At 40.2% G+C, this 55,126-nt stretch carries 71 protein-coding genes and 1 tRNA gene (1 of these 72 cut by a window edge); 14 read left to right on the top strand and 58 right to left on the bottom strand.

Annotation, left to right across the window (positions count from 1 at the left end):
• The 30 genes from FG28_RS14585 to FG28_RS20635 form a co-directional block, all read right to left on the bottom strand.
• A protein-coding gene (locus tag FG28_RS14585) for a terminase gpA endonuclease subunit (protein ID WP_036384029.1) crosses the window boundary here: on the bottom strand, positions 1-1,661 show its 5' portion. 385 nt of this gene lie to the left of the window's left edge; only the first 1,661 of its 2,046 coding nucleotides appear in the window; the start codon lies at positions 1,659-1,661; the stop codon falls past the left edge of the window.
• Positions 1,662-1,806: 145 nt separating this feature from the next.
• On the bottom strand, positions 1,807-2,481 hold the full coding sequence (locus tag FG28_RS14580; protein ID WP_036384026.1) for a hypothetical protein: 675 nt from the start codon (positions 2,479-2,481) through the stop codon (positions 1,807-1,809).
• A 169-nt stretch (positions 2,482-2,650) separates the two neighbouring features.
• Positions 2,651-2,947, bottom strand: coding sequence for a hypothetical protein (locus FG28_RS14575; protein WP_036384024.1), 297 nt, complete (start codon positions 2,945-2,947; stop codon positions 2,651-2,653).
• A 55-nt stretch (positions 2,948-3,002) separates the two neighbouring features.
• The gene (locus tag FG28_RS14570) at positions 3,003-3,740 is read right to left on the bottom strand and encodes a DnaA ATPase domain-containing protein (RefSeq protein ID WP_036384021.1); all 738 of its coding nucleotides are present in this window, start codon (positions 3,738-3,740) and stop codon (positions 3,003-3,005) included.
• Complete coding sequence (locus tag FG28_RS14565) at positions 3,737-4,612, bottom strand: DUF1376 domain-containing protein (protein WP_036384018.1); 876 nt, start codon at positions 4,610-4,612, stop codon at positions 3,737-3,739. The genes FG28_RS14570 and FG28_RS14565 overlap by 4 nt, the downstream gene beginning before the upstream one ends.
• A gap of 19 nt (positions 4,613-4,631) precedes the next feature.
• Positions 4,632-5,006, bottom strand: coding sequence for a hypothetical protein (locus tag FG28_RS14560; RefSeq protein WP_036384015.1), 375 nt, complete (start codon positions 5,004-5,006; stop codon positions 4,632-4,634).
• Positions 5,006-6,517, bottom strand: a complete 1,512-nt coding sequence (gene dcm / locus FG28_RS14555) for a DNA (cytosine-5-)-methyltransferase (RefSeq protein ID WP_036384012.1) — start codon at positions 6,515-6,517, stop codon at positions 5,006-5,008. Before dcm ends, FG28_RS14560 begins: the two co-directional genes overlap by 1 nt.
• Positions 6,514-6,804 carry a DUF4326 domain-containing protein gene (locus FG28_RS14550; RefSeq protein WP_036384005.1) on the bottom strand — a complete coding sequence of 97 codons (291 nt, stop codon included), beginning with the start codon at positions 6,802-6,804 and terminating at the stop codon, positions 6,514-6,516. Before FG28_RS14550 ends, dcm begins: the two co-directional genes overlap by 4 nt.
• Before the next feature lie 112 nt (positions 6,805-6,916).
• Positions 6,917-7,057 (bottom strand): DUF1660 family phage protein, encoded by a 141-nt coding sequence (locus FG28_RS21135; RefSeq protein ID WP_156102285.1) that lies wholly within the window; start codon positions 7,055-7,057, stop codon positions 6,917-6,919.
• Between the two features lie 20 nt (positions 7,058-7,077).
• The gene (locus FG28_RS14545) at positions 7,078-7,458 is read right to left on the bottom strand and encodes a hypothetical protein (protein ID WP_036384002.1); all 381 of its coding nucleotides are present in this window, start codon (positions 7,456-7,458) and stop codon (positions 7,078-7,080) included.
• A gap of 2 nt (positions 7,459-7,460) precedes the next feature.
• A complete protein-coding gene (locus tag FG28_RS14540; protein ID WP_036384000.1) occupies positions 7,461-7,670 on the bottom strand; it encodes a hypothetical protein in 210 nt (69 codons plus the stop codon).
• A gap of 14 nt (positions 7,671-7,684) precedes the next feature.
• Complete coding sequence (locus FG28_RS14535; RefSeq protein WP_036383997.1) at positions 7,685-7,873, bottom strand: hypothetical protein; 189 nt, start codon at positions 7,871-7,873, stop codon at positions 7,685-7,687.
• Positions 7,874-7,880: 7 nt separating this feature from the next.
• Complete coding sequence (locus FG28_RS14530; protein WP_036383995.1) at positions 7,881-8,426, bottom strand: SPFH domain-containing protein; 546 nt, start codon at positions 8,424-8,426, stop codon at positions 7,881-7,883.
• A gap of 9 nt (positions 8,427-8,435) precedes the next feature.
• Positions 8,436-8,765, bottom strand: coding sequence for a hypothetical protein (locus FG28_RS14525; RefSeq protein ID WP_036383993.1), 330 nt, complete (start codon positions 8,763-8,765; stop codon positions 8,436-8,438).
• Positions 8,762-11,293 carry a DNA methyltransferase gene (locus FG28_RS14520; RefSeq protein ID WP_036383990.1) on the bottom strand — a complete coding sequence of 844 codons (2,532 nt, stop codon included), beginning with the start codon at positions 11,291-11,293 and terminating at the stop codon, positions 8,762-8,764. The genes FG28_RS14525 and FG28_RS14520 overlap by 4 nt, the downstream gene beginning before the upstream one ends.
• 3 nt (positions 11,294-11,296) lie before the next feature.
• Positions 11,297-11,737, bottom strand: coding sequence for a hypothetical protein (locus tag FG28_RS14515; RefSeq protein WP_036383987.1), 441 nt, complete (start codon positions 11,735-11,737; stop codon positions 11,297-11,299).
• A gap of 132 nt (positions 11,738-11,869) precedes the next feature.
• Entirely contained in the window at positions 11,870-12,322 is a 453-nt protein-coding gene (locus FG28_RS14510) for a hypothetical protein (RefSeq protein ID WP_036383985.1), read from the bottom strand.
• A gap of 2 nt (positions 12,323-12,324) precedes the next feature.
• Entirely contained in the window at positions 12,325-12,804 is a 480-nt protein-coding gene (locus FG28_RS14505; protein ID WP_036383983.1) for a hypothetical protein, read from the bottom strand.
• A gap of 2 nt (positions 12,805-12,806) precedes the next feature.
• Positions 12,807-13,109: a hypothetical protein gene (locus FG28_RS14500; protein ID WP_036383980.1), complete on the bottom strand. Its 303-nt coding sequence runs from the start codon at positions 13,107-13,109 to the stop codon at positions 12,807-12,809.
• Positions 13,106-14,407, bottom strand: a complete 1,302-nt coding sequence (locus tag FG28_RS20205) for a leucine-rich repeat domain-containing protein (protein WP_051947372.1) — start codon at positions 14,405-14,407, stop codon at positions 13,106-13,108. The genes FG28_RS14500 and FG28_RS20205 overlap by 4 nt, the downstream gene beginning before the upstream one ends.
• An 11-nt stretch (positions 14,408-14,418) precedes the next feature.
• Positions 14,419-15,513, bottom strand: a complete 1,095-nt coding sequence (gene dnaN, locus FG28_RS14490) for a DNA polymerase III subunit beta (RefSeq protein WP_036383978.1) — start codon at positions 15,511-15,513, stop codon at positions 14,419-14,421.
• Positions 15,510-15,851, bottom strand: coding sequence for a hypothetical protein (locus tag FG28_RS14485; RefSeq protein ID WP_036383976.1), 342 nt, complete (start codon positions 15,849-15,851; stop codon positions 15,510-15,512). Before FG28_RS14485 ends, dnaN begins: the two co-directional genes overlap by 4 nt.
• Positions 15,852-15,855: 4 nt before the next feature.
• Complete coding sequence (locus FG28_RS14480) at positions 15,856-16,143, bottom strand: DUF3127 domain-containing protein (protein WP_036383973.1); 288 nt, start codon at positions 16,141-16,143, stop codon at positions 15,856-15,858.
• A gap of 10 nt (positions 16,144-16,153) precedes the next feature.
• Entirely contained in the window at positions 16,154-16,483 is a 330-nt protein-coding gene (locus FG28_RS14475) for a hypothetical protein (protein ID WP_036383971.1), read from the bottom strand.
• Positions 16,484-16,573: 90 nt separating this feature from the next.
• Complete coding sequence (locus FG28_RS14470; RefSeq protein WP_036383966.1) at positions 16,574-16,774, bottom strand: hypothetical protein; 201 nt, start codon at positions 16,772-16,774, stop codon at positions 16,574-16,576.
• Between the two features lie 5 nt (positions 16,775-16,779).
• Positions 16,780-16,956, bottom strand: a complete 177-nt coding sequence (locus tag FG28_RS20640) for a hypothetical protein (protein ID WP_156102284.1) — start codon at positions 16,954-16,956, stop codon at positions 16,780-16,782.
• The gene (locus FG28_RS14465; RefSeq protein WP_156102283.1) at positions 16,953-17,210 is read right to left on the bottom strand and encodes a hypothetical protein; all 258 of its coding nucleotides are present in this window, start codon (positions 17,208-17,210) and stop codon (positions 16,953-16,955) included. Before FG28_RS14465 ends, FG28_RS20640 begins: the two co-directional genes overlap by 4 nt.
• A gap of 59 nt (positions 17,211-17,269) precedes the next feature.
• Positions 17,270-17,518: a hypothetical protein gene (locus FG28_RS14460; protein WP_036383961.1), complete on the bottom strand. Its 249-nt coding sequence runs from the start codon at positions 17,516-17,518 to the stop codon at positions 17,270-17,272.
• The gene (locus FG28_RS14455; protein ID WP_036383959.1) at positions 17,499-17,795 is read right to left on the bottom strand and encodes a hypothetical protein; all 297 of its coding nucleotides are present in this window, start codon (positions 17,793-17,795) and stop codon (positions 17,499-17,501) included. The genes FG28_RS14460 and FG28_RS14455 overlap by 20 nt, the downstream gene beginning before the upstream one ends.
• Positions 17,788-17,937: a hypothetical protein gene (locus tag FG28_RS20635; protein ID WP_156102282.1), complete on the bottom strand. Its 150-nt coding sequence runs from the start codon at positions 17,935-17,937 to the stop codon at positions 17,788-17,790. The genes FG28_RS14455 and FG28_RS20635 overlap by 8 nt, the downstream gene beginning before the upstream one ends.
• 166 nt (positions 17,938-18,103) lie before the next feature.
• Here FG28_RS20635 and FG28_RS14450 point away from each other — a divergent pair, with 166 nt between their 5' ends.
• On the top strand, positions 18,104-18,571 hold the full coding sequence (locus tag FG28_RS14450) for a helix-turn-helix transcriptional regulator (RefSeq protein ID WP_036383957.1): 468 nt from the start codon (positions 18,104-18,106) through the stop codon (positions 18,569-18,571).
• Here FG28_RS14450 and FG28_RS14445 read toward each other — a convergent pair.
• Genes FG28_RS14445 through FG28_RS20630 form a run of 3 tightly spaced genes read right to left on the bottom strand, consistent with a single transcriptional unit; the run spans position 18,568 to position 19,790 of the window.
• Complete coding sequence (locus FG28_RS14445) at positions 18,568-18,867, bottom strand: hypothetical protein (RefSeq protein WP_156102281.1); 300 nt, start codon at positions 18,865-18,867, stop codon at positions 18,568-18,570. The two genes, FG28_RS14450 and FG28_RS14445, sit on opposite strands and share 4 nt — an antisense overlap.
• Positions 18,824-19,627, bottom strand: a complete 804-nt coding sequence (locus FG28_RS14440) for a hypothetical protein (RefSeq protein WP_231562636.1) — start codon at positions 19,625-19,627, stop codon at positions 18,824-18,826. The genes FG28_RS14445 and FG28_RS14440 overlap by 44 nt, the downstream gene beginning before the upstream one ends.
• Positions 19,617-19,790, bottom strand: coding sequence for a hypothetical protein (locus tag FG28_RS20630; protein WP_156102280.1), 174 nt, complete (start codon positions 19,788-19,790; stop codon positions 19,617-19,619). The genes FG28_RS14440 and FG28_RS20630 overlap by 11 nt, the downstream gene beginning before the upstream one ends.
• A gap of 269 nt (positions 19,791-20,059) precedes the next feature.
• Between FG28_RS20630 and FG28_RS14435 the strand changes: the two genes are divergently transcribed.
• Positions 20,060-20,407, top strand: a complete 348-nt coding sequence (locus FG28_RS14435) for a hypothetical protein (protein ID WP_036383949.1) — start codon at positions 20,060-20,062, stop codon at positions 20,405-20,407.
• Positions 20,408-20,708: 301 nt separating this feature from the next.
• Here FG28_RS14435 and FG28_RS14425 read toward each other — a convergent pair whose 3' ends face one another.
• The 6 genes from FG28_RS14425 to FG28_RS14400 form a co-directional block, all read right to left on the bottom strand.
• Positions 20,709-21,980 carry a phage integrase SAM-like domain-containing protein gene (locus tag FG28_RS14425; RefSeq protein ID WP_036383945.1) on the bottom strand — a complete coding sequence of 424 codons (1,272 nt, stop codon included), beginning with the start codon at positions 21,978-21,980 and terminating at the stop codon, positions 20,709-20,711.
• A 139-nt stretch (positions 21,981-22,119) separates the two neighbouring features.
• Positions 22,120-22,196 (bottom strand) — tRNA-Arg (locus FG28_RS14420).
• Positions 22,197-22,286: 90 nt separating this feature from the next.
• On the bottom strand, positions 22,287-23,153 hold the full coding sequence (locus FG28_RS14415; RefSeq protein ID WP_036383944.1) for a sugar phosphate isomerase/epimerase: 867 nt from the start codon (positions 23,151-23,153) through the stop codon (positions 22,287-22,289).
• A gap of 201 nt (positions 23,154-23,354) precedes the next feature.
• Positions 23,355-23,954, bottom strand: a complete 600-nt coding sequence (locus FG28_RS14410; RefSeq protein ID WP_036383941.1) for a YceI family protein — start codon at positions 23,952-23,954, stop codon at positions 23,355-23,357.
• 78 nt (positions 23,955-24,032) lie between these two features.
• Positions 24,033-25,295 carry a hypothetical protein gene (locus FG28_RS14405; protein WP_036383939.1) on the bottom strand — a complete coding sequence of 421 codons (1,263 nt, stop codon included), beginning with the start codon at positions 25,293-25,295 and terminating at the stop codon, positions 24,033-24,035.
• A gap of 36 nt (positions 25,296-25,331) precedes the next feature.
• On the bottom strand, positions 25,332-25,934 hold the full coding sequence (locus FG28_RS14400) for a YceI family protein (protein ID WP_036383936.1): 603 nt from the start codon (positions 25,932-25,934) through the stop codon (positions 25,332-25,334).
• Positions 25,935-26,278: 344 nt separating this feature from the next.
• Here FG28_RS14400 and ppdK point away from each other — a divergent pair, with 344 nt between their 5' ends.
• The 4 genes from ppdK to cls all read left to right on the top strand — a co-directional run bounded on the left by ppdK (position 26,279) and on the right by cls (position 33,301).
• A complete protein-coding gene (ppdK, locus tag FG28_RS14395; protein WP_036383934.1) occupies positions 26,279-29,005 on the top strand; it encodes a pyruvate, phosphate dikinase in 2,727 nt (908 codons plus the stop codon).
• A gap of 118 nt (positions 29,006-29,123) precedes the next feature.
• Positions 29,124-30,005 carry a cation diffusion facilitator family transporter gene (locus FG28_RS14390; RefSeq protein ID WP_036383931.1) on the top strand — a complete coding sequence of 294 codons (882 nt, stop codon included), beginning with the start codon at positions 29,124-29,126 and terminating at the stop codon, positions 30,003-30,005.
• 60 nt (positions 30,006-30,065) lie between these two features.
• On the top strand, positions 30,066-31,796 hold the full coding sequence (locus FG28_RS14385) for an alpha/beta hydrolase-fold protein (RefSeq protein WP_036383929.1): 1,731 nt from the start codon (positions 30,066-30,068) through the stop codon (positions 31,794-31,796).
• 89 nt (positions 31,797-31,885) lie between these two features.
• Entirely contained in the window at positions 31,886-33,301 is a 1,416-nt protein-coding gene (gene cls, locus FG28_RS14380; protein ID WP_036383927.1) for a cardiolipin synthase, read from the top strand.
• Here cls and FG28_RS14375 read toward each other — a convergent pair.
• The 8 genes from FG28_RS14375 to FG28_RS14340 form a co-directional block, all read right to left on the bottom strand.
• Positions 33,296-34,303, bottom strand: coding sequence for a 2-hydroxyacid dehydrogenase (locus FG28_RS14375; protein ID WP_036383924.1), 1,008 nt, complete (start codon positions 34,301-34,303; stop codon positions 33,296-33,298). The two genes, cls and FG28_RS14375, sit on opposite strands and share 6 nt — an antisense overlap.
• A gap of 102 nt (positions 34,304-34,405) precedes the next feature.
• Positions 34,406-34,849, bottom strand: coding sequence for a hypothetical protein (locus FG28_RS14370; protein ID WP_036383921.1), 444 nt, complete (start codon positions 34,847-34,849; stop codon positions 34,406-34,408).
• A 52-nt stretch (positions 34,850-34,901) separates the two neighbouring features.
• A complete protein-coding gene (locus tag FG28_RS14365) occupies positions 34,902-35,342 on the bottom strand; it encodes an Hsp20/alpha crystallin family protein (RefSeq protein ID WP_036383919.1) in 441 nt (146 codons plus the stop codon).
• Positions 35,343-35,403: 61 nt separating this feature from the next.
• Complete coding sequence (locus FG28_RS14360; RefSeq protein ID WP_036383916.1) at positions 35,404-35,808, bottom strand: hypothetical protein; 405 nt, start codon at positions 35,806-35,808, stop codon at positions 35,404-35,406.
• Positions 35,809-35,906: 98 nt separating this feature from the next.
• The gene (locus tag FG28_RS14355; protein ID WP_036383915.1) at positions 35,907-36,326 is read right to left on the bottom strand and encodes a hypothetical protein; all 420 of its coding nucleotides are present in this window, start codon (positions 36,324-36,326) and stop codon (positions 35,907-35,909) included.
• Positions 36,327-36,338: 12 nt separating this feature from the next.
• Positions 36,339-37,190, bottom strand: coding sequence for a universal stress protein (locus tag FG28_RS14350; protein WP_036383911.1), 852 nt, complete (start codon positions 37,188-37,190; stop codon positions 36,339-36,341).
• Positions 37,191-37,250: 60 nt separating this feature from the next.
• A complete protein-coding gene (locus FG28_RS14345; protein WP_036383909.1) occupies positions 37,251-38,066 on the bottom strand; it encodes a universal stress protein in 816 nt (271 codons plus the stop codon).
• 10 nt (positions 38,067-38,076) lie between these two features.
• Positions 38,077-38,919, bottom strand: a complete 843-nt coding sequence (locus tag FG28_RS14340) for a universal stress protein (protein ID WP_036383905.1) — start codon at positions 38,917-38,919, stop codon at positions 38,077-38,079.
• Between the two features lie 112 nt (positions 38,920-39,031).
• Here FG28_RS14340 and trxA point away from each other — a divergent pair, with 112 nt between their 5' ends.
• Positions 39,032-39,331, top strand: a complete 300-nt coding sequence (gene trxA, locus FG28_RS14335; protein WP_036383904.1) for a thioredoxin — start codon at positions 39,032-39,034, stop codon at positions 39,329-39,331.
• A 23-nt stretch (positions 39,332-39,354) separates the two neighbouring features.
• On the opposite strand, the gene FG28_RS14330 is transcribed toward trxA, so the two are convergent.
• The 7 genes from FG28_RS14330 to FG28_RS14300 form a co-directional block, all read right to left on the bottom strand.
• Positions 39,355-40,209: a universal stress protein gene (locus FG28_RS14330; protein ID WP_036383902.1), complete on the bottom strand. Its 855-nt coding sequence runs from the start codon at positions 40,207-40,209 to the stop codon at positions 39,355-39,357.
• 18 nt (positions 40,210-40,227) lie between these two features.
• A complete protein-coding gene (locus FG28_RS14325) occupies positions 40,228-41,079 on the bottom strand; it encodes a universal stress protein (protein WP_036383899.1) in 852 nt (283 codons plus the stop codon).
• Complete coding sequence (locus FG28_RS14320; protein WP_036383897.1) at positions 41,054-41,941, bottom strand: universal stress protein; 888 nt, start codon at positions 41,939-41,941, stop codon at positions 41,054-41,056. The genes FG28_RS14325 and FG28_RS14320 overlap by 26 nt, the downstream gene beginning before the upstream one ends.
• 20 nt (positions 41,942-41,961) lie before the next feature.
• Positions 41,962-42,807 carry a universal stress protein gene (locus FG28_RS14315; protein WP_036383895.1) on the bottom strand — a complete coding sequence of 282 codons (846 nt, stop codon included), beginning with the start codon at positions 42,805-42,807 and terminating at the stop codon, positions 41,962-41,964.
• Between the two features lie 79 nt (positions 42,808-42,886).
• Complete coding sequence (locus FG28_RS14310) at positions 42,887-43,729, bottom strand: universal stress protein (RefSeq protein ID WP_036383892.1); 843 nt, start codon at positions 43,727-43,729, stop codon at positions 42,887-42,889.
• 68 nt (positions 43,730-43,797) lie between these two features.
• Positions 43,798-44,844, bottom strand: coding sequence for a response regulator (locus FG28_RS14305; RefSeq protein WP_036383889.1), 1,047 nt, complete (start codon positions 44,842-44,844; stop codon positions 43,798-43,800).
• Positions 44,822-46,351 (bottom strand): PAS domain-containing sensor histidine kinase, encoded by a 1,530-nt coding sequence (locus tag FG28_RS14300; protein WP_036383887.1) that lies wholly within the window; start codon positions 46,349-46,351, stop codon positions 44,822-44,824. The genes FG28_RS14305 and FG28_RS14300 overlap by 23 nt, the downstream gene beginning before the upstream one ends.
• An 87-nt stretch (positions 46,352-46,438) precedes the next feature.
• Here FG28_RS14300 and FG28_RS14295 point away from each other — a divergent pair, with 87 nt between their 5' ends.
• Entirely contained in the window at positions 46,439-46,843 is a 405-nt protein-coding gene (locus tag FG28_RS14295) for a hypothetical protein (RefSeq protein ID WP_036386683.1), read from the top strand.
• Here FG28_RS14295 and FG28_RS14290 read toward each other — a convergent pair whose 3' ends face one another.
• The gene (locus tag FG28_RS14290) at positions 46,844-47,749 is read right to left on the bottom strand and encodes a universal stress protein (RefSeq protein ID WP_231562635.1); all 906 of its coding nucleotides are present in this window, start codon (positions 47,747-47,749) and stop codon (positions 46,844-46,846) included.
• A 123-nt stretch (positions 47,750-47,872) separates the two neighbouring features.
• Between FG28_RS14290 and FG28_RS14285 the strand changes: the two genes are divergently transcribed.
• Positions 47,873-48,493 carry a WG repeat-containing protein gene (locus tag FG28_RS14285; protein ID WP_036383884.1) on the top strand — a complete coding sequence of 207 codons (621 nt, stop codon included), beginning with the start codon at positions 47,873-47,875 and terminating at the stop codon, positions 48,491-48,493.
• On the opposite strand, the gene FG28_RS14280 is transcribed toward FG28_RS14285, so the two are convergent.
• Positions 48,490-48,840 carry a carboxymuconolactone decarboxylase family protein gene (locus FG28_RS14280; RefSeq protein WP_036383881.1) on the bottom strand — a complete coding sequence of 117 codons (351 nt, stop codon included), beginning with the start codon at positions 48,838-48,840 and terminating at the stop codon, positions 48,490-48,492. The genes FG28_RS14285 and FG28_RS14280 overlap by 4 nt on opposite strands.
• Positions 48,841-48,963: 123 nt before the next feature.
• Here FG28_RS14280 and FG28_RS14275 point away from each other — a divergent pair, with 123 nt between their 5' ends.
• The 4 genes from FG28_RS14275 to deoD all read left to right on the top strand — a co-directional run bounded on the left by FG28_RS14275 (position 48,964) and on the right by deoD (position 51,196).
• Complete coding sequence (locus tag FG28_RS14275) at positions 48,964-49,344, top strand: hypothetical protein (RefSeq protein WP_036383878.1); 381 nt, start codon at positions 48,964-48,966, stop codon at positions 49,342-49,344.
• Between the two features lie 90 nt (positions 49,345-49,434).
• On the top strand, positions 49,435-49,839 hold the full coding sequence (locus FG28_RS14270; RefSeq protein ID WP_036383876.1) for a hypothetical protein: 405 nt from the start codon (positions 49,435-49,437) through the stop codon (positions 49,837-49,839).
• A 1-nt stretch (position 49,840) separates the two neighbouring features.
• Entirely contained in the window at positions 49,841-50,479 is a 639-nt protein-coding gene (deoC, locus tag FG28_RS14265; protein ID WP_036383874.1) for a deoxyribose-phosphate aldolase, read from the top strand.
• Between the two features lie 9 nt (positions 50,480-50,488).
• The gene (gene deoD / locus FG28_RS14260; RefSeq protein WP_036383872.1) at positions 50,489-51,196 is read left to right on the top strand and encodes a purine-nucleoside phosphorylase; all 708 of its coding nucleotides are present in this window, start codon (positions 50,489-50,491) and stop codon (positions 51,194-51,196) included.
• A 17-nt stretch (positions 51,197-51,213) separates the two neighbouring features.
• On the opposite strand, the gene FG28_RS14255 is transcribed toward deoD, so the two are convergent.
• Positions 51,214-51,846: a hypothetical protein gene (locus FG28_RS14255; protein ID WP_036383870.1), complete on the bottom strand. Its 633-nt coding sequence runs from the start codon at positions 51,844-51,846 to the stop codon at positions 51,214-51,216.
• 215 nt (positions 51,847-52,061) lie between these two features.
• Between FG28_RS14255 and FG28_RS14250 the strand changes: the two genes are divergently transcribed.
• On the top strand, positions 52,062-52,727 hold the full coding sequence (locus FG28_RS14250) for an FMN-binding protein (RefSeq protein ID WP_036383867.1): 666 nt from the start codon (positions 52,062-52,064) through the stop codon (positions 52,725-52,727).
• A 50-nt stretch (positions 52,728-52,777) separates the two neighbouring features.
• On the opposite strand, the gene FG28_RS14245 is transcribed toward FG28_RS14250, so the two are convergent.
• Positions 52,778-54,553 carry an adenosylcobalamin-dependent ribonucleoside-diphosphate reductase gene (locus tag FG28_RS14245; protein ID WP_231562634.1) on the bottom strand — a complete coding sequence of 592 codons (1,776 nt, stop codon included), beginning with the start codon at positions 54,551-54,553 and terminating at the stop codon, positions 52,778-52,780.
• Positions 54,554-55,126: the final 573 nt, after the last annotated feature.

The following is a 55,126-nucleotide window of genomic DNA, read 5'->3' as shown; positions in this document are numbered from 1 at the left end:
ACCATAGGGGTATCCTTTAAAACACTTCTATATTTGATATCACCTTCCCCTTTGATGCCAAAAATAACCCTATCGTGAATGCTGTCTATGAACTGAAACGCAAGTCTTGTAAAGTACCCGGTATCAATTAGGGTCACCAAAGCGGACATTGTACCCTCTCCACTTTCTGTTGGCCATTCTTTTCTAATCAACTTTTCAAAAATTGGCCACACACTGTTAAGATACCCATGATTATAGGTATACTTTTCCCTGTCACCATCTGTATTTCTTTCAAATTCTGTTTTATCGCGATCACGCTTAAAGGTTCCAATACTTCCATGATCAACGGAATAAGTGGCACCAGATTTAGAATGTGCAACCAACTCCCAATCCAACCGAACATCCTCTTTTCTATCTGTCATTATTCCATTAAGGTCACACGCCAATGTCAACATGATTATTGGGCCATTGCCTTGGGCTTCACTAGTTAGGTCCGGGACCACTCCGGGAAGATATTGACAGGTGTTTTTCATCAACTCATTTACCCTTGGAGTTTCTCCGGTTTCTTTCCAAGTTTGGCCTAACCTGATGTTTTTAAATGTCTTTAATTTACCAGTATCGACAACTCCATTTTGCGGGTTGGCATCAATCCATTCATAAACCAAATCAACCCAACTTGTAAATCCAGGGGGGATTATGAGTGCGTTTAAATAGTAACTTCTAATCTGGGGTCTTTTTGGTTTCGCGGTTGGAATCCACTTACCTTTTAAGTTTAAACTGTATTTTTGTTTTTGATCGATTTTACCACGGCATAATTGGCACTCATAGTGTACACTATCCTCCTTAAGTGATCCTGAATCATCAAGTTCATATTTGATGCCACCATAGGTTTTATCATCTCGTTTGACCCTCCATTCAACAGCAATCCAGCCTTCACAATGGGGACACTGCCAATGCCATTTTCTTTGATCCCCTTGGTTATAAATTGGTTCAATGTTGGAAGTTTGTTCTACAGCTGGGGTAGATATATAAAACTTCTTCGATGTGTTTCCATATGATGTTGCCCTTCCTTCAACCAATTTTTGTGTAGAACCTTCCTTTTTATCGTCACGGGGGGCGGCTTCCCAATCATCAGCAAAAATATATTTAACGGAAAATTGCCGCATTTTATCCGCGTTCTTGGTTCCCTGCATGATTAACTGGCCCCCTGCAAATTCTTTTCCTGTTGATGTATCACCTGTGCGTTGGTTTCTTTTTCTAACAACGTTTGGTCTGATTAAATGGGAAATTCCAGCACTTTCTATAATAGGATCCAAACGGGTTTCGATTGAGTTTTTACCAAGTTCCTTATCACCGGCCATAAATAATATTGGGGCAGGGGTTTCAGAAATTATATAACATATTCCAGGTATAATTACCCCTTGTGTTAGCCCGGATTGGGCGCATTTCATTACAGCAACGGTTTCAACTGGATTTGTTGGACTAAGATTATCAATTATTTCACGGGTATATGGTGATCTATCATAGCTGAAGGGACCAACATACCTGGAAACATCGGATCCTAATTTTACATTTGCTTCGGTCCAATCACTTGGTAGTGGTTTTTCTACTCTGAAATCAAATATTTTTTCATGTATTCCGTGATATGCTTGTTGAATGGTTGTTGTGTGTACTTGGAACATAATTCAAAATATTTTTTGGTGCCTACATTGGGCACAATACCATAAATCCAGTTTTTTACCCCCTTTAGTGGTGTTGGGAAGGCCGTTTGCAATCTTTCTAAAAGCCTTTATATTACACTTTGGGCATGTACTATATTTATCCAAACTATTTTCTCTCTCCCCTGTTTCTGACTTCAGCATAATCTTTAATTGCTTGATTAACCTCAATAGCTGATTGAGATTTAGTTTCTTCTATTGCTTTTTGTAAATGTTTTCTCATTTGATCGGCCATCTCACTTAAGTGGGTTCTGTCACCTCCTAGTATTTCACAATAAGTGGATGCAATGTTTTCAGCTTCTGTTTCAAACGATCTAAAAACCGCTTGGATATTGACGGTCAAAATCTTTTCAACCAATTCAATGGGCATTAGTTTGCCCATCTTTCTTTGAATTTCTATACGCTTTAGCTCATTGTCTCTTTCAGATTTTTCTGCATCCGCTTGTTTCTTCCTTAGATCCAGGTTCCACCTGATAACTTCTTCCTGACTTGGTTCTGAAGCTGGGCGAACTTCCTTTGTTGGGGGTGGTGTAGGTTTTTCAACTGTGGGTTTAGTGGTTTTTTTTGGGGTAGGGTTCTTTGGTTTATCAATTTCAGTATCGTCAATTTTATCAAAATTCAACCCACGTCCATTGGTCTGTGATAAAATGTAAAGTTTGTTCAGTTCATAATCAGTGTCGATAAAATCCCCAGACTTAAATATTTTTTTTCGGCTGATGTGTTGCCTTATGGTTCCGTAACTCTTACCGATGGCTTTAGCAAAATCTTTAGGGGTTAACAACATCCTGTTACACTTGTTTTTATTGGGGTTTCGATGCTTTTTTTGAGTTGTAACACTTTATCGTGTTACACATGCTGTTACAGATATCAAAAGTGTGTCAAGCATGCTTTTTTCGGCGTGCGCAACGTATTCCGATGGGTATCTATTTGGTTTACAGTACCTTATACCCATTTCAATCAACACATTCAACTTCGTTAATTAATTCTTCTTCGCTGATGTTCAGTACTTTACATAAATCGTCAATCGTTTCTTTCATTACATAGGTTTGCTTGATATTCTTGATGCCCGTAGTATTCAATTTACATAACCAAACATTGATGTTTTCAAAGACATACTTATCCGGGTAGCTATCAACCATGAGCAGTGCCAGCTGCCTAATGTTATTGATGGTTTTCTCCCCTTCTTTTAACCTACGAGCATCTTCTAAAATTATAGCTCTTTTAATCCGTAGCTTGATTATACTCCCCATATCTAAAAAAGTTTTATAAAAAATTGGAAATCATTACCCCCCTGCCCCATAAAAATTAATGCCTTAGACTATCTCCATCCCATCTAATGACATTGAACATTTCAATAAGCCTATCACCAATACGCTCCCCATATCGTTCTTCAATTTCGGTTGGATGAAGATTTGTTGTCACATAGGTAATGGCCTTATTCCTATGCCTTTCAAAGAGAATGTCACCAAACAGTTCAAATTGGTTGAAACACTTATGTTCAGCCCCTAAATCGTCTATATAGAGCTTGTTTCTCTGATAATATTCTAGGTCAACAACGGTTTTGTTTCTACCCTTTGCTGAGTGCATAAATTCATTCACAAATCCGGGAGCGGAAATCTTTGTAAAACCAAAGGCATGGCGTTCATATTCCTCAAAAAGCTCTTTGTTGATATTGGTTAAAACATCAAAAAACATAGTTTTCCCAACCCCAACTGGACCATAGATAAAAAGCCCTTTTTTTAAACTCGCCTTGGATTCATTGGTAACCAAGTTGTATCTATCAAAATTTGGGTCGCCCATGAAATACCAAGCCAATGTTTTGATTATCTTGTTAACTTGATACTTCGGTTCAAGTAAACGGCTATGCTTCTCAAATAATCCATAAAAATCAATGCTGATCGCTTGTTTTTTCGACATCTCAGGATATTTGGAATATACCCCATGAACCGCTTTGACTTGATTATCACTTAACCCATCAGCATTGGCTTTCTTTTGGGTTAAATTCCTGATTGCATCTTGTGGTGTTTTTGGAATGAAACTCATAGATTCTGAAGTTTTTTATTTGTTTTGGTCTTTTCAGATGCCTTTACCGACTTACCATTTGCATTTTTTTGATATTCAGCAATCAGCCATCTGTTGAAATGCTTTTTATATCCCTTAAGGCTTTTTTCGGTTTCACCATCATTCCAAATCAGTTCATCAAACCTTTCCAATAATTCATCCAGCTTGGTAAGTGAAAATTGTTTGTTATATTCATTTTTCACGGTCCTGACAATTCCTTCTTTCCAAGTAATGGAGTTTTTTATTTCATTCTTCACTAAATCCAAATCAACCACTTCTTCAAATCCAATGGTCGTTTTTTCCCCCACACCCCCTTTTTCTTTATTAGTTATATATATATTATCATTATCATTTTCAATTGAAGGGTTCAACCTTTGGTTCAACCATTGGTTGAACCAAGATTCATATTTTTTATATATTTCTTTTTTTGATAAATAAGAGGTATCAATATCCATTAGCTTTGAACTAAGTAACTTCCAAACATCTGGGTCAAATGAGTGTTCTTTACGCTTAACCCTTATAAATACAGCTACTTTGGACTTTTTAGCTTGATTATCCAAATACTCTTTTCTACTATTTAGAACTGACTTCATTTTTGCATTTTCCAACCCACCGTTATCTGTCGGGTTGAACTTATGGTGTAACCATTGGTTGTACCCGTCAACAAACCTTTGGTATTCACTTATTTTTACCCCAGCTAGATCTGCTAAATCTTCAATGTTGTTTGGTAACACCTGTTTGTCTGCTTGGTGACATAAAAGGTTTATATACCAACCCCTAACATCTGCTGGCATTCCTTGGGTGCTGACCAACCATTCTTTATAATAGAATGGAAACGTAAAATCTTTATTCATTTCAATAGTTATTTTAATTCTAGTGCCAATAAAGCCACACTTTCATTTTATCATCCATTTGCATTAAAAAGGCTCTTACAGCCTTGTTTCTCCATGTTTCATTCAATTTCCAATCTTCCAGATTGCCTTCAAGGAAGATTGATTTTAAACGCCATACAGGTAACTCTTTGATGATGTCACCATATAGGGTTTTAGTGGTTGGACCAAAGGTTGAATTATCAAATGCCCCACTAGCCACATGCGATTCTACTGGAAGTTTGACCGGTTTACCATGCAATCTTTCTGTTTCAATTATCTTTTCAAATAACACCTCATCATAAGCGAATTGAAGCACATCCAATGACCTAAGTTCATTTGGTTTGTATTGGGGAAGTATTTTCAGTTTTAAAGCCATCAAATGAGTTTTAGATTATTTATTATGGCACTTAAAACATCCATTACAATGCTGTTTCCGGATTGTCTATAGATTTGAGTGTCGCTAACTGCTATCTTAAAATAATCTGGGAAACCCATCAGTCTTAAACATTCCCTTGGGGTAAATCTTCTAATTTTAAAAGATTGGCCACTATCATTGCTTATCAATACCCCGTGCCGGTCCTGTGAGGTCAAAGTAAAACTAACCTCACCATTGGTTTTAAACCTTCTTCCGTTTTGATCCTTATTTTTGATATCTGGAGAATTTACAGGGATACAAATACCTTGATTACATGAAGCATCAAGAGTTTGAGCAACCTTTTTACCTACTCTACCCCTTCTAGTTTTTGAATTTGGGTGTGAAAAATTGATTGAATCATACTCCGTTGCTTCTTCAAATCCTTTTGAATTGGCTGATTTAACCAACACACATGGTTTTTTTCTAATATCCGTACCACCCGAAGATCTAAGTGATGGTGCCTTAGAATCAATAACAACACCAGAATCTTTATTTTGCCATCTTACACATACAGGATGAGATATATATGTTTCCCCTTGATTATGAACTCCTTTACTATAGTTTGAGGTTATTGCAGTACTTATACCTTCCCCATCGCTAATGTTAAATCTATTTCTACCACGTTCTTTCTGACCTTTAAATAAGTATTGGACAGCTTTTTTAGTTAAAAAATATTTTTCATCAACCTCATCTTCAAGAATATCAATTAATTGCTTTTCTAATGTAATAGGACTAGGCCATTCAAATCTATTATTAACATCATCCCGGATACCAACAATAAAAACCCTTTCCCTGTTTTGGGGCACACCAAAATCAGTTGCGTTCAAAACCTTGATGTAGATGTGGTATGGTACAGCATCATCATGTGGAAACAATACCTGGTTGCCATCTATGCTTTTTCCACCCAATAGCTGTATCCATTTATTGAAAGTCCTTCCTATCGGATTCTTGGGGTCATTGGAATCTTTATCGTGGCTTAGAAGTCCTTTAACGTTCTCGAATAGGAAATACCTTGGTTTGTTCTTTTGGATGAACTCATGGCTGTTGTAGAACAGTATACCACGCTTATCACCCTCACCTTTTCGCTTTCCGGCAATGCTGAAAGCCTGGCGGGGTACTGTGCTGACATAAATGTCCAATGGATCCTTTGGTATATCCCTTTGGTACATATTGAACGGGAAGTAGAAACTGAAGGATTTGGCAAACTCATTTGCTTCATTCAGAAACCTGATATCATCAACTGTGGGCTCTTCTTCGCTCAATGCTATTTTCTTGACGCCATCAGCGTATTTTTTGTGTTGTTTGGTTCTGGCCAGCTTTAAATCTTCCACAGTGCCATAGTTGGCCAAATAGCTTATACGGGCATAGTAATCAAAGTCACATGCGAATTCTTCAGTATACTCTATTCCAAGGGCTTTTAATGCCTGTATAAAGGCACCTATTCCACTACAGTCACTTCCTACTTTTATCATTTCAAATTATTTACCAATTCTACCAATACATCACCATGGCATTTTTGAGGGTGGCACCAACAACCAAGAATCTTCCCTTTTAGCTCATGTAAATCTTTCAACAGATGTTTGCCTTTTCCATTGGTAATCCATTCCCTATATTGCTCAACAGCTTTTTCACGGGAGGTAACTTTGAATTTAGCCAAGGTCCCTTCTTTGTGAGAAAATGGATTTCCCCATTTACTTGGTCTACCTATATACACATCAAATGCTTCTTTTTTACAATGAACTACTTTGGTGTTTGTCATTATTATGATTTGAGTTTGTAATATTCAGTTACCAACCAAATAATGGTGCCTAGGCTTATAGCTATGGAAATAAGCAATAGCCAATCTCCCTTATGATATTTATACCACTTCATCAGTAAACCTTAAACCAGTTATCCGGGAACGCCTTATGGGAGTACTCTTTGAGTCCACAAATCATGCACTTCCTTCTATTGTGTTTTTTTTGATCATGACGTTTCCAGTAATGACCGAATATGTAGCAGAGTATTCTCATGGTTTATATATTTAAAGGTTTTACAAATCTGTTTGGAGCTTTGAATAATATGCTTTAGATATTTCTTCCCTAGATCTAACTGTACTTATGTGGCCTATTTCAAACTCCAATTTTTCTATTTCATAAAAAGCATCTATTTTTTCTTCATCACTCATTCTGCTCAAAGCATAGGGTTTCCAAAACTCTCCCATTGCCTTCATTAAGGTGTTGTGTTTTGCTCTACCTTCAAGCCTGGATTGCATACCAGCAATTTTCTTTCTATACCCCTTCTGATCTGATTTTGTCCAAAGCAAGGCCAATGATGCTTTTATTTTTGACTTTATGTCTTGCACCGAATAAATGTTGCTTTGGGAAATTTCTATAGCTAAGTATTCGGATATTTTATCTATATCATTCTCCATTGCTATTGTTTTATCAGATAAAAGCTCACATCCTTTTTTAACCAGCTTACCAAGGCCAGGTAAGTGTTCAACTTCAAATCCTTATAACTCCATACCCTTTGGAATATGGAAGAAGCTAATCCCATTTCCTTTGCACCTTGGATTTGGGTCTTTCCTTCCTTTCTCAATTTTATGAGCATGTCACGGTGTAGTTTTTCGTGGTCTAGTATCATATTAAGGTGTTTTACTATTGCTGAAGTGCAATAGCTACTTGTAACTTGGTGTAGTTCTTCAACTTAATTTCAGCCATGGCCGTATCAATTATTTGAGGTGCTAAACTTTCAAGTGATCCGTTTAGTGTGACTGTAAAAGCCCCCATATCAGTTGTTTCCTTGTTTGATGCACTATAAGTGACTCTGCAGGTTTTTTCTAACATATTTTTTCTATTTAATTGTTTCGTTCATTTTTAATTGTTCATCAATCCAACTCTGGTCCTGTATCAACCTGAAGGTTCTCACTACAGCGAAATTGGTTATCTTGAAGTATTCAAACCTCAACCCATATTGATGAGTTTTAAGCTTATCAAATACATTTTTTTGGATTGTTTTGGGAGTTATATCAACCAAATCCTTTCCATAGATAAAATCAGATATTTCACTCATTACAATGTTAGCTATAGTGCTTTCCGGATGGAATAGGGACTTGTACAGTTCTTCAATTGACCCTATGGAGTATCCTACGGCACCATTAAGGGTAACCGTCTTTAAATCCTTTGTGGTGAGTGTTTGCATGGATAGCGGGACCACCCTTAACCTTGACTCTTGGATGTATACACTATCAAAGTAGGGTATCTTGAAGTAAACACCCTTTTCCACTTTTTTGATGCGTTTTCCAAACCTGACTATCAACCCTGTTTGCCACGGTTGAACTATTACCCAAAACTTTACACTTTGTAGTAGGTATTGGATGAATTCTTGTATTTGGTTCATACCTAAGTTTTAAAATTCATTACAGCATATTAGCTGTGTTTTTGTTTCCCTTTCGGCAAAATCCTTGAAGGATTCTATTTTCTTATATCCACCAGAATAATCTTCTTCATTATAATCTTCTTCATCTTCATCCGGTTCAGGTTCGTTAGGATCTATCAAGAAATAGGCTGACAAACTTTCTATGGGTATTTCCGTGATAATGGCACCTTCAAGGTTACCACAATCTGTAAATGACAAATAAAACTTATCGGATTCTTCCCTGTTTGGTGCTAAAACCCATTCTTTGAATGCTCCACTTAGATATGGGAATTTGTATTCAAATACCTTCATATTGCTCATACCTCAACTTCGTTTTCTTGGTTAATCAAATCAAGCACCGTGGGGGCGTTAAGCTCATATTCCAAGCCTTTTAGGTAGAAAAGGCCATCATCGTAGTAATCCGGGTTCAGTTCAGTTGAAATTGCGTTTCTGCCCATCTTCATGGCCATGTAGGGGGTGGAAAACAATCCCCCAAAGGGATCATTGATCATATCTCCCTTGTTGGTGAACCTGTTGATTAACCTTTCAATGATGTCCAACTGAAGTGGACAAATATGCTTCTCCTTTTTTCTGTTGGCCTGATTTGCATTCAGGGTTTTCATGCGATTGATGTCGGTCCACACCAAATCATTTCCGGATGTGGGGGGCACTGTCATAAATAGCTTACTGAGCCTTCCCAGCTTATCCAGATCGTTACATACCCTCAAATGCTCCTGAAAATCGTATATGTGGCTTTTATCGTAGTTTCTCCACATATTGAACACATACTTCATATCGGCCTTTTGAAGCTCATCAAAGCTTAGAAATCGGTTTCCTGATGATTTCCAGTAGGCGTGTGCATCCAATTGCCATAAGCTCAACAGGTAATCATCTATTTTCTTTACCACTGGATCATCAGCATAGGAATTTGATTTGTTTGTTGGTGCCTTTCTGAACAGTAGGATGTACTCAGGAAGGCCAACACCCATTTTTGTAGCATCCTTGCGCTGTTCACCCCATGTGAGCCGATATGTTTGGTTGTTTTCCCTGACTACGTCCGTGGTAACGGTAATCTTTCCAACTAAATGGAAACCGTGTCTTTCAAAATGTGCAACCGTCTGTCCGGAAAAGTCCTTTATCGTTGTGAAGCCTAAATTGTTCTGGTGGCTGTACTGGATCCTGTCCTTTACGTGGATGGCGGCAATGCGCCCAGGTTTCAATGTCCTTAACAGGTTGGGGGTGAGATGGTCCATTTGTTGGAAAAAGCCATCATTGCCGTAATTGTGGCCAAAGTCGTTGTAGTTGTCACTGTACTCATAATGGTCACCAAATGGAATGCTGGTAAGTATCATGTCCGTACTGTTGGATTCCATTTCCTGATGGACCAACACGGTATCATCATTGTATACCTTCGAGCCGGCTACCTCGGCATAACGCCTGTTATTGAACATCTGTCTTTTCATATCTGATTTGATCTTATCTGAGTTAAGGCCAAATTCACGTACCAAATTGACCATGGCCACCTGCAGTTCAATATGGCGTTTCCATTTTTCCATAAATACGGTCCATACCTCATGTTCGTTGTTGGTATAGATGAAATGGGAATCCACTGGAAAAAGCTGGCCGAATCTGTAGATCCTGTGTATTGCCTGGATGGTATCGTTGAACTTGTAATCAATTCCCAAGAATATGGATGTGTGGCAGTGTTCCTGAAAGTTGCATCCTTGTCCTGCTATCACCGGTTTGGTAAGAAGTATCTGGAACTTTCCCTCACTGAACTCTATAAGCTGTTTTTCCTTTTCAATGTTGGATTGGGAACCGTACACCGATTTGAAGGTGATATCCTTCCTTTTGGACAGTTCCTTTTCCAATGCCAACCTTTCAGCTTCCCTATGGTGCCAGATGATATAGTTCTTGGTTGGATCCTTGTCCACTATCTCCATGGCCTTTTGAACCCGGATTGAAATGCTGTCCCTTTTTTCACGGGAACAATCAACCAAGCTTTTGGTAATATCCTTTACAACTATCAAACGCCCATCCTTATCATAGATGGGTTCAGTGGTATAGTTGTTCACCACATGTTCAATTACGTTCAGTGGTGGTAGGATGTATCCTGTATCATCAAAGCCCAGATCACTTGGTTTGTTGATGAAAACAGCCCATGTGCTTACCCATTTCCAGAATTCTTCTTTCTTGTTTTCGTAAAGGGTAAGGTTACCTGCTTTGGTACTGTCACGTTGGAAGAACCTTGTTAAGGCATGTCCACGGTCAACAACTCCTAAGAAAACGGCATAGTTCAGAATTTCAATGTAGTTGTTGGGTGTTGGTGTCGCAGTGAAAACAAATCTATAGGGCACTTGGGTAAAGTAGTCCAACACATAGTTTGTGGTTTCAGTCTGCAGGTTTCTTAATATGGATGCCTCATCAAATGATACCCCACCAAACTTTGTAGGGTCAATATCTCCCTTTCGTATTCTTTCGTAGTTGGTTAGGTAGATTTTGGGTTGGTAATTTTTTATGGTTTCGGTATCGGATATGTATTCTACTTCATAACCGGTGTTTAGCTTTAAATTGTCCCTTTTGAATTCGCCAACCACTCCCAATGGCATACCAATAAGGAACGGTTTGTTGGTATGTTTGATTATCTGTTTGGCAATCTCAAGCTGCATGAAGGTTTTGCCCAGACCAAAGGAAGCAAAACAGGCACGCCGGCCACCTTCAACCATCCATGGCACTATGGCCTTCTGGTGGTCGAACAGTGCCTTGGACAGCTGCTTTTGTCTTAAGGGAAACCCAAAGTCCTGGGCAGCTATTATCTTGCTTTCTAAGAAGTCTACGTAGTTGGACATTGGCTAGTTTGAATTCAGGATTTGAATTTTTGATATTTCTTCTTCAGATAAGGTTTTCCAGCCTTGGGTTCCTTTCCAATCAAATGGTATGATTGGTTGTACGTTTTCATAAACATGGCACCACAGATATGGATTATACTTTACCATGCATTTTTCTTCATCTTTAGGTTGCATTGGTCTTACAGCTACCAAATCACCTATTGCAATGGCTTTACCATAAAGATTTGCATCTACATTATGCTTTATCATGTTTTCAGTAACCATGTGGCCTGAGATAAGACGGGTATCTTTTATTGAATAAGGTTGTTTGCTGGCACAGATCAGAACTTTCCCCCTATATCGGGTATTCCAGGTTCTTGTTTCTATTTTGCCATACAACATCAATGAAGCATAGGGTTGTTTCCAACTTAATGCCCTGATTTCTTTTGGTATTTCATTGATCATATAATTAGTTTTAAAATGGCACTAGGCTTCACACGCTTTTAGGGTCTTGCTGAAGAAGAAAGGCGTGTTATCTGATGTTATAGAAACGGCAATTAGAAATACACCCTTCCACCTTAGTGCCATTGATTGTTTTTATGGTTTACATAGGCATCTAAGCCAATTGATATCCAACCCGAAACCAACCATTAAATAGGTTTCAAATCCTCCCCTGTAAGCATTGTCAAAGTCCACGTTTATCCAGGTATCTTCACCAACCTTGAAGCTGTTCCTGATGGTTATGAGCGGATATATTGCTTGGTGTTCAATGTTGTATCCAATCCCCGGACCAACATCCAATCTGTAATTCCTTTCTTCTATCCGGTATTTGATGTTCAACTCTGTGGTGAAGTAGGAATCGTTCTTTACCATGGTGCTCCTGAAGTTTGCACCAACCCCTATCTTACCAATGAACTCCGTATGGCCAACATCCCATGATAAGGTGTTGCCATCCAATCTATCCTGTATGTCAACTACACCAGCATTCAAATGAAGCTGGGCACTGATAATGGTGGGAAGTATCAACAGTATGTAAAATGTTTTTTTCATATCTACCTTTTGAATGATTTAATCTGGGCACGTAATTGTTCATGCCTTTCAAATTCCACGGGGAAGTTTTTCTTTTGCCACTCCCTTCTTGCGGCTTCATGGGCTTGATAATCCTTTAAGCAAAAGCTGGTTGTTGAAAACCATTTACCGTTCCTGCAGATATCAACTTCTTCACAGTTATCCGGAAAGGAAAAATGTGTGTGGTTTGGCCATCCACCCTTTCTTAACTTTCGTATACCAATACCAAAGTGGTTTGATATGTAAAATGAGTCTGAATCCCTGTACCAAATCTTTAATGCTTCAATTATGGCGTAATCATGCCCTAGATTTATACTGCGCTGCTGATCAACTTCAAAGTTTGACCAATACAATGGACGTTCCTTTTCTTCAGTTACCTTGATACAAACAGCTTGAACCTTTACAACCTCACCCTGCCATTTCAATGGTATTTTTCCTAAATTCTGTACAGCTGGTTTCTTCATGGTCAATTGTTTGAAAATTGAAGGTCTAATCCATCCTTTTTCTTATGGCGGTTCCGGCACCGTATAACTATTATCTTAGTATCCCAACACAGTTCCGTTCTGCCCGTTTCTTTAGCTTTCTTAACACTTACATCATGGCTACAGTCCAATGGACCTGAATTGGCATTGGCACCACATTCTTCACAAAAGTTGTAACCGTATTCATCCCTTTGGTTTTGAAGAACCTTGGCCTTTGCTTCACGGGTACGGCTATCTATTGTGGATTGGCTTACCCGTTCACCATCTGATGTGAAGTAGTGGTTCATGCGAAATGCATCTTTATCTTTTCCCAACCAAATTGACCCCTCAACAATCCTAAAGCCTCTTTTAAGGGATATTCTGTTTTGGTAAGGTTTCGCTGGGCCATGAAATTGGAACAGCCACCACTACATGCACCGGTCAATAACCTAAATTGATTGACTGTTATGGTTTGGGTTGACTTGATTTGGTCAACCATATCTTCAACATTGAATGTTTCCTGTAGAAATTTGAAATTGACATCCTCTACAGCTTGACGGATGGTATCAGCATGTGCCCAAAATTTATCCTTGTTGGCCACATAACATTTTCTATTGGTGTTGAAGAACTTACCCTCAAAAATGTTGGTATCTGATACCTTTTTCTTACTTCTCATTATGGTGGCAACACCATCAACCATGTGAATGGTCTTATTGCCCTGGGTAATCCTGACCCCATCCAGAAACGCCCAATCACCGATGTGGGTCACGCTGTTGGGTATTTCTACCTTGGTCAATTGGTTGTAGCGAAACGCCCCAGAACCGATGTGGGTCACGCTGTTGGGTATTTCTACCTTGGTCAATTGGTTGTAGCGAAACGCCCAATCACCGATGTGGGTCACGCTGTTGGGTATTTCTACCTTGGTCAATTGGTTGCTTTCAAACGCCCCAGAACCGATGTGGGTCACGCTGTTGGGTATTTCTACCTTGGTCAATTGGTTGTAGCGAAACGCCCAATCACCGATGTGGGTCACGCTGTTGGGTATTTCTACCTTGGTCAATTGGTTGCTTTCAAACGCCCCAGAACCGATGTGGGTCACGCTGTTGGGTATTTCTACCTTGGTCAATTGGTTGTAGCGAAACGCCCCAGAACCGATGTGGGTCACGCTGTTGGGTATTTCTACCTTGGTCAATTGGTTGCTTTCAAACGCCCCAGAACCGATGTGGGTCACGCTGTTGGGTATTTCTACCTTGGTCAATTGGTTGCTTTCAAACGCCCAATCACCGATGTGGGTCACGCTGTTGGGTATTTCTACCTTGGTCAATTGGTTGCTTTCAAACGCCCCAGAACCGATGTGGGTCACGCTGTTGGGTATTTCTACCTTGGTCAATTGGTTGTAGCGAAACGCCCCAGAACCGATGTGGGTCACGCTGTTGGGTATTTCTACCTTGGTCAATTGGTTGTAGCGAAACGCCCCAGAACCGATGTGGGTCACGGGCAACCCCTGTATTTCGCGAGGGATTTTAATTTCCCTTATTTTATGATCATTAATCCCCTCTATTTGAACGGATTCACCATTAATGGTTTTATAAATAAATTTTTCCATGATTGAATTTTTTAATCTTTATGAAGCAACAAAGGCAACACCATTATTCTTTTTCCATCACCATCCTTAAGAATCAAAGCCCTGTTAGATTCGGTCATGTTCAACACAACCTCATCCAAGTCAATGCAGTTGAGGGCTTTCAAAAGGAAATGGGCATTGAACCCTATGGGTAAACCACTCCCATCCAATGTACCTTCCACGTATTCCTTGCCTTGGGTATTAAATGCGGGGTCATTGGCGGATACTAGGGTAATATCATTGGATACATCAAAACGGACACCCTTTTCCTTCAGGCTGGCATATACGACTGAAAGCCTATTGAGTGCACCCAACAAAGCCTCCCTATCACAAGAAAACTTGGTCGTGAATTCATAGTTTGGCATAACCCTGTCCGTATCCGGAAACTGGCCATCGGTCAACAACATTGAAACTGTTGTCAAATCATCTTTTACAATCAGTGATTTTTCAGTGTATCCAATTGAAGCCGTGGCACTGTCAAATTCAACCGTTTCAAAGTATCCCACACATCTATTTGGCAACAACAAACTGAATTCTTCATCCGTTTCACCAAGGATGTTTTCATATACACTGTGATTATCTGAAGCAACAATTTTTAAATGGCCATTTTTGCCAAAAATGTGGACATTGAAGAACATCCTTAAATCATCATTGTTGGTGAATTTTTTGGCCTCGATGATAGCTTCAAAAAATTGGTGCTTATCGAGCCCTAAATCTTTAGCCCCGGATTCAAAATCAACCGTTGGAAATGCGTTAACATCATCCAGTGGAAGTTCATAGGTGCTATGGGAAAGGTTTATGATTGCAATCTTATCATTAACCTCAACTTCGATGTTCGGTGCCACCGCGTTCTTTACAATGGCCGTGAACATCTTATGATCAACACAGAAAGTGCCATCAGTATCAGATTCAACCTTTAGACTGGTCTGGGCAGTCTTTTCATAATCGGTACCGGTAATGGTCAGTAACCCATCATTTGTTTCAAACATGGCACATGCCAGTATTGGTGTTGAGGGGTTGTTCTTTATACATGGTGCTATCCTGCCCATGGCATTTAAGAATTGCTTGGTGTCAATTTTTATTTTCATGCCTGTACAGGGTTTAAGTGGGTTTCAATGAACTTTTCTAGGTTTTCAATACCTATTTGGTCAAAGTTTTCAAACAGGGATTCCACCCTTATATTCTGATGTACCTTATCCAAGTGTTGGGAATATTGGTTGGCCTCAGCTTCATCCAACAATTCCCTTAAATCTTCGTTGGAACCTTCCAACCCAACTATCTCAGATAACACTGTATCAGAGCAGCTGATTGCAGCATTGAGATTGGTCATTATTAAACCAGTATCAATGTTGGGGTGGTTTTCCTTCAAAATTTTTGTTTGCCTAATTGCTGCATCCAAATGGCCTTGTAGCTTATTGATTGACATACCACTAATGATTTACAGGTTCAACTTTGAACGCAACTAATGAAAGGAAGGGGCGCGTACCGTTGTTTTGGGTATCAACAAGCCTTCCACGTAGGGCACAGGTAACTTTGTAGTTCTTACCTTCTTCAAAATCATCCAGTAAATCAGTGTTGTGCTGCAACAATTCAATACCGTAGTAGTTGGGGTGTTGTTCAACCGTGGCTATGATAACCTCAGCTTTCTGAAATCCGTTTTCACCATAGGTTTGGATTTCACCTTTTTGATGGCATGCGCCAATTATTTCAACATTCATATTCAATAGTTTATATTAATTCTTGCTTTACTTTTCGCTTTCTAAAAAACCCTTTGTGTTGGGGGTGTTCGTTTTCAAATAGACGGGCATAGAAGGCAGTGTAATTGTTGTTGATCTTATATCCATCTTCCTTTACATCACCTTTGGTTTCCCATCTGATTCTTTCACAGATGCCTTTGGCACCATAATTTTTAAAACCTTTTTTGATTGCTTCCAGGGTAATTTTTTTGAACATCCTGTACACCTCTGGATACTTCCGGTGAAATGCCAAAAACTTTGTTTTCAATGACGGTTCCACATCGTTCATTAATTCTTCCACTGAAATTTGATCGGTCCACATAACGGTTACTTTTTTTTAAATCCATCTACTATCGTGAACACCAACAGATAAATGCACAGGTAAACCCAAAATGCTGTTTTGTAATGGCCCTCAATCGCCTTTAAAAACTCTTCCATCTTTATCTACTTTAGCATCCAGTTTTTGCTGTTCTTCTTTATAATGTCGAAGCCTACCACGCCAATAATTCTTTATATCTTCCAACAATACAGGGCGGTTGGTATTGACCTTATCGAGATAGAACAAATGATCATTGATCTGTCTGATATGTTCGCTTGGGTTCTTCACTGCCATTTCATTTATCTTGGTACGGCATAGCCGGCATGTTTCCCGTTCACATCAAATATTTGGTAGTGATAGCTTCGCTTTGATCGTGCGTAACCATAGGCTTCCAATAGATCGGTGAAGGTTTCGTTGTTATCTTTGTCAATCGGCACTTGGCAACCCTGATCTTTGAAGAACCTTTTGCTTTTCATACCACCGCATCCTTATAGGGCACCCCATGGATGCGTTCAAACTCCAATATCACACTGCTGAAAATGAACTTTCCCTGTTTTTTGGACGGGATGATCTTGCTTTCCGGGCTGTTCTTTTCCCTATAGAATTCCTTTTCGGACAACCCAAGTATTTCAATGGCCTCAGACTTGGAAAGGATTGCTTTCCTGACATCCTGCCTTTGGCTGGCCATCATCTTGTTAAATACCTTTTTGTCCACTATTACTGAATCCATATTCTTTGGGTTAATAGGGGCAAGCCTAGACCCGCCCCCATCCTTCAACCAACCAAACTCTAATCATCAATTCCAAGTACCCTTTCATATTCCCTTATTTCATTCATTAGGTCCAGATGTTCATTCTCAAGTACATTGTGAACTTTGGCAGCAACTTCTTTTGCTATTCGCATCTGTTCCGTAGGGGAATACTCGTTGGCATTGTTTATTATGGTGTTCACGCAATTGTGAACCGTATTTTCTATTTCGCTTTCACGGCTTTGGGTGGGGAATACAGCCGTTACCAGATTACTGAATGACCATTTCATCTTGCATCAGCTTTTCAAAGGTTTTGATATCGGTCTTTCCTTGGGTGATGCGTTGGCCACAGTTTTCCACTGCACGCTGCATCAAGGCCACGATTGCCTTTTCATTGGATTTGGCCAAATTGTTATGTCCATATCTCACCAAATCCACTGTGCTTACCGAAACGCTGTATTGTTCGGCTATTTCCCTTACATCCTGCTTGTGGATGTAATCGGTAAGGAACGCCACCATTTTACGGGGCAGTGGCTTACCATAATGCTGTTCCTTGAACTTACACATGGCCCAAGGTTTGATTTACCACAGTGTCAACTTTGTTTTCAAACTGGACCTGTTCCAGTTCAGCTTCTGAATAAACATCCACCTTAACATTGCCAGTTGGTAAGTGTTTGTGGATGATTGTCAATCCGGTTGATGTTTTCATAGGTGTTTCTTGCGTTTTAAAGGAAAATCAACGCAATAGTTCAAATGATTCAGGCTTTTGCCTTATATTGCGCTAACTAAATGTTTAATACAATATTATGTGATATATTTCACATGATGTGAATTATATCATGTGAAGTTATTAACATGTTATCAACATTTTGGATTTGACCGGAAAAGAGATAAGAGAAAAACGACTTGCTAAAGGTTGGTCACAGGAACAACTGGCAAGCCTTACTGGACAAACGAGGGAGACCGTAAATAAGCATGAAAACGGAAGTAAAATTCCGATGTCAAAACAAAGCGCTTACAAACGTGCCTTTCATGGATTATCCATGGATCATATTAAATCGAATGTGAAGGATGTCACACAAGAATACGATGCCCCAACAATTATTTTGGATGATAGTCTATTTGAAAGACCGGAAGATGTTGGTAGATTGATAGGGTTTTTGTTCAAAAACAGGGATAAGATGGAAAAGGATGTTCTGGGATCAAGATTTCTACATGAAATAAGGGTTGAAGGGGAAGATAAATTTATCAGTAGATTGATTGATTCAGCAAAGAAGTTGAATTCTGAAAAGGCCGATATTTTGAAGGAAATTGTTTTGTCAAATAAGATTACGAGGGATTAGACCCTTATTATTTCCATAAGTAAACATTCCAGATCATTGGGTAGGCCACCTTCTTTGATTTTGCCGTGAAGCTTATTTAATTCCCCATATTTGTTCAACTCTTCCCAAAATTCCAATTCCTTATCATTGCGCTGGTTTTCTTTCTCTGAAATTCTCTGGTCGAGTTCCAATAACACTTGGTCGTATAGGCTTTGATCGAGTTGCTTAAGCACCTCAACACCTTTTCTTCTGACCCTTCTACTTCTAAAAAGATCAGTCAATGATTTCTTCAGCTTTATCACGTAGTCGTTCTTCAAACTCTTTGGTTTCTTTTTGTATTTCCTTTCTGACATCATCACCGGCTTCATCAAACAATGTTGGTTTTATAGCGTGTTTCAACAGCCTTTTGTAGTATGTGTTTCGCATTTCTACCATAAAATCCAAAAAGCTTTCACGGATTTTGGCCAATTTATTTTCTTGGTTTTTACTTACATAGAAAGCCGCAACCGAAATGGATAGTCCTAGAATCCATAGTACCACCTTGTACATCCATGGCCGTAAATCATTCTCCGGGAAGAATATCCACGCTAGAAAGAATCCCACAATACTGCCATAGGATATTGCCTTGAAATTTTTTTCAGTTCTTTCTGAATTTTTATAACGGGGCAGACTTTTTATCAACTCATAATAAAGGGCACACAGTATCAACGCTATTCCAAAATTGTAAATAAACTTGTGCCATGATGGGAACCCCGATATTCTGGCGTTTTCCCTTATAATTTGGTGTAGTTCTGATTTTGATGATTCCTGGGCACGTAAAGTTTGAATCTCTGATTCTATGATACTGGAACCTTCTTTGAATTGGTCAAACGGTATTGAACCGGTCCTAAAGTCCTTGGAAAGTTGTATGAGTTGGTTTTCATTGTCTGATATCTGTTCCCTTACCAAATTCAATTGATTTTGGGATTCAGATACTTCTGGTTCAGTGAAGGGAAGAAATAAGTGGATGGACCAAACAACGGCCACTAGGACCGTTGTTATAAATGGTATGGGTTTCCTGACAATTCTATCCGTCACCGTCTTTATCGCCAGTGCTAGAGCCACCATCCTTTCCCGTGGCCTGATTGTCCATTTTTTTGATTTCGACTGCGAGGTTGTCATTTTCTTGATTGTCCGCTTCACAAGAGGTCAACATTGTCAATCCAAATGCAAATACGATTACAAAAATTAATTTTTTCATGTTCTTGAAATTTTAAGGGTTAAACATCCCTTAATCTATCTCAAAAACAGACACTTGTAAGTTGTTGGGGAAAATACTTATCAAGTTTTTATTAAATGTTTTGGGCGTACAATATAAATGGTTTTTCTAACCCACCATTATACAAAAACCCTAATTTTTTTATAGGTTTTCCCTAATAATCACAATTCATCGTTAAAAACCACACTTTAATCGACCATAAATTTTTTATGGTGATGTTTAAATATCTTAATGGTAAATAAACTACTCTAATGACAAAGAAAAAAATCGTTTGGGTTGCAATCTCAATACCTCTAATTTTATTGATAATTGCAGCTTTACAAGGAATTTACAAAGCACAGAATATGCAAAATGACCCATTAAATCTAGGACTTGAATATCCAAAATCACTGATTGGAAAACCAACTCCTTTTGATAAATGGATGGAATGGGGAAGTCCTGAAACCTTGGATGGAACAAATAACGAATATTGGGGCATATACCTTCCAAATGCAAACCTGACATTGATAACTTCAAAAGATTCTCAGATTGTAAAATATGCTTCATTTTCTAAAGTTGATGTGGTGGATAAAATAGAAGAATTGGAAAAATCCAATTAATGAGTTTTTCTATTGTTATCTTAATATCAGAAAACAAATCAGTATAACTATCATCAGCATTAACAACGCAATTATTATGGGTTTTTTAATGCGTAAATAGGACTGTTTCTTTTTACGGATGTCTTTTTTATATATCCTTTCGTGTGGTGTGCCGTTTGGATCAGCTAAGAAATCAGCCATTATCCATACCACTTCGTTATAGGTCAAAGGGTCGTTATCAAAAAGTTCATTACCTAGGTTTGTGTTGGAAAAGAACCTGTCCGCTAATTCAATGTTCCGTGTTGGCACCATAATAAAGATGTTACTTTTTTCGGGTTATTATTTTTTTCATTACCCTGTCCACCACCCTATCCGGTAGACGGGCACCATATCTGGAAGAAACACCCTGTTTTGAATGCCCTTGTATCTGCTTGATAGTACCTTCGTGTATTTGCAGCTGGTCACCCCACGTTTTAAAAATGTAGCGGGTAGATTTCGTGTTCATCCTATCTTTCAGTTCTAAATCTTCTGAAATCTTTTTTAGGGCACGCCTGGTATTGTTGATGTAGTGGCTATATGATTCCTTATCATTTGGATGGGGGATGAAGGAAAACACCCTGTCCCTGTAAGGGGTTCCGTGCTTCTTTATTATTTCCATCGCCATTGGGGTCAAAACATTGTCAATTGTTGGGCCACCGTTTGGGTGTCTGCGGTTTTTATATCGCTTGAACCTTATCCGGCCATTCCTGATGTTTTTTTTCCATTCCAGCAATGCTATATCAACAAAGTCATGGCCACCAATATAGAATTGGAACAACCACATATCACGTTTCTTTATCATTTTCTTGGCCGCTGATTCCCTCGTGAACTTATGCGGAGTGAAGTTCTTCCATTTTTTCATTTCATCCACCGTCATTTCCACAGGATCCTTTGAAACCGATTCATTGATAAGTCCCTTAAATGGATTAACGGATTTGATGCCCAGGGACTCACGCTTTTGGGCAGCAAGATAAACTGTTCTTAAGGTTCTCAGGTAAAAGCTTACACCACCGGTGCCACAATCATTTGCATACTTATAATTGGAAAATTCATTCAAAAACTCATAGTTGATGTCATTGATGGCCATATCATCCACTAACATAAAATCTTTCAGTTGTTGTTTGGTGTCAACAAAGGCTTTGATTGACTTCTTTTGCGAAATCCTTTCCTTTATAAATAAATCCCAAAACTCAAACAGCATTGCCTCATTGTCACCTTCCAAAGACCTCAGCTCTTTTTTTAACTGCAGTATCCGGGTTTCCCTATCATCAATACCGTTCTTTATCAATTCAAATGATTCAATAAGCCCTAAATTGTTCTCATTACAGTAATCTACCTCACGGACCAATTGAAATTCCCTGTCCAATAGTTTCTTCTTCAATCTACGGTAATCCGGATGCGATTTAAGCAGTCCATTGTCGCCCCAATGTTCAATGCTTGAATACTCTTTTAGGGATAAATATTTACGGCCATCATTATATATCCTGATTTTAATGGGATAACCTTTGCTGGTTTCCCTCCTGGTATCCAATATTATTTCTGCCTTTGTAGCCATGATTTGCACAAAATTTGCACACAAAACAGCTTAAATGTACCCAAATTGACCTTAATTGACCAAATAATTAGGTGTGGAATATTTAACATGGAAGTGGTGTGGAAATAAAAAACCCCCGTATTTACAGGGGTTTGAGAGGTGGTGATCGCGACAGGATTCGAACCTGTGACCGTCTGCTTAGAAGGCAGATGCTCTATCCAGCTGAGCTACGCGACCCAAGTTTGCGGGTGCAAAGATACTAATGTCAATGGTTGTAAAAAATATTTTTTTTATTTCTTACGGTCTCCCCGCTAATCAAACATTTGGCTAGTCAAACCCTATCTCCCCAATGCCTTTGTGACTGATTTTTATAACTTCCAATGGCTTTTTGTCCCAGGTCATGTCCTGCTCCACAAAATATTTTGCCATTCCAGAAGTCTCTTTTTCTGTCAAGATTCTTTTAAAATCGATATGGCCTTCCCCAACAGGAGCAAATTTACCTTCATCATCCATATCCTTTACATGCCATGACTTAAACCTTCCCGGATATTTTTCGAAGTAAGCCACTGGATCGGCCTCTGCCTTGGTAACCCAATACAAATCCATTTGAAAGTTCACATATTTTGGATCTGTGTTTTCCAATAAATAGTCAATGGGCACTATACCTTCGTCGTTCTTTTTATATTCAAAATCGTGGTTGTGATAGAGCAATTTCAAACCAGCGGCCTCACATTTTTTCCCCATTTCAGTTAGGATTTCTGCTAAATTGGCAACAGTACCCTTCATGCCCATTGTTCTGTTTTCAGCATTAAAAGTGAAAAGCCCCATAGGAGGCACGGGAATAGCAAAATATTCAAAACCTGCCGCTTTTACTGCTTTAATTTCCTCATCAATATTATCTAAAGTTGCGGACCCTTGGTGAGTACTAACGGGTTTTAACCCTAAACTTTCCAGATAGGCCTTAAAATCTTCCGGCGACATTCCATAGAATTTTCCTTCATTATATCCGGCCGCCTCAATATAGGCATACCCTGCATCGGCCACCTTCTTTAAGGTTGTTTTGGGGTCTTTACCCATATTGTCCCTCACCGTATAGAGTGCCAGTCCGCCAAAGTTTTCCTGCGCAAAAATTGTAATCGTAAAAAATGCCAAAAAAAGGGTTAGCATTCCTTTTGTAGATAAAATCCTGTTCATTGCTATTGTTTGTAGTTAATTGAAGTTTAATATGGCAACAATATACTGCTTTCCTTGCTAAATTCTTTTGTATGGATTGAGAATAGTACTATTTATAAACTTAAGGTTTAAGGTGTAAAAATCGTAATAGTGCTGAAACACAAAAACATCGTCAATGAATCATTGACGATGCCATAAATTATAAAAAAACGTTATGAAATTCTAAGTTTCCTTGATTACCAAGGTAACATTTACTTTAATATCATTGTCCACCTTGATCATACCCAGTGCCTTGCGGGGCGGCTCTAGGCCAAAATCGCTCAAACGGAGCTGCAAAGTACCGCTTACACAGATATTCTTTTGATCCTCGCATTTTAGGTTTGCTTTATATTGACGAGTAACTCCCGCGATGATGATTTCCATCCCAACACCAATTTCGTTGGTTTCCTGTTTTGGAGGTTCAACATACAAAAGGCGTAATTCCACTTGGGGATGCGATTCGGTCTTGAGCAACTCCCTAAAATCCTTGTTTATCATTTTACCGCCGCAGTCAAAACAATCATTTTCCAGTTCGAGTTTTGCATTCTCAAAAAGAATACGGTCGGATCGCTCATTGTAGATCATACGGATGGGCAACTCAAGCCTTTGTAAATTATACTTACAATTGAAAGTGTTTACATTGGTGGTTCCTGAAATGACCACCTCACTTTCTGAGGCTACTGAAACCATCATTTCTCGTTCAGGGTCTGAAAACCCCACAGCCAGTACAAGAATGGATGCTGCCGAAAAGCTTTTGATGGTATGTGGAACCAAAGGTATCATGATACTTAAATATACAATTTTTACATTTTAAGACCTAGGGCAATGCTGCCCTAGGTCTGATCAACTAACATTGGAAGTTTAGAAACTGATTACAGCTTCCAGTAAAACTCCTTTAAATTCACCGTCATGGAAGATACTTGTGGTATCGTATCCGTCGTATTGTTGGTTTACGTATTCCAATTTGGCCAAAATATTCTTGGTCAAGAATACACCGCCACCAAGTTGGAACCTATCAATTGTTATTTCCGAACCGGATGGGTCATCTGAATTAACTGTGTTGTAGCGAGTACCCAAGTAGAAGTTTTCATTGTTTCCAAACCTGTAAATCAATTCACCGGCCAATTGGGTTGCTTTCCTATCATCAGTTTCCGCATCAGTCTTACCTGAAGCAGTCTCAAAGGTTCCAAAGAACTCCAATCCTTTCCATTTTACAAATGGATTGATCATAAAGGCAGTGATCTCATTGTTAAATCCTGGGTTGTATCTACCAGATCTAAAATTGCTGGTTGCTGAAGCATCAACATCTTCCATCACTAAGTAATATCTAGAACCTGCACGGTCTGCACTGTAAAGATAAGTCCTAGCCGATTTATTTGTGCTATAGACAGAACCTGTGAGTCGTAATCTCAAGTCTTCGTTCACTTGACCATCATAGCCCAACTTAGCTAATATTGATGCTCCAGTGGTCTCTGGATTGTTCACTGCTTGGTTCAATTTTCCATTGGATAGCCCAAACATACCAATGAACCCATTTTTTCTGAAGTACACCTCACCACCAACCTCTGTGGTAAATGCATCCATGATCAAGTTGCCTACAAAAGGATTGTACATCGCCTGGGAGTTATCACTTCTTCTAAAGTGAGCATCGCCATAGTTGTTTTCCATGTGACCCACTTTAATGGTCAAGTACTTCATGGCTTCTTCCAAGAACCCAGGGCTTATGAAGTCCAAGTTATCTACTTGAAAATATCCTCCTTTTACATAAGGTTCTGGGTGGTGACGAGAAGACAAATAGGTTCTCAAGTGCATCCTCACACCTTTGGCCAAGGCCACATCCAGGTCCAAGTTTGCTGTTGCCAGGTTGAAGTTATCGCCTATGGGAATAAGCTCTACGGCTCCTGAGTTCTCATGGTCCAATGCTTGAAACTGTAAGGTAGATGAACCTCCCACCCTTACTTTTACACCATCAAAGGTGCTTACTGTATCCTTGGGAGCTTCAAAAACATTGATCCCATTTTTGTCGGGCGATCTAAAGTTGTCCAATTGACGACTTTGTGAATACCCCGATAGGCCTACTATAAAAGTAGCAGCCAATAATCCATATTTCGCAAAATTTTTCATTGTTGTAGATTTATTTAGTTGAGTATTAAGATTAAATTATTTCCAAACTGTATTAAAGTGAACCTCGATCTCATCACCGGTGGTAATGGTTCCCAAAAGTGCTTTTGGAGGTTCAATGTTGTAATCTGTCATTTTTAAAGGTTTCTTGCCCTCCAACAATACCTTGCTATCGGTAACGGTTAGGTTAAAAGGCAGGTCTATGGTATTGGTGGTCCCCGAAATGGTGAGGTTGCCCGTGGCAACAACCCTGTATTTGTTGGCTGTGGATACAACAGGTGAAATACTTTTCACTTGTTTCAACTCAAATACAATTTGCTTATAGTCATCTGTATTGAGTGCTTTATACGTGTTCTTGTCCATGGCCCCTTTTCCACTCTTTAAACTCTCGGCTTCCACCGTAAATTTTAGGGAATTGATTTTTGGGAGTTCACCTGTATTATCCAATGAAATGGAACCTGATTTCTGTTCAGCAACTTCTTCCCAATCATGGAGGGTGGAAGTTCCTGTTACCGTAACTTCTCCTTCTCCATTGCTGAGCTTATGGCTCTGTGCGGAGGTTGCTATTGGAAACAGGCCCAATGCCATTACAAGGATAACTGCATGCAGTGAAAACTGACGATTTTTAATGTGTGATTGCATAGTATTAGGTTTTTTAATCGGGACAAAGTTCATACACCGAATATTCCTAAAAGATGATAAATGTCAGTGTTTTCCCAAATTGCTGGTTTTTACTGATCTAAATCATATAAATCCTATAGTTATTTGATTTACAACTTATTACATTTCAATATTTTTCTTATCGTCACTTAAAAGTCAAACCCTTCATAACAAATGAAAGGTTTTCCCTTCTTGCAGCACCTTGAATTTAGGTGCATGAAAGCTTAATAGGTAAAACCCTGATTTTTATCATGTTCTGAAGTGTACATAGCTGCTACTTTTACACGTAGATTTTTAACATGAAGTACAATCATAATAGACAAACAATGGAAACACTTACTGATAAAAACCTCAGCGTGTACACCTTCGGCAACAAAAAAGCGGATGGGAGTCGCAAAATGAAAAATCTATTGGGAGGTAAGGGCGCCAATTTGGCTGAAATGAGCCGAATAGGTATTCCTGTGCCCCCCGGATTTACCATCACCACTGAAGTTTGTACACAATACAACGAAGAAGGCAAAGAAGCCGTCATTGCTCGAATTGAACCTGAGGTACGTTCCGCAATTACCAACATTGAAGAAACCATGGGGGCCATTTTTGGCGATGATGATAATCCTTTATTGATTTCGGTTCGTTCTGGAGCACGCGTCTCCATGCCCGGCATGATGGATACCGTTCTCAACCTTGGGTTGAACGATGAGTCCATTAAAGGAGTCATTAAAATGACAGGCAATGAGCGTTTTGCCTGGGATTCCTACCGCCGATTCATTCAAATGTACAGTAGTGTGGTCATGGGGCTCAAACCAGAATCCAAGGATGACCTTGATCCCTTTGAAGAGATTATCGATCATTTAAAGGATAAAAGAAGGATTGAGCAGGATACCCAATTTACTGTTCAAGATCTTCAAGATCTGGTATACGATTTTAAGGATATTGTTAAAAAAAGAACCGGAAAACCCTTCCCCAACAATCCATGGGACCAGCTTTGGGGCGCCATTACCGCCGTATTCGATAGTTGGAACGGTGCTCGCGCCATCTATTACCGAAAAATGCACGGATACCCAGAAGATTGGGGTACCGCGGTGAACGTTCAGGCCATGGTATTTGGCAATATGGGAGAAGATTCGGGAACCGGGGTATGCTTTACCCGGGATGCCGGGACCGGGGAAAATGTGTTCAACGGGGAATATCTTATCAACGCCCAAGGTGAGGATGTGGTCGCCGGAGTCCGAACCCCGCAACAAATTACTTTGTTAGGCTCCCAACGTTGGGCCAAACTTGCCCAAGTGGAGGAGGAAGAACGCAAGGAAAAATATCCTTCCTTGGAAGAGTTGATGCCCGATATCTACAAGGAACTTTTTGAATATCAAAATAAACTGGAAACACATTACCAAGATATGCAAGACATGGAATTTACCATTCAACAAGGTAAACTCTGGATCTTGCAGACCCGTAACGGTAAACGTACCGGTGCCGCCATGGTAAAAATTGCCATGGATTTGCTCAAAGAAGGCCTTATAGATGAAAAAAAGGCAATGATGCGCATAGAGCCCAACAAACTGAACGAACTCTTGCATCCCATCTTTGACCCTGAAGCTTTACAAGAAGCCGATGTCATTGCCCAAGGTTTACCTGCCTCTCCCGGTGCGGCCACTGGTCAAATTGTGTTCTTTGCCGATGAGGCGGATAAATTCAAGAACAGTATTTTGGTCCGTATTGAAACCTCTCCCGAAGATGTAGAAGGTATGAACATAGCCAAAGGTATTGTTACCGCCCGTGGGGGAATGACCTCCCACGCCGCTGTGGTTGCCAGAGGTATTGGTAAATGCTGTGTCTCTGGAGCGGGTGCCTTAAAAATCAACTATAAGACAAGAACCCTTAAAGTGGGTGACCACGAATACCATGAAGGAGATTGGATATCCATCAATGGCTCCACAGGAAATATCTTGGAAGGTAAAGTTGCCACCAAGGAACCCGAATTAAGCGGTGAATTTGCCGAGTTGATGGAACTATCCGATAATTATGCCACCATGGAGGTACGTACCAATGCCGACACCCCTAAAGATGCCCTTATTGCACGGAATTTTGGGGCAAAAGGTATCGGTTTGACCCGTACTGAGCACATGTTCTTTGAAGTGGACCGTATCAAGGCCATGCGGGAAATGATTTTGGCCGATACCATTAAAGGTCGTAAACAAGCCTTGAAAGAATTATTGCCCATGCAACGCAACGACTTTGAGGGAATCTTTAGGGCGATGGAAGGCTATCCTGTAACAATACGACTATTGGATCCACCTTTGCACGAGTTTGTGCCCCATCAATTGGCCACACAAAAAGAATTGGCCGAAGAATTGCATATTTCCTTAGCTGCCGTAAAAAGCAAAGTGGCCGAATTGGAAGAGTTTAACCCTATGATGGGCCATAGAGGATGTAGATTGGGAAATACCTATCCTGAAATTACCGAGATGCAGACACAAGCCATTTTGGAAGCTGCCCTAAAAGTGAAAAAGGATGGTATCACCGTTAAACCTGAAATCATGGTGCCATTGGTAGGCACCGTGGAAGAGTTTATGCAGCAAAAAGCAATCATTGATGCAACAGCTGAAGAAGTTTTCAAAAAACGCAAGGATACGGTGGAGTATACCGTTGGTACAATGATGGAAACCCCAAGGGCCACGTTGATCGCAGATAAAATTGCGGAAAATGCCGATTTCTTCTCTTTTGGAACCAATGACCTTACCCAGATGACTTTTGGCTATTCAAGGGATGATTCAGGAAAATTTCTCCCTATATATCTTGAAAAAGGCATCCTAAAAGCAGATCCTTTTGAAATATTGGATCAAGAAGGTGTTGGACAATTAATTGAGCTAGGCACCCAAAGGGGTAGGGAAAGCCATCCAGGCCTTAAGGTAGGCATTTGTGGGGAACATGGTGGCGAACCCAGCTCCGTGGGCTTCTGTCAAAAAGTGGGCATGAACTATGTGAGCTGCTCACCCTTTAGGGTGCCCATTGCCCGGGTTGCCGCAGCACAAGCGGCCTTGAACAATAATTGACCAATCGACTTTTACTTGGTTGAATCCCCGGTTTTGGAATAATTAAAAAGCCGGGGATTTTTTATGCTCAAAATTTTAATTTGTATTCACGAACTTAGCACAGTCTCAACAAAAAGGTATGAGCAACGAAAAAACGGCGATACGAACCACCTATTTCAGTCTCCTTGGAAATGTTAGTTTGGCCCTGATAAAAGGTTTAGCTGGTTTTTTCGGAAACTCCTATGCGCTGATTGCGGATGCCATAGAATCGACCACGGATATTTTTTCTTCCTTTTTGGTCTTGTTGGGCTTTAAATATGCGGAAAAGCCCCCAGATGAAAACCATCCGTATGGTCATGGTAAAATTGAACCGTTGATCACCTTCATTGTCGTAGCTTTTTTGGTAACCTCTGCAACCATCATAGCCTATGAAAGCATTCAGCACATACAAACGCCACACAAAGTTCCAGAACCATGGACATTGATAGTTTTGGGAGGTATCATTCTTTGGAAAGAAATTTCATATCAAGTGGTCATCAGAAAAAGCAAACAAACCCAAAGCTCTTCCCTTCGTGCGGACGCATGGCATCATAGAAGTGATGCAATAACTTCGGTAATGGCATTTTTGGGCATTTCCATAGCGCTCATTTTTGGAAAAGGGTTTGAAACGGCCGATGATTGGGCCGCCCTTCTGGCGTCGGTCTTTATTCTGTATAACAGTTATTTGATTTTTCGTCCGGCGCTAGGTGAAATCATGGACGAACACCTATATGATGATTTGATTTTGGAAATCAGAAAAAAATCCTCCGAAGTGGAAGGAATTTTGGGTACGGAAAAATGTTTCATCCGTAAATCTGGAATGAAATACCATGTAGACCTGCATGCCATTGTGGATGCCAAAATCACGGTGGAAAAGAGTCATTGGATCGCCCATCAGCTAAAAGACCATTTAAGGGATGAAATTCCCGAACTGGGGCATGTTCTCATCCATATAGAACCTAATGAATACACCTATAAATAAGCCTTTATACTTTGGGTTAGTTGATAAAATGAACTATCTTTTTCATCTAAACCCACCAACATGACCAAGATTCATTTTTTCCTTTGCAGTTGTATCCTTTTATTGATTTCCTGCGGTCCAACTGAAAAATCAAAATACAATATCGCTATAAGTTTTGATGCAACCGAAAGCCCGGAAAACAAAGACGGCAGATTGCTATTGATGCTTTCTACAGACGACAGTAAAGAACCCCGTTTCCAAATCAATGATGGGCTAAACACACAACTCATCTTTGGGATGAACGTGGATGGCATGGCTCCCGGCGAATCCATTGTATTCGATGAATCCATTTTTGGTTACCCCTACCCTAGTTTAAGCGATGTTCCTCCCGGGGAATACAACGTGCAGGCGCTTTTACATGTGTACGAGACCTTCAATTTATCCACTGGGCATACCGTAAAACTGCCCATGGACAATGGTGAGGGACAACAGTGGAACACTTCACCCGGTAATTTATACAGCAAACCGTTCAAAATTAAGATTGGGGGGGATGGAATTGAAAATGTATCGGTGGTCATGGACCAAGAAATCCCATCCATTCCAGAGCCAGAGGATACGGAATGGATAAAGCATGTCAAGGTGAAATCCGAAAAATTATCGGAATTCTACGGAAGGGATATGTATTTAGGCGCCCATGTGTTGTTGCCCAAAGGTTTTGCGGAACATCCTGAAGCAAAATATCCGTTGATGGTCTTTCACGGACATTTCCCCAGTGATTTTGGTGGCTTCCGAACTACGCCACCGGACCCTAACTTGGAACCTGAATATTCGGCACGATTTGATTTGGAGGGCTACAACATCATACAACAACAAGAAGCCTATGATTTTTACAAGCGCTGGAACGAGCCTGATTTTCCACGTTTCCTCATAATAGAGATTCAACATCCCACCCCCTATTATGATGATTCCTACGCCGTGAACTCTGCAAGTCAGGGCCCCTATGGCGATGCCATTACCTACGAACTCATCCCGGAAATTGAAAAACAATTTCGCGGCATGGGTGAAGGGTGGTCCCGTTTTCTTTATGGAGGTTCAACCGGTGGTTGGGAAGCTTTGGCCGTACAGGTTAAATATCCCGAAGAATACAACGGCTGTTTTGCCGCCTGCCCGGACCCCATCGATTTTAGGGCCTATTGCCTTACCAATATTTATGAAGATGATAATGCCTATTATTACGATGCCCCCCACAAAAGATTGGAGGTTCCTTCCCATCGAAATTATTTAGGGGATATTCAATCCACCTTATTGCAAGGCAACCATTTGGAGTTGGTTTTGGGTGATAAATCCAGGTCAGGTCAACAATGGGATATTTGGGAAGCCACCTATTCACCACAAGGTGATGATGGTTACCCAGTGCGTATTTGGGATAAAATGACGGGAGACATTGACCATGAAGTAGCGGAATACTGGAAAGAAAACTACGACCTTCGGCACATTTTACAACGTGATTGGGACAAATTGGGACCACAGTTAAAGGGGAAAATCCATATTTACTGTGGTGATATGGACAACTACTATCTCAATAATGCGGTCTATCTAATGGAAGATTTTTTGGAGAGCACCACCGAACCGTATTATGAGGGCGAAGTGTTGTACGGTGACCGTGCCGAACACTGCTGGAATGGAGACCCAGAGCTGCCCAATGCCATAAGCCGTTTACGGTATAATTCCATGTACGTTCCAAAAATCATGAAACGTATTGCCGAAAGTGCGCCGCAAGGTGCCGATCTAACGAGTTGGAGATACCAATAGAATACTTCAATGCTGTAGAAAATAAGGCAATCTGTGCCCTACTGACGCATCTCAATGTAAGCCAGCCCTAAGTGATTTATATTTGTTTTATGAATCAGATGCTGATACCTATTCTTATTGCCCTTTATGTTCTTATTGCCTTGACCATGGTGGTAAGCTTATTGTTCAATGGGGTCAGGCCAAGTAAGACCTTAGCTTGGCTTTTGGCCATTTTCACAATTCCGGTTGGAGGCGTTCTTCTCTACATCTTATTTGGACGAAATAGGAGAAAAAACAAGATGTTTTCCTTAAAGAACCGGTTTGACTCTAAAAATAACAACGGTGCGATACATTGTGCTCCAGAGGTTTCGGCAAACAAACTTAAAATTACCCAACTCATCAACAATACCTCTTGGTGCCCGGTTACCTGCCATAATCATCTGGAATTGCTCAAAGATGGGAAAAACACCTTTGAGAGCATTTTTGAGGCATTGGAGGATGCCAAGGAACACATTCATCTTCAATATTACATCTTTGAGGACGGAGAATTGGCAAACAAACTTCTCCAAGTATTTGAAAAGAAAATAGCTGAAAATGTTACCATCCGACTTTTGTACGATGGTATTGGCAGTTACTCGCTGAGCAAAAAATATCTGAAAAAACTTAAGGCAATAGGTGTGGAAACTGCACAGTTTCTTCCCTTTAAATTTGGAAGGTTCCTGAGTTCCCTAAATTACAGGAACCATAGAAAAATCATCGTAATTGACAATAAAGTGGGATTCACCGGAGGAATAAATATATCCGATAAGTATTTAAAGGGAGACCCCGCTCTTGGCAAGTGGCACGACACGCATCTAAAAATTGAAGGTGAGGCCGTTGATTTCTTGAACAAAACCTTTATTAAAGATTGGTTTCTCGCCAGTGGAAACAATGTGGATACTTCAACCTTTAAAACATTTCCCACTTCAGAAAAAGGGTATTCGTTACAAATCGTCCCAAGTGGTCCGGATGATGATTTTGATGTGATGGAGCAGGCCTATTTTTCCATCATAAACAGCGCAGAAAGGTATCTCTACATTGTAAACCCATACATTATACCCAACCATGCCATTTTACAGGCCCTTATAACCGCGGCATTGAGCGGGGTGGATGTCAGGATTCTCATGTCTACCACAACAGATATCAAACTGGTGGATTGGTGCGTTAGGGCCTACTTTGAATCCTACCTAAAGGCAGGCATCAAAATTTACATGTATGCCGATGGTTTTCTGCATAGTAAAGTAATGCTGTGCGATGATGAGATAGCCAGTATTGGGACGGCCAACTTGGACAATAGAAGTCTACAACAAAATTACGAGGCCCAAGTCTTTGTGTATGACGAAGCCCTTTGCCAACAAATGAAATCCAATTTTTTGAACGATTGTGAAAAATCCGTCATTCTTGCGGATTATGAAAAACACAAACAAAGGCATTGGTTCAAAAAGTTGATAGAGGGCTTTGCCAAATTGTTGAGCCCACTTTTATGAGACAAAGGTTTCATAACCCAACTCATTCTTACAGCTTCTCCCCTCTTGCCAGCAATCTAGGTTGTATATGGTGGTTTCAGCAATCCGGGCCAAGGCTTCCTTGGTGGCAAAGGCTTGGTGTGGCGTAAGCAGTACATTGGGCAAAGAAAGGAGCTCCAAAAGTTGCTCGTCTTTTATTCCGGTTGAACTGTTGTCTTTGAAAAAAATACCTTCTTCTGCCTCATAAACATCGGCGGCATAGCCTGCCAGATTTCCTTTTTTAAGCGCATGGATAACGTCCTTCGTCTTTACAATGGCACCCCGGGCCGTATTGATGAGCAGGGCATCCTTCTTCATTACTTTTAGCAAGGAGTTTCTAAAAACATGGTGGGTATCGTAAGTAAGTGGAGCATTGATGCTTACAATATCCGATCTTTTGCACAATTCTTCCAAACTTACATACTCTAGGTCATAATGGTTCTCCAAAAATTGGTTCTTTTGAACATCATTGGCCAATAGCTTGCATCCAAATGCATGGAGAATCTTCACTACGATGGAACCTATCCGCCCAGTTCCAAACACACCCACAGTTTTTCCGTTTAAATCAAATCCCACTAAATCATCCAATAAAAAGTTGTGTTTGTGGACCTGTGCATCAGCCTGAATCAGTTTACGGTTCAAAGCCAACAATAGTCCCACAGTGTGTTCCGCAATGGCATGTGGGGAATATTCTGGGGCATAAGCCACTCTAAGACCTATTCGCTTTGCGGATTTAATGCTGACATTGTTGTAGCCGGTTGCCCTTAAGGTGATGTACTTTACTCCCAAATCCTTCAAGATTTCAAGCACTACCAAAGAGGCATCGTCATTGGAAAAGATGGAAATGGCCTCGTAGCCCGCTGCCAAGACCGCCGTATTCGGATTCAATGCATCTGGCACAAAGGTAATCTTGTGTTTGCCGTCATTGGCCTTTTTAATGTTATCAATCTCAAAATGCTTTGCGCTGTAAACTAGTACTTTCATCTTTGGTTTATTACAAATGGAACTCACATACTATCGGGTGCAGACTTAAAAAAGCATCCACAATAATAAAATCTAGGTACTTTGAATAGTATTCTCGGCTATCTAGTTGAGAAGCTTTTTCTGTTTTTTTCTTTTAATGACCTTGGACACGATATCAAAAATCTTGGTTTTGGCATCCCGGTATTGTGAAAAATAGGCTTCCATTTCTTTGGCCAATTCTGAATGGGTGTCCAAATAGGCATTCTCCATTTTGCCCTGGTCCACATCATCGACCATGATCTCCAGTTGATTCTCGTGCAATTGGACTTTTTTGAATATTTTAATCAATTCAGACTCGGAATTTTTCAAGGATTCAACAATGGGCTGCACGGTATTGAACATATCAGAATCCAATATGTCCAACGTATAATCCTTGATCATGCTGTCCAAGAATTTTTGTTCGTCCTTGGCAAATTTGAGTTCAGAGCACCATTTTTTGGACTCTTCGTGCAGTTCCCCTGCACTGAACCACTCCCTGAACGTTCCTTTTTGGGTTTTTGATTTCATAGCTTTTGGTATTGTTGCGGCAAATGGGAACCCATTTGCCGCGTGTTCTCATTTAAACAACCTCAATGACCTTTTTTTGGTTTTCTTTGGCTTCCTCCATTTTAAGAAGGTTCAGCTTTAGAATACCGTTTTTATAGGTTGCTTTTACATCTTTAGATTGGTCCACCGAGTTGGGCAACTGCATGGTTCTGGTAAACGCACTGTAATTGAACTCCCTTCGGGTGTAATCCTCATCTTTTTCGGTCTCCTCTTTGCTTTTTTTGGCGGAAACTTCCAAGATGTCATCCTTGATAGTGATCTCAAAATCTTTTTTATCGAACCCTGGGGCCGCGATCTCAATTTCAAAATCACCATCATGCTCCTTCACATTCATTGAGGGATGTGACTTTTCCAAATTAAAAAAATCATCATCAATAAATGCATCGCGATTAAAGAAATCGACCAAGCTTTCGTTCCATGGAAATCGTTTTCCATTAAATTTAACAAGTGACATAATGATAGGTTTTAGATTAATGAACTTAGTTTTTAAATTGATCAACGTAGAAAGATGAACATCAATCCACGGGCTTCCTTCTTTTCAATACAGACCCCGCATAACTGTACACCTTGGTTTTGAGATTTAGGTAATTGTCCAGAAATTGCGAGACCCTATTCTGCAATTTGTTATGCTTTTCGTAGTAGCTCTCATCACAGGTCTTAGTGGTACACTCAAAGATGCCCCCTAAATGGCTTTCATGGCCACAAATCATCTTTTTAAGTCGTTCCTTCTCTTTTTTTGATTCCATGAACTCTTGTTTGAACAGTTCCAATCGCTCAAACAAATTGGGGGTTCTAGGTTCAAAAACATATGAATTCAACAACTTCTGAATGAAGGACATTTCATCCTCGATGAACTGCAGATGGGACTTCCAGTTTTGTAGCTCAATGTGAAGATCTTCTATTTTGTTCTGTACAACCATGACCCTATTCTTTCATCGATTTAATTTAATCATGAAAATACGGTTTGGTTGGTTGCTATGAAATGATATAAGTCAATTTGGTCCTTTGTCCAAAAGGTTCATTGAGGTTGATCATCTATTTTAAAAAAACGTTTCACCATTGCCTTGAATTGGTTATCGGTCATGCTATCCGCCTTTTCCCGAATTTTCACCTTATCGGCCAATTGCCGGTGGTTTTCTTCCAATTCCTTTTCAAATTTTTCCGAAGCCTCCGCGGGCCCATAAAGTGCCAATTGGTCCGCATCTTGGATAGCTTCCACGATTTTTTGAAAATAGCGTCTGAACTGGTGCTTTTCCGTTTCCAGATATTTGCTGTCCTGAACCACATCTTGTGGTCCCCACTTGGTTTTGGAACGTGCACCGCCTTTGGGGTTAAAAAAATCCATTTCCGAAGGAATGTGAAAACTACTTTCCTTTCCGTTTTCGAAGACCACGCCCTTGGCTTCCTGTTTATCCATCCAAATTCCGATCTGTTTCATGCTTTCCTATTTTCAATTATCATTCAGTTCCAAAATGGGTATTTTGGGATCGTACCCAATTTCCTTGACCAAAGGATTGGAAAGTATGCTCCCAAAAAACAGGTGCTTTCTGTTCAAAAAGGCAATCATATCACAATCCTTGCTTTCAATAAAAAGGTTGATGCCCTTGCTTATTTTTACAGCTGACAAAAAATGAATTTCATAATCGGTGCCATCCAAGATATCTTGCAACAACTGTTTGTTGGTCTTTTCTTGTTTGTTGAGTTTTCCATCCTTGTTCTTATCAATATGCACCACATTGATTTTTGACCCGTGAAGCTTTGCAATTTCCACCAATTGGGCCATCTCTGTCTTTTTGTAGTCCGTTTTATAATCAGTTGGAAAAACAATCTCTTTGGGTGGAGCGTATAAATAATCACTGGGTACGGCAATAACAGGGCATTTTTTTATGCTTTCCATCACAGATACCGTGTTGGTGCCAAAAATCCTGGCCTTTGATTCGGTCAGGCCTTTGGTTCCCATAACAATTATGTCAATGTCCTGCTTTGCAATTACATTCTTAATGGCTTCTACTAAACTGTTAAAGGTTGAAATGGTATGGAACCTGTGTTTTGGATTTTCGGGGTGAAGTTTTATGATTTCCATGAGCCGCTTCATGCCTTCCTCCGATTCTTTTTTGGCCAAATCGTAAAAACGTTCGCCGGGTTCGGGGACCATCATGCTGTCCAAAGTATAGTTTGAAACGTGAAAAGCATTCAAAATATAAAAATCACAACGAATGTCTTTATAAAGATCTAAAGCATATCTAATGGCATTCAATGCATTTTTTGAATAATCGGTGGGTAACAACACTCTTTTGTCCATGATTGGCTTTCTTTTTACCTTAAAGCTACATCAGGTTGTTATCCTATGCCATGATTTAGGTCAATTTGCCCGATTGGGCAAAATCAAAAAAGGGACGGATAGTTTAGTGTTCAATTCCTTAATGATTCCATTGCCGATAAACTCCAAGAAAAAATGATGCGGATAATACACCATACAGAGCATATCTATGCTCCAAAGGTCCACAAACTCTAAAATGGTCTTTGTTTTATCTTCAAAAACGGGCAATACCACCTCTTTGGAAATAATTTTGGAAAACGCTTTAAAAAAACTGTTCTTGTTTTCCAGACCATCTTTATCCAATTTTCCATCATCAATGCTCATGGGCACCATGGCACTTTGCGTCACTGTTTGAAAAAATTGCAGGGTGTGGATGTTCTCCTTTGAAATAGGGTTGGCGTAGTTGGAGATAAAAGCAATCTTTTCCACCTTTTTAAAGTCAATTTCCAAGGGAACGATGAGAATGGGGCAAGTGGTTACTTCCCGCACCAATTGCATGGCATTTGTACCGAACAAAATATGTTTTACCTCCTCTTTTGCTTTATTTCCGATTACCATGAGGCCTACCTTATGCTTTTCGGCATAATCGCAAATACCTTTGGTTACACTTGAGCATAACGAGACTTTTTTCAGTTGGTGTTTTTTGTTATTCCCAACATCCCGGATTAGCCTATGGCAGATGGAGTCAAGACCTTGGGCGGACTCTATCTTGGCTTCCTCAATTTTTGAATCGCCTTCGTTGCCGCAAACATTCACAATATGAAAATTACATTTCTCCTCTTTAAACAGTTGGGCGGCATAAAACAGTGCATTGTATGAATTGTTGGAAAAATCGGTGGGCACTAGAATCTGTAACATGGCTTATTGGTTAAAGGTTGTACGGAAGCACCAAAAATGGGATTTTGCTATGCAGTCCTATATTTCTGATCACTGGTTCCACAAATAGGCGTTCCAAAAAGGAGTGCTTGTTTTTAATCATGGCCAACATATCAACGGGCAACTCTTCCTGAAATAGATTTATGGCCTCAATAAGCTCCTGATCGGGAAGATCGTGCATCAGATGGTCACTTTCCAACATCAGTTTCTCAAGATTGGCTTTGTTCTTTTTCTGTTGTGGTGTAAGTCCATCGGGAGGGGAAACATGCATCACATGAAGTCTAGAGCCCCATGATTTTGACAGCTCCAACAAAAACCCGAAATCGGTTTTTGCATAGTCCACTTCATAATCTGTGGGAAACAATATTCTTTTTGGTGGGTTGAAACCATAATCGGATGGAACGGCCAAAACCGGAACAATGGCTTTGTTAAGTACCTGGACCGTATTTGAGCCGAACAATATCTCTTTGGCCCCTGTTGCGCCTTGGGTCCCCATGATGACCAAATCTATATTCTCTTTATTGATCATGGTCTTCATTTCATCTCCCAAGGTATTGAATGCCGCATGGGTCACATATTCATGTATGGGATTATCATATTTTGCCTTAATTCGTTTTCGGGTTTTGTCCAAAGCAGCCTCCGCGCTGTATTTATGGCCATCAGGAAGCCCTAGCTGGCCAGGACTGCCCAACGCATAGTCAACACGATAAATGGGCGGTGTATAGGCATGTAACAGGTAAAAGATACAAGTGGTATCCTTAAACAATATGGCCGCATACTCAATGGCATTGAATGCGTTCTCCGAAAAATCAGTGGGCACTACTATCCTAATCATGGCGTGTTAATTTTAACAAAGCTACATCTGGCTCCAATCTTATACCATGATTTTCATCAATTCCCAAAAAGATGGGATTTCATAAATTGCATTGTATATAAATATTGTACTGATGAAAGGAAATTTTAGCGCACTGATAGACGCCGACCAACTGGTATTGATCGATTTTTCCGCAGAATGGTGCGGACCATGCAAAATGTTGGCTCCCATTCTAAAAGAAGTGAAGGATGAGTTGGGGAATTCAGTAAAAATCGTGAAAATTGATGTGGATAAAAATCAGTCTTTGGCCAACCAATACCAAGTGCGGGGAGTGCCCACCATGCTGCTCTTTAGAAAGGGACAACAGCTATGGCGTCAATCTGGTGTATTGCAAAAATCCGAGATTGTTCAAGTGGTAAGATCCTTCATGTAACCTATTCCGTACCACCTCTCCGTTTACTCAAACAGATGCATCACTAAAAAAGGCACTTGGGTATTGAAGGAGATTTTTTTAATCACGGCCTCATGGGTGAGCTTTTCAAAAAAACCGTGCCCATAATTTATCATGGCCACCATGTCCACTTCCTCGTTTTCGACTATGGTCTTTTGAATGGCACTGTATATTGAGCTACCCTTTTCCACTTCAACAAATTTGTGCTTTATGCTTTTCAACTTCTTTTCCATGACTTTTTTAGATGCAAGCTGTTGAGGTGTCAACTCAGTTGGATCTCCGGCATAGGTCACCCATATTTCAGAATCAAAAAGCTTTGCCAATTTAAAAAGAGGATTCAGTTCGTAGGTCTCAAAAAGATGCTCGTAGCCCGTGGCCAATACAATAGTGTCGATAGAATCCTTGACCTGAAATTCGTCTGGTACGGCTATAATGGGACAGAAATCAATTTCATTGATGATTTTGTACGTATTGCTGCCCATAAATACTTCTTTTAGTCCAGATGCCCCTTTGGTTCCCATAACAATGTAATCGATCTCTTTATTGTAGACCGTTTTCCCAACGGCATTGACAAGGTTATCCACAATGGACAACGTATTGAAGCTATGCTTGGGATTGTTGTCGGTTTCTTTGACTTTTTCCAGGACTCTGTTGAGTTCCCGTTCAGATTGCTCCTTCATCAATCGGTACAAACGGGTATCATTGGCCCTGCCCATTTTGGTTGCCAAGCCGGAAGACCCCACTTGGTAGGCGTTGACAATGAAAAATTCGCACTCCACACCTTTGAAGATGGAAAGTGCATAGGCAATGGCATTCCATGCATTTTTGGAAAAATCGGTGGGCAATACAATTCGTTTCATGTCTTTATGGTTTCTGTGCTATCCCTGAAAGTCCGGTAGTACCATCAAAGGGATTTCGGTTCTAAAAGTTACATTTTTTACCACGGGTTCCTGCGTTAGTTTATCAAAAAAATCATGGGAATAGTTGGTGAGCACAATCAAGTCGGCCCTCTCCTCTTGCGCAAATTGCCGAATGGCCTCGGCCACTGTGGTCTTTATCACCACTTTGTGGAACGAGGTGGGATGGGCTTCAAACCGTTTTTTCAAGATTTCCTTATTTGCTTTTTGTCTATCCAATAGACTGAAGGTTTGTGCCACATGGAGTATTTTAACCTTGGAGCCCCACAGTTTAACCAATTGCAATAAAGGACGGAGCACATTTTTCGGAAAAAAATGGGCATACTCTGTTGGGAAAACCAGCGATTCCAGTTTTTGGAAATCATACAATTCAGGAACCACTACAGTGGTACAGTTTTTAATATGCTTTAAAACTTTTACGGCATTACTGCCCATAAAAATTTCCTTGGCACCGGTTGAACCTTTGGTTCCCATGACAATCGTATCTATATCGTACTTTGGAATGAGGTCCCGAATGGCCTCTACCAGCCCTCCGGCCATGGACAGCATTTCAAAAGTATGCTTTGGGTTCTTGTGGTTTTCCTCCAGGTAGTCCATGACCTCTCCAAGTTGACCCGATGAGGCTTCCGAAAGGGATTGATATACCACTCCTGCCCTAGTGCTGCTCTTAAACCCTGCAATGTTTTCTTTTTTGGGCTCATAGGCATGCAATACATAAAATTTGCATTCCAAATCGGCATAAAGTTTAACCGCCATGAAAATGGCATTCCAAGCATCTTTGGAAAAATCAGTGGGCAAGAGTATATTTTTCATTATTTCCAATTTTTGATATTTCAGCTGTGTCGGGCAACACCAAAAAGGGCACTGCACTATGGTACCCTATAGCATCTACATTTTGTTTGAGCACAAGCCGCTCCAAAAAAGAATGTTTTCGGTTCATCATGGCAATGAGTCCAATAGCATTCTTTTCAATATAGGTATGTAGGCCATTGGGCATGTAATCATCGGTAATGTCCTTAAAAACTGTTGGAACCCCTTCCAATAATCGCTCCAAATGTTTTTTATTTTCCATCTGTACCTTAGTCAAGTCATGTTCTTCAACCACATGCACAACATGTAAGGTGGCTCCGAATGTCTTAACAAGATCTAGCAAAGGTGCTATCTCCTTCGATTTGTACTTGGACCAATATCCCGTAGGCAAAAGAACTTTTTTTATTTCCTTGAAAGCATATTTTGTAGGAACCGCCAGGACAGGAACACTGGCCTTTCTAATGACATGAATGGTATTGGAACCTAAGAAAAATTCTTTGGCACCAGATGCTCCCTGGGTTCCCATAACCACCATATCTATTTTTTTGTCCTCACAGACTTCCCGAACTTCATCTGTTAATGTATTAAAAGCTGACAAGGCCTTAAATTGGTGGTTGGGGTTTTTATATTCTTTTTTGATGCGTTCCATGGCATGTTCCAACCCTTCGAGCGAAAGATCGACACCAATATCCGGAATGGCACTTTGTGCCGGCCCTCCAAACATATAATCTACTCTATAAAAGGATGGAGTATAGGCATTCAACAAATAAAATTTGCATTTTTCATTTTTGAAAAAGTTGAGTGCATAATCAATGGCATTCCAAGCGTTCTTGGAAAAATCGGTGGGCAACAATATCTTTTTCATCTTTGTGATTTTTTAAATGTTCATCGATTGAGATTTTGCATGACCAAAAATGGAATCTTCACTTTCAATCCAAGCAAATCAACAGTGGAACGGTAGAGCATGTCCTCAAAAAAAGAGTGCCTTGAATTTACCATGACCAACATGCCCACTTCCTTTTTTTCTATGTACTCCAGAATGGCATTCGCCTTATTTTTTACCGAGGTGGTTTCAAAAAAAAGGTAAGCCTTTGAAAGTGCCTCTTCCAAAAACCTTTTGTTGTCTTCCTGTCTGGTGCTCAGCTCATCAAAATCTGTAAAATAAAGGCAGTGCACCTCAGATTTGAACTTGCCGGCCAAATCACCCAAGAGTTTTAACTCCCTGCGTTTATAGGGCAACATATAATCTGTTGGGAAAAGAATGGCCTTGGGTTGTTTGTATTCAAAGTCCTCTGGAATGGCCAACACAGGACATTTTACATATTTAAAAACTTCTATGGTATAACTGCCAAAAGTAGTTTTATGGTCACTGGTGCCCCCTTTTGTCCCCATAATGACCAAGTCAATGTTCATTTCATTGACAAAATCATTGATTCCATCCACAAGGCTATCAAAAGAAGCCACCATCTCAAAGTTGTGCAATGGGTTTGGAGGGTTCCCCACTACAGACTGTAGCAGATTGTCCAGTTTTTTTTCCGATTCCTTCCCCTTTGCCTCCTTTTGTGCCTCCCTATTTTCTGCAGAAGAGGATTTAAAGTCTCCGTACACCTCATCCATATAGGTATGTAGAATAAAAAAACAGGTGCGCTCACATTTATAGAGTTCCTGCGCGTACTGTAATGCATGTAATGCGTTCTTTGAAAAATCTGTGGGAATAAGTACGGTTCTCATAGTGACCTCTTTTTCCAAAGATAGCGGTGCTGAAAACAGTAAGAAATGATTTTGGTCAATACGGAACGGCCGTCAATACCTATTCGTGAATCACATAAAATGGAATTTTGGTATGAAAGCTGATTTTTTCCACAATGGAATCAAATAATATTTGTTGGATAAAATTCAGGTTTTTGGCCACCATTATGATCATTTCAATATCCCTGCTCTCCACAAAACATTGAATGGCAGATTTTACACTTTTGTTGGTGATGGTATGAAAACTGTACCTATCTGGAAATGTCTCCTCCAAATAATCAAACAGGTAATCCCTGTTCTTTTTTTGTTCTAGATGGAGCTCGTCTTCATTTTTTGTAACATTCATTATTCGAAGCTTACCTGTCCCCAATTTCAATACTTCGGCCATTGTACTTAAAATACCATGTGAATAAAAAATATTGAAGTCCGTGGGGAAAGCTATCTCCTTAGGTTTGGAAAAAACGACCTCTTCGGGGATTACCAACGTATTGCACTGCACTTTGGTGATAACGTCTCCGGCATTGCTCCCCACAACTTTTTCCATAAGCCCGGAAGCGCCTTTGGTCCCCATAACAATTAAGTTGATCTGATGTTCTTCCAGACTCTTTTTAAGGCTTTGTATAAAAAATCCATATTTGTGCACGGCATAGAAATAATGGCCGGCGTCCGTGCTCTGCCTTTTGCATTCGTCTACCAAGTCCTGTAATTTTTCCTTGGTGTTTTCGGTAGGCGTGTCCTGACCTATTTTTTGGGATGTGCTGAGAGCGTCTGCCTTAGTATCCAGGAGGGTCCCAACATTAAGCACATAGAAATTGCACTCCATGGAACTGTACAATATTTGGGCATACTGCAAAGCTCTCTTGGAGTTTTCTGAAAAATCTATGGGGATCAAAATGTTTTTCATATTCCACTAAATGACGGTGCAAGTTTATCATTCCAAAAAAAAGATGGAATGATAAATATCATTTCCGTCTAGTGGACTTGGGCGAGGGCCTCTTTGTCCAAGACCCTAATATTACGGTTTTCAATGGCAATAAGACCTTCATTCTTGAAATCGGACAAGGTTCTGATCAAGCTTTCCGTAGCAATACCGGCCACCCCTGCCAAATCGCTTCTTGCAATTTTTAATGGGCCTTCCTTGCCTTTATGCATTGCCTGGGCATACAGCAACAGGGTCTGGGCCGTTTTTTTTCGGACAGAACTATAGGCCATTTGCAACAACTGTTTTTTTATGTGAACCAAATCTTCGGCCATAACATTGAGCAATTCCAAAGAAACACTTTGATTTTCTTCTAGAATGGACTTGACATGGGTTTTGGAGATTCCCGCAAGTTCCACATCTTCAATGGCTATGGCATATTCGCGGTACGGAAGATTTTCTGTCAGGGAGGTGAATCCCAAAAAGTCGTCCTCTGAATACACAGAAGTGATAAGTTCCTTGCCCTCCTCATCCAATCCACAACACTTTGCCACTCCTTTTAGAACAAGGTACACCATATTGGAGTGTTCTCCCATTGTAAAGATGGTCTCATCTTTCTTAAAGGAAAACAGTTGTCCATGGTCATCAAAAAAATTCTTCAGCTCATTCAACGATCGTATATCGTGCTGTTTGTTGTGCTCATTGCGTTTTGAAAAAACGCTTTCCAACTGTGTTGCTTTTTCCAAACGGGTGTGAATGGCCCTCAGCAGTTCGTCCTCTTCAAAAGGCTTGGTCAAATAATCGTCGGCTCCAAGGTCCATCCCTCTTCTTACGTCATTGCGTTCTGTTTTTGCCGAAACGAAAATAAAGGGGATGTGTCTGGTACTCTCGCAAGAGGAAAACTGCTCAAGTACCTCGTAACCATCAACCTCGGGCATCATAATATCACATAGCACAATATCGGGCCCTTCTTTTTTGGCAATTTCGTGGGCCAGTCGCCCATTTGGGGTTGAAAAAACCTGGAAACCAGATAGATCTAGGAGTTCCTCTACATTTTCCCGTAAAGAGGTATCGTCCTCAACCAATAGAATTTTTTTCATCTTCACTTTTGTTTTTGGGTATGGTCAATGTAAATGTTGAGCCAACACCCGATTCACTTTTAAAACTAATGTCGGCTTCTAGATTTTGCATGTGCTGCTTTACAATATTAAGCCCAATTCCCGTGCCTTGGTCGGTAAGCACATTGCTTGCCCTAAAATAGCGCTCAAAAATAAACGGTTGATCTTCCTCCGGAATGCCAAGCCCCTGATCAATGATATCAATATACAGTTTTTCATCCTCTTCTGTAACCCGAAGCTCTATATTGGTATCTTCTTTGGAATACTTTATGGCGTTGTGCAACAAATTGGAAAGTGCCAGTTCCATGATCTTTTCATCAAAGGATACCGTTATGCCATCAATATCTTTTGGGTACTGAATTCGCTGACCTTCCTTTAAAAGCGTGTTGGAGTTATAGACCACTTCATTGATGATTTTGCTCAGGGGAAAAGTGCTGATATTGTATTTTACCTTGCCCGTATCCAACCGTTCTATGGACAGGAAGTCGGTAAGAATGTTGTCTAAATACTTTACTTTTTCCTTAATGGTATTGATGTGCTTATCCCGTTTTTCCTGTTGATCGGTCTTGGTATATTTAGAGAGCAAGGAATTGGAGGTCAAAATACTGGACAAGGGTGTTTTAAACTCGTGTGAGACCAAGGACAGGAACTTTGTTTTTAGTTCATTCAACTGCTTTTCTGCTTTTAGAGCTTCCCTGAGCTGTTCGGTGCGTTCTTCCACCGTGTTCTCCAAATGCTGGGTATAATTTTTCCGCTCCGTAATGTCTAACACTATGGCAAGAAATACTTCCTTTTTGCCTATTGAAGACAATTGCAAGTGCACTTCCACGGGATATGTAGTGCCGTCTTTTCGCTGGTGTATGGTCTCAAAATCAACCTTTTCCCTCGTTTTATTGACCAGTGGGGATATTAATTTTTGAAAGCTTTTTTGGGTAAGATCGGTTTTAATGTCGAGAATGGACATCTGGTTCAATTCCTTCATGGTATACCCCAAATTAAGCTGTGCACCACGGTTTACATTAATGAACACAAGGGATTCCGCCTCAAAAATATAGATCTCGTTAAGGGACTCGTTAAAGACCTGAAACCAATGGTCTATAGTCTGCTCAGATTTTTTTCGCTCCGAAATATCCACAATAATGGCCATTACATACCTCCTTTGCAGCAGTGTAAACGGATTAAGGCTTATTTCAAGGGGAAACTCTCCACCATCTCTCTGAAGGCCAACAAGATCCAAGCCCTGTCCCATCTTCCTTCTGCGTCCTTTTTGTATGAATGCCCCTGCGTCTCCCTTATGCTGACCCCTTATATTTTTGGGAATCAAAATTTCCAAGGGCTTGCCACTTAGCTCCCCTTCCGGGTAACCAAACATTCGGTTGGCCACCGCATTGCTGGCCACAATAAACTGTTGATCATCAACAATAAGAATTCCTTCGGAAATGACTTCCGTTAAGATTCTGAGTACTTCGTTTTTTTCTAAAAGTTTCACAGACTAAAGTTAAAAAAACTGATTTAGATCATGGGAGAAAGTGCCATACATATTTATATTTATTCAAATCCTAAAAACATCAAGATCATGGATTCAAAAAAGAAGCTTGGGAATGAGTTTTATCAAAATTTGGGGAAACTTTTCTATGCCGTGGCCATGGCAGACCACAGTATCCACGTAAAAGAAATAGACCGATTAAAAGAAGTGGTGCGCGATCATTGGTTAAAGGTAGACGACATTGAGGATGAATATGGGACCGATGCCGCTTTTCAGATAGAGAGCGTTTTTGATTGGTTTTTGGAATATGGAAAGGACGGTGAGGAAATCTTCGAGGAGTTTGCAGCATTTTATACCGAACATAAAATCCTGTTCCCAGACCATGTGAAACAACTCATCATGTCCACATCAAGGGCCATAACCTCAGCCTTCGCCGGCAGCAATAAATCCGAGCTTATACTATTGGGTAGAATTGAGCTATTGTTCCGGATCTGATCAAAGTTTTAGGGTAAGCACGGGCAACTTGGCATGGTTGGAAACATTTTCGGCCGTACTGCCTGCCAAGAAATGGGCAATCCCTTTTCTCCCATGGGTTGGAATGACCAACAGGTCTATGTTGTGCTCAACACAAAAATTAAAAATGCCCTTTTCAACACTATAGTGGTTATAAACCCGAATGGGAATCTCCTCTCCCAGTTTATGGGTGAAGTATTTAATTTTCTTTTCAATATCGGAATACCCCATATAATTGGCTCCCAGGGTATTCACATAAAAAGTTTCCAATTTGGCCGAAAACAGTTGGGCAAATGCAACAGCTTTGGTATATGCTGGAATATTCTCCACGTCTAGATCACAGGCAAAAGCCATTTTTTTGATGTTGAAATCCTTATGCGGTTGTTTGATCACCAAAACCGGGACTTTTGAGGTTCGGATTACCTTTTCTGTATTGGAACCGACAAAAAGCTTGCTCAAACCACTGGCTCCGTGGGAACCCATTACAATGAGGTCACAATTATGCTCTTGGGCCACATGATCCACTTCACTGAATATTTTATAATTCTGGATGATGGCGTCCACAGAAATGTTTTCAAGAAATTCTTTCTTTGTAAACTCTTTTATTCTCTCCCTGGCCAAGTTCATATAATATTTTGCTTCTTTCAATTCCTCTTCTTCAGATTTGGCCAGGACGGATTCCGACAATCCCAACATGTGCAAAATAATGATTCCCGCTCCGTGTTTCTTCGCAATCTGTGAGGCAACTTCCAAGGCATAGGCTGAATGTTCAGAAAAATCGACTGGTACCAATATGTTTTTCATGATGCTCATATCTGCTGTTAAATGAACTTGACTTTTCCAAGGAAATGAAAAAGTGGACTCCAAAGTTTTGACTCCAGAAGCCATGATTGTTTTGTTTAGGATTTTACACCAAATGTAGAAGCTGCAAACAACTTTTTCCATGACGTAAATCATTTCAAAACCCTTTTGTAGGAACGACCTTTATATAGGAATCTAAAATTTTAAGTCATGAAAACACTGTTCGCAGTACTAATAGCCTTTTTCTCTTTAGGGATTTATGCCCAACTTCCAAAAGATTTGGATTTTGTATCTCCCTTCAATGAAGGGTTAGCTGCTGTACAAAAAGGAAATGAGTGGGCATTTATAAATGATATGGGCCATATCGTCATTGATTTTAGGGATGACCTCTATTGGAACAAAGATACCGCCGAGACCTATGATGATGTTAGATCGGTCCACTATCCCAAATTCTCCAATGGTCTTTGCATTGTTCAAAAAATGGTCGACGAAATCCCCGTTTTTGGATTCATCAACACTGACGGAAGTTTGGTCATTGACCATCAATTCTTAAATGTACGTCCCTTTGAAAATGGGATGACAACAGGCATCATTTTTGAAAAAGTCCTCAGGGGTAAAAACGAATTCAATCTTGATATTTATGAATATAAGTTCCATGAAGTATTGATGGATATAGATGGAAACATTCTTGAATTTTTGAACCGCCGATACAACATTCAAATGACCAAAAGGCGTTATACAATGCCCCTTATTTTATCCAAAATGCTCAATGATAAATTGATAGCTGTAAAAAAGGACAAAAACTGGGAAATCAAGAAACTGGATCTCTAATCAGAAAGTATTGAAAACTGCTCAAGGGCTTCCAAGGCCTCACAACCATAGACCACTGCCGGTCCACCACCCATAAGAACGGCCACCCCAATGGTCTCTACAATTTCATTGGAGGTTGCGCCTGACTCAAGGGCATCATGCACATGGAAAGCAATGCATCCATCACATCTCACGGTAATGGCTATGCCCAAAGCAATCAGTTCCTTGGTTTTCTTATTGAGCATTCCATCTGCAATACCAGATATATGAAGTTGTTCAAAAGCTCCCATTGTATTGGGAATTTTACTTCCCAATTGCTCCATCAACCCGATGAGCTCGTGATATTTTTTTGGATGATCCTTTAACATGGCAAATTGTTTTTAGGTTACGTTTTCTTATCAAAGCTATCGTTAAGCATTGTGTTGTGTAATGACGCAAATCATTTATTGGGAACTGCCTGTAAACTACCTTGTTGTATTAAATAGTGTGTCATGAAAAAGTTTGTTTTTTATCCCGTTTTGTTTCTTGCCTTATTGGGGTTTCAGGCCTGTGGCCCTGTAATCGTATCCCACAGATTGGCAGACCCTCCGCCACCATGGTTTTACCCTCACCGAGTTGAAACGGTACGCTATATTTTCTTTCCTGAGTTGACCATTTATTATGATCTATCCACAAGAACCTATTTGTATTTGGATAGTGGTGTTTGGGTACGGCGAAATGCCCTTCCTTCGCATTATCGCTCCTACAATTTGAATCGTTCGCGTTATGAACGCATCCGGAATTATTATGACGATGACATTCAACGTTATCACCAGCAGAACAATATAAATAGAGGCCGTAGCAACAGAACTGTACAACGAAGGAACAACTAGACCATCAATCGAGGGGGAAGACAATGATCATTGTCATAAAAAACAATGGGGATTGGTGCTACCTTTAATTGAAAGTAAAACCCTTTTGTGATGCTTAATTCTGAAAAAATAGGAAACGAATTCTATCAAAACCTTGGCATGCTTTTTTATGCAGTGGCCATGGTTGACAACTATGTGAGACCTGCCGAAGTTGAACGACTGCGGAAGTATGTTCGGCAATATTGGTTGGATCTGGATGGGTTTGAGGACGAGTTTCATACCGATGCGGCCTATCAGATAGAAATTGTCTTTGATTGGTTGGAAGGTGAAGAGAAAGACGGAGAAGAATATTTTAATGAATTTAAGGAATTTTATAAAGACCATCCTGAAAAGTTCTCACCAAAAGTGAAGGCCTTGATCTTAGAAACCGCAGAGAGCATCGCTTATTCCTTTGCTGGAAAAAACAAGTCGGAGATGTTGATTATCTTTAGATTGAAACAGCTCTTTAACCATTGATATGTTTTTACCGGATTTTATCGACCACACCAACCTAAAGCCCACCGCACTTCCATCGGATATTAAAACGCTCTGTGAAGAGGCCATAACCCATGGTTTTTATGCCGTTTGTGTCAATGGGTGCCATGTATCGTTGGCGAAAAAAGAACTTGAGAATACGAAGGTAAAAGTTGCAGCCGTGATAGGTTTTCCTTTGGGGGCCATGTCCACCAATGCAAAGGTGTTCGAGGCCAAAAACTGCATGGAAAACGGGGCGGACGAAATAGACATGGTCATTAATTTGGGATGGTTAAAATCCAATCACGATGATTGGGTTCGCAGCGAAATCAAGTCCATAAAACAGGATATCGGAGATACCATTTTAAAAGTGATTCTGGAAACCTGTTACCTTACCACCAAAGAAAAAGAAAAAGCCTGTGCCTTGGCCGTTGAAGCTGGTGCCGATTTTGTAAAAACCTCAACAGGCTTTGGAAGTGCCGGGGCCGCTTTTGAGGATGTGATTTTAATGAAAAGAGTTGTTGGGGACAAAGCAAAAATCAAAGCCTCAGGAGGAATAAAAGACAAAGAGACTGCCCTAAAATACATTGAACTGGGCGTATCTAGAATAGGTACCTCATCCGGTCCATCATTGTTGAACTAAGTCATACCCATGAGCATACACATTGAAGCCAAAAAAGGAGAAATTGCTGAAACGGTCTTGATGCCAGGAGACCCTTTGCGGGCCAAATGGATTGCAGAAACTTTTTTGGAAAATCCCTTCTGCTATAACAAAATTCGTGGCATGTTGGGCTATACAGGAACCTACAAAGGAATGAGGATTTCCGTTCAAGGAAGTGGTATGGGCATGCCCTCTTCCATGATCTATTTTCATGAACTCATCAAAGATTATGGCGTTCAGAACATCATCCGGGTGGGATCCGCGGGATCCTATCAAGAAGATGTAAAATTAAACGATGTGGTGTTGGCCATGGCCGCATCCACAACTTCTGGAATGAACAATTCAAGATTCATCAATTCCGATTATTCACCTACGGCCAATTTTGAACTCTTCCAGAAAGCAGTGGATTATGCGCAACAACAAAACATTCCCATAAAAGCCGGCAATATACTCTCCTCCGATGAATTTTATGTGGATGATCCCGAAGAATATAAGCTCTGGGCCCAATACGGTATTTTATGCGTGGAAATGGAAACTGCCGGATTGTACACCATTGCATCTAAATATAATGTGCGTGCCCTTACTATTTTGACCATCTCGGATTCCTTGGTCACCGGAGAGCGGCTTTCCGCCCACGAACGGGAAACTTCCTTTACCAATATGGTGGAAATTGCATTGGCGGCGTCCCTACCCCAGTGAAAATTATTTGAAGCGCTTCATCGCTGGCCTATTATATTTTCCCGTTTTAACTGCTCAACTATTCTGGCCACATAATCATCCACTGTTGTAGTGATCTGTTGGGGATCCACAATATCAAAAGAGCCTACCCAGACCAAAGACCGGTCCTCTCCCCCAACCAAATTATAAATTGCGGTCTCAACATGGTACACTTTGTAGTTTGAATAATATTCAGGGGTATAATAAATACCTTGATAGGTGTACCAATATCGACCAAAGTGATATCTTCTGTATCCCACATCATAATAACTGGAACGGTAATCCATCTCATTATCCACTCCCTTGACCGCGGATATCACCACCGCATCAAACCCTTCATCAACCAACTTATGGGTCATTCCCTCAATTTCTTCCATATTTCTTTGGGTATCGGTAAATTCTTGATCGATGACACCATTACTAACATACGCATTTATGCCATTTTGAATAAATGCCAAACGAAGCTCATCTTCAAAAATCTTGCGGGCCGTCAAATTACTGGTCATTCCAACCACTAAAAGCTTTTCGGGGTTGAAGGAAGTAATCTCTTTATTTTTCCAACTATCCACAAATCGGGTACTGGAGCAGGAAGCCAACAGCCATGCAGCCAATACGACAACTATTTTTTTCATAACAACTTCTTTTAATGAAATACACACGGGTTACTTAACTATTTCGATACAATGTATTGTACAATCCCTGTATAGGAAATGACCTTCATCATTCTAGGAAAGTGGGTTTATCTGATCGGCATCATTTTAGGGGAATTGCTTCTCGCATATCTTAGTTAGAATTATGACCATTGGAATAATGGACATCATCAATAATAGTTTAAAATCAATATGCCATGAAAATGAAACTTATCCTTTTAGCTGTTGCTGCCATTCTGGGAAGCTGCAAGCAAAAAACAGAAAAACCAAAATCCAATCAGGTGAATCAAGAGCCTACACCTACCTATTCATTGCCAAAGGAAATGAAAGAAATTGCCCAATTTGCGGATCTAAGCTTGACGGATTCAACTGATGTAGACACTGTATTAAATTTTAAAGCAATAGATTCAGTTGGGATTTTGGCCGAAATTTCTATGGAGGAAGCACTTTTGCTCTACAAAACAACCATTGAATCCAACAAGGACGTTGCACTGCCCATTTTTGAATCTAAAGGCACACAAAACAGTTTGCTCATTGTTTCTGAAAAGGGGTTTGGTGGAAAAATTTGGGGAAAAGTATTGGTAGACAGGTCAACTACTGAAATAACAAAGGTTGAATTTGGCCATAAAGCCGAATCTGATGAGTACGGTGCTGATGGAATCACCCTGCCCTCTTTTGAAGGCCAATTCATTGGGACCAAGATAAATTGGACGGAAAATACTTTTGGCCTTGATCAAAGTGGTAAAACACTCATTAAGGGCAACACAACGATTGATGGGATTTCCGGTGCCACTGTAACCAGTCAGGCGGTATTAAGGATGATGAATGAAGGGCTACAAAAATATAGTCACTATCTGAATTGATGTTAACCACGTAAACTTTCAGCAAATAACATCCAAATCATTTTAAAATTTCAACAATTGGAGCTCCTGTTCAAGTGGCAGGCCTGCAATACCTGATTGGCCTTGCTACCATCTCTGTAGATGGTAATGCCTTTGAGTCCATACTCCCATGCCGTTCTATAGATTTCCGAGATAGTTTCCTCGTCAGTATCCTCTCGTAAATTGACCGTTTTTGAGACTGCATTGTCCGTATACTTCTGAAATGCCCTTTGGTGCTTCAAATGGTATTTCCAAGGAATCTGCAAACTGGTTTCAAATACTCTTTTCACTTCTTTTGGAATAATTTCCAACTGTTGAATCGTACCCGTTCTGAGCACTTCATCCTTCAGTTCATCGTTCCACAACCCCAGCATTTTCATTTTATAAACAAAAACAGGGTTAATCTCCAACTGTGTCTGGTTCTCCAAGATTCCCACTCGTTTGTAGGCCAGTGCATATAGGGGCTCAATGGAATATGACGTATTGGCAATGACCGAAATGCTACCTGTTGGTGCAATACTGTTGCATGTGGCATTCCTCATGAGTCTATCAGGATAGTGGATGCTCTCCGTCCAACTGGGAAACACCCCTCTTTCCTCCGCAAGATGTTGTGAAGTTTGATAGCTTTTAGACTTAATAAACTGCATCAACCTTTCACCTAGTTCAATAGCCTCATCAGAAGCATAAGGGATATTTAACAAAGCCAACATTTCGGCCCAGCCCATAACCCCCAGCCCTATTTTCCTGTTCCTTTTTGTTTCTGTTTCTACTTTGGGGAGCAAGTAATGGTTAACAGAAATTACATTGTCCAAAAAACGGATGGCCACCTCAATGGTCTCTTCCAGCAAATCCCAGTCCACCTTCCATACGTCGTTTTCGGAAATCAACATTTTGGATAGATTAAGAGACCCCAGGTTGCAGCTTTCATATTCAAAGAGGGGTACCTCTCCACAGGGATTTGTACTCTGTATCTTCCTTTTTGGAATTGGATTATGTTTATTGATGGTATTTAGGAAGATGAGCCCGGGATCACCGGTTTTCCATGTTTGTGAAACGATTAGGTTCCATATATTTTTTGCCTTGATGGTCTTGGCAATCGTTTTGGTCCTAGGATTGATTAAAGGCCAACTACCATTAACCTGTACAGCCTCCATAAAATCATCCGTTATCCCAACAGATAGATTAAAGTTTTGAAGTTTAGTTCCTTCGGACTTAGCAAGAATAAATTCTTCAATATCCGGATGGTTCGCATTCAAGATTCCCATATTGGCACCTCTTCTTTTTCCTCCTTGCCTTACATGTTCCGTTGCTGTATCATAAATCTTGATGAATGCCATAGGTCCCGAAGAAACTCCTCCAGATGATGCAATTCTATCCCCATGAGGCCGAAGCTTGGAAAAATTATATCCTGTACCACCCCCACTCTGGTGAATCATGGCAGTGTCCTTCAATGTTGTAAAGATGCTAACCAAGCTGTCCTCTACGGGCAAAACAAAGCATGCACTCAGTTGTCCATTGGGCAATCCTGCGTTCATTAAAGTGGGTGAATTGGGCAAAAAGAGCAGATTGGCCATTACCCTGTAAAACTTATCTTCCCATTCGCCATTCTGTCGTGCCTCAGCACCTGCCACATTTTTGGCCACCCGCTTGAACAATTGTTGTGGGTTTTCCAAAACCTTTCCTTGAGCATCTTTTAAAAAATATCTCGCACTGAGTAATTGTTGGGCATTGGCGGTAAGTTTCAATCCGCTGTGAAAAGATTTACCCATTCCTTTTTCGCTTGCTTCACCTTTTTCCAGTAAGTCCATACTACTAAGGTTTTGTGCCAACCTTAAAAATACAACTCCATGATAGGAAGGGTAATGACTTACATCAGTATTGAGGTCATGATACTTGCAAGCAGAAAATAAAAAAACAGGAAGTCTTGAGACTTCCTGTTTCCGTGATGTTCCGAAAAGTATTCTTTATATAATCTTATCCATATTCCACTTCAGTTATAAAATAGTCTAGGGACACTCTATATGAAAGTCCAGAACATTTCACTATGGTCCAAACCTTCATTGGATATTTGGACCAATTCGTTATGAAAACTGGGGCAACTGAATGCCCCAGTTTTTTAAGAAGGTCTTTGATCAGCATCTTATCTTCAAATGCAATTTTCAATACTTATCCTGTATCGGATACGACTCAAAATCGCAATGCGAAAAAAGCTTTTCACAACCTTCTCTAAGACTGAATTTTGGTAGCCGAAGGTTTCCAAAATGTCAATCGTATGCTTTCAAGGAACTGATAATAGTGCAAGTTAATATGCTTTGGGCAAACAAATAATGATTTAAATCAGTTTTACAAGATTTTTTTAACCCTTCAGTTAAAAGCAAAAT

Source organism: Muricauda sp. MAR_2010_75 (assembly GCF_000745185.1).
Classification (GTDB): domain Bacteria; phylum Bacteroidota; class Bacteroidia; order Flavobacteriales; family Flavobacteriaceae; genus Flagellimonas.
The sequence above is the reverse complement of the archived record's forward strand: the minus strand, read 5'-3'. Positions and strand labels throughout refer to the sequence as shown.

Excerpts from the sequence above, each read along its gene's own strand:
- FG28_RS14580 (WP_036384026.1), bottom strand. The coding sequence starts at position 2,481 with ATGTTGTTAACCCCTAAAGATTTTGCTAAAGCCATCGGTAAGAGTTAC.
- FG28_RS14575 (WP_036384024.1), bottom strand. The coding sequence starts at position 2,947 with ATGGGGAGTATAATCAAGCTACGGATTAAAAGAGCTATAATTTTAGAA.
- FG28_RS14570 (WP_036384021.1), bottom strand. The coding sequence starts at position 3,740 with ATGAGTTTCATTCCAAAAACACCACAAGATGCAATCAGGAATTTAACC.
- FG28_RS14565 (WP_036384018.1), bottom strand. The coding sequence starts at position 4,612 with ATGAATAAAGATTTTACGTTTCCATTCTATTATAAAGAATGGTTGGTC.
- FG28_RS14560 (WP_036384015.1), bottom strand. The coding sequence starts at position 5,006 with ATGGCTTTAAAACTGAAAATACTTCCCCAATACAAACCAAATGAACTT.
- dcm (WP_036384012.1), bottom strand. The coding sequence starts at position 6,517 with ATGATAAAAGTAGGAAGTGACTGTAGTGGAATAGGTGCCTTTATACAG.
- FG28_RS14550 (WP_036384005.1), bottom strand. The coding sequence starts at position 6,804 with ATGACAAACACCAAAGTAGTTCATTGTAAAAAAGAAGCATTTGATGTG.
- FG28_RS21135 (WP_156102285.1), bottom strand. The coding sequence starts at position 7,057 with ATGAGAATACTCTGCTACATATTCGGTCATTACTGGAAACGTCATGAT.
- FG28_RS14545 (WP_036384002.1), bottom strand. The coding sequence starts at position 7,458 with ATGGAGAATGATATAGATAAAATATCCGAATACTTAGCTATAGAAATT.
- FG28_RS14540 (WP_036384000.1), bottom strand. The coding sequence starts at position 7,670 with ATGATACTAGACCACGAAAAACTACACCGTGACATGCTCATAAAATTG.
- FG28_RS14535 (WP_036383997.1), bottom strand. The coding sequence starts at position 7,873 with ATGTTAGAAAAAACCTGCAGAGTCACTTATAGTGCATCAAACAAGGAA.
- FG28_RS14530 (WP_036383995.1), bottom strand. The coding sequence starts at position 8,426 with ATGAACCAAATACAAGAATTCATCCAATACCTACTACAAAGTGTAAAG.
- FG28_RS14525 (WP_036383993.1), bottom strand. The coding sequence starts at position 8,765 with ATGAGCAATATGAAGGTATTTGAATACAAATTCCCATATCTAAGTGGA.
- FG28_RS14520 (WP_036383990.1), bottom strand. The coding sequence starts at position 11,293 with ATGTCCAACTACGTAGACTTCTTAGAAAGCAAGATAATAGCTGCCCAG.
- FG28_RS14515 (WP_036383987.1), bottom strand. The coding sequence starts at position 11,737 with ATGATCAATGAAATACCAAAAGAAATCAGGGCATTAAGTTGGAAACAA.
- FG28_RS14510 (WP_036383985.1), bottom strand. The coding sequence starts at position 12,322 with ATGAAAAAAACATTTTACATACTGTTGATACTTCCCACCATTATCAGT.
- FG28_RS14505 (WP_036383983.1), bottom strand. The coding sequence starts at position 12,804 with ATGAAGAAACCAGCTGTACAGAATTTAGGAAAAATACCATTGAAATGG.
- FG28_RS14500 (WP_036383980.1), bottom strand. The coding sequence starts at position 13,109 with ATGAACCACTACTTCACATCAGATGGTGAACGGGTAAGCCAATCCACA.
- FG28_RS20205 (WP_051947372.1), bottom strand. The coding sequence starts at position 14,407 with ATGGAAAAATTTATTTATAAAACCATTAATGGTGAATCCGTTCAAATA.
- dnaN (WP_036383978.1), bottom strand. The coding sequence starts at position 15,513 with ATGAAAATAAAAATTGACACCAAGCAATTCTTAAATGCCATGGGCAGG.
- FG28_RS14485 (WP_036383976.1), bottom strand. The coding sequence starts at position 15,851 with ATGTCAATCAATAAGCTACAAGGCCATTTGGATGCAGCAATTAGGCAA.
- FG28_RS14480 (WP_036383973.1), bottom strand. The coding sequence starts at position 16,143 with ATGAATGTTGAAATAATTGGCGCATGCCATCAAAAAGGTGAAATCCAA.
- FG28_RS14475 (WP_036383971.1), bottom strand. The coding sequence starts at position 16,483 with ATGTGGACCGATCAAATTTCAGTGGAAGAATTAATGAACGATGTGGAA.
- FG28_RS14470 (WP_036383966.1), bottom strand. The coding sequence starts at position 16,774 with ATGGCAGTGAAGAACCCAAGCGAACATATCAGACAGATCAATGATCAT.
- FG28_RS20640 (WP_156102284.1), bottom strand. The coding sequence starts at position 16,956 with ATGAAAAGCAAAAGGTTCTTCAAAGATCAGGGTTGCCAAGTGCCGATT.
- FG28_RS14465 (WP_156102283.1), bottom strand. The coding sequence starts at position 17,210 with ATGGATTCAGTAATAGTGGACAAAAAGGTATTTAACAAGATGATGGCC.
- FG28_RS14460 (WP_036383961.1), bottom strand. The coding sequence starts at position 17,518 with ATGAAATGGTCATTCAGTAATCTGGTAACGGCTGTATTCCCCACCCAA.
- FG28_RS14455 (WP_036383959.1), bottom strand. The coding sequence starts at position 17,795 with ATGTGTAAGTTCAAGGAACAGCATTATGGTAAGCCACTGCCCCGTAAA.
- FG28_RS20635 (WP_156102282.1), bottom strand. The coding sequence starts at position 17,937 with ATGAAAACATCAACCGGATTGACAATCATCCACAAACACTTACCAACT.
- FG28_RS20630 (WP_156102280.1), bottom strand. The coding sequence starts at position 19,790 with ATGAAAAAATTAATTTTTGTAATCGTATTTGCATTTGGATTGACAATG.
- FG28_RS14435 (WP_036383949.1), top strand. The coding sequence starts at position 20,060 with ATGACAAAGAAAAAAATCGTTTGGGTTGCAATCTCAATACCTCTAATT.
- FG28_RS14425 (WP_036383945.1), bottom strand. The coding sequence starts at position 21,980 with ATGGCTACAAAGGCAGAAATAATATTGGATACCAGGAGGGAAACCAGC.
- FG28_RS14415 (WP_036383944.1), bottom strand. The coding sequence starts at position 23,153 with ATGAACAGGATTTTATCTACAAAAGGAATGCTAACCCTTTTTTTGGCA.
- FG28_RS14410 (WP_036383941.1), bottom strand. The coding sequence starts at position 23,954 with ATGATACCTTTGGTTCCACATACCATCAAAAGCTTTTCGGCAGCATCC.
- FG28_RS14405 (WP_036383939.1), bottom strand. The coding sequence starts at position 25,295 with ATGAAAAATTTTGCGAAATATGGATTATTGGCTGCTACTTTTATAGTA.
- FG28_RS14400 (WP_036383936.1), bottom strand. The coding sequence starts at position 25,934 with ATGCAATCACACATTAAAAATCGTCAGTTTTCACTGCATGCAGTTATC.
- ppdK (WP_036383934.1), top strand. The coding sequence starts at position 26,279 with ATGGAAACACTTACTGATAAAAACCTCAGCGTGTACACCTTCGGCAAC.
- FG28_RS14390 (WP_036383931.1), top strand. The coding sequence starts at position 29,124 with ATGAGCAACGAAAAAACGGCGATACGAACCACCTATTTCAGTCTCCTT.
- FG28_RS14385 (WP_036383929.1), top strand. The coding sequence starts at position 30,066 with ATGACCAAGATTCATTTTTTCCTTTGCAGTTGTATCCTTTTATTGATT.
- cls (WP_036383927.1), top strand. The coding sequence starts at position 31,886 with ATGAATCAGATGCTGATACCTATTCTTATTGCCCTTTATGTTCTTATT.
- FG28_RS14375 (WP_036383924.1), bottom strand. The coding sequence starts at position 34,303 with ATGAAAGTACTAGTTTACAGCGCAAAGCATTTTGAGATTGATAACATT.
- FG28_RS14370 (WP_036383921.1), bottom strand. The coding sequence starts at position 34,849 with ATGAAATCAAAAACCCAAAAAGGAACGTTCAGGGAGTGGTTCAGTGCA.
- FG28_RS14365 (WP_036383919.1), bottom strand. The coding sequence starts at position 35,342 with ATGTCACTTGTTAAATTTAATGGAAAACGATTTCCATGGAACGAAAGC.
- FG28_RS14360 (WP_036383916.1), bottom strand. The coding sequence starts at position 35,808 with ATGGTTGTACAGAACAAAATAGAAGATCTTCACATTGAGCTACAAAAC.
- FG28_RS14355 (WP_036383915.1), bottom strand. The coding sequence starts at position 36,326 with ATGAAACAGATCGGAATTTGGATGGATAAACAGGAAGCCAAGGGCGTG.
- FG28_RS14350 (WP_036383911.1), bottom strand. The coding sequence starts at position 37,190 with ATGGACAAAAGAGTGTTGTTACCCACCGATTATTCAAAAAATGCATTG.
- FG28_RS14345 (WP_036383909.1), bottom strand. The coding sequence starts at position 38,066 with ATGTTACAGATTCTAGTGCCCACCGATTTTTCCAACAATTCATACAAT.
- FG28_RS14340 (WP_036383905.1), bottom strand. The coding sequence starts at position 38,919 with ATGATTAGGATAGTAGTGCCCACTGATTTTTCGGAGAACGCATTCAAT.
- trxA (WP_036383904.1), top strand. The coding sequence starts at position 39,032 with ATGAAAGGAAATTTTAGCGCACTGATAGACGCCGACCAACTGGTATTG.
- FG28_RS14330 (WP_036383902.1), bottom strand. The coding sequence starts at position 40,209 with ATGAAACGAATTGTATTGCCCACCGATTTTTCCAAAAATGCATGGAAT.
- FG28_RS14325 (WP_036383899.1), bottom strand. The coding sequence starts at position 41,079 with ATGAAAAATATACTCTTGCCCACTGATTTTTCCAAAGATGCTTGGAAT.
- FG28_RS14320 (WP_036383897.1), bottom strand. The coding sequence starts at position 41,941 with ATGAAAAAGATATTGTTGCCCACCGATTTTTCCAAGAACGCTTGGAAT.
- FG28_RS14315 (WP_036383895.1), bottom strand. The coding sequence starts at position 42,807 with ATGAGAACCGTACTTATTCCCACAGATTTTTCAAAGAACGCATTACAT.
- FG28_RS14310 (WP_036383892.1), bottom strand. The coding sequence starts at position 43,729 with ATGAAAAACATTTTGATCCCCATAGATTTTTCAGAAAACTCCAAGAGA.
- FG28_RS14305 (WP_036383889.1), bottom strand. The coding sequence starts at position 44,844 with ATGAAAAAAATTCTATTGGTTGAGGACGATACCTCTTTACGGGAAAAT.
- FG28_RS14295 (WP_036386683.1), top strand. The coding sequence starts at position 46,439 with ATGGATTCAAAAAAGAAGCTTGGGAATGAGTTTTATCAAAATTTGGGG.
- FG28_RS14290 (WP_231562635.1), bottom strand. The coding sequence starts at position 47,749 with ATGGCTTCTGGAGTCAAAACTTTGGAGTCCACTTTTTCATTTCCTTGG.
- FG28_RS14285 (WP_036383884.1), top strand. The coding sequence starts at position 47,873 with ATGAAAACACTGTTCGCAGTACTAATAGCCTTTTTCTCTTTAGGGATT.
- FG28_RS14280 (WP_036383881.1), bottom strand. The coding sequence starts at position 48,840 with ATGTTAAAGGATCATCCAAAAAAATATCACGAGCTCATCGGGTTGATG.
- FG28_RS14275 (WP_036383878.1), top strand. The coding sequence starts at position 48,964 with ATGAAAAAGTTTGTTTTTTATCCCGTTTTGTTTCTTGCCTTATTGGGG.
- FG28_RS14270 (WP_036383876.1), top strand. The coding sequence starts at position 49,435 with ATGCTTAATTCTGAAAAAATAGGAAACGAATTCTATCAAAACCTTGGC.
- deoC (WP_036383874.1), top strand. The coding sequence starts at position 49,841 with ATGTTTTTACCGGATTTTATCGACCACACCAACCTAAAGCCCACCGCA.
- deoD (WP_036383872.1), top strand. The coding sequence starts at position 50,489 with ATGAGCATACACATTGAAGCCAAAAAAGGAGAAATTGCTGAAACGGTC.
- FG28_RS14255 (WP_036383870.1), bottom strand. The coding sequence starts at position 51,846 with ATGAAAAAAATAGTTGTCGTATTGGCTGCATGGCTGTTGGCTTCCTGC.
- FG28_RS14250 (WP_036383867.1), top strand. The coding sequence starts at position 52,062 with ATGAAAATGAAACTTATCCTTTTAGCTGTTGCTGCCATTCTGGGAAGC.
- FG28_RS14245 (WP_231562634.1), bottom strand. The coding sequence starts at position 54,553 with ATGGACTTACTGGAAAAAGGTGAAGCAAGCGAAAAAGGAATGGGTAAA.